Source organism: Actinacidiphila yanglinensis (assembly GCF_900107965.1).
GTDB classification, from domain to species: Bacteria; Actinomycetota; Actinomycetes; order Streptomycetales; family Streptomycetaceae; genus Actinacidiphila; species Actinacidiphila yanglinensis.
This window is the reverse complement of record NZ_FNVU01000004.1, coordinates 570,714-628,112: the sequence shown is the minus strand read 5'-3', so window position 1 is coordinate 628,112 and position 57,399 is coordinate 570,714. Positions and strand designations below refer to the sequence as shown.

The following is a 57,399-nucleotide window of genomic DNA, read 5'->3' as shown; positions in this document are numbered from 1 at the left end:
GGCGGCCTCGCGCTCGCCCAGCCCGGTGTGGACGGCGGCCGTGACGAGCGCGGGCGCCAGCGCGTCGCCGAGGCCGGCGTCGTAGGCACGGCAGGCGGCCCAGAAGAGGCGGCCGTTGCGCTCCCCCTCGCGGGAGTCGAGCACGAACCGGATGAGCGCGGCGGCGCGCTTCTCGGCGGGGTGCCGCGGCGGCGCGGCGCCCTCGCCGGTGGACGGGGACGGCGGCGCGGGCGGGGCGGCCAGCAGGAGGAGCGCGGGCGGGGCCGGGGCCAGGGGGTGCCGTGCGGTGCCGGGCTCCAGGAGGTAGTGGCCGGCGACCGTGCGGGAGCCGGGACCGACGACGTAACCACCGGCGCCGCGCACGTCGATGCCGGGACCGAGCCGGCCCGCGGAGTTGGGCACCGGGCCGGGTGCGGTCAGCCACAGGTGGCGGCCGCCGCTGGGGGTGCGGACGGTGACGGTCGGCGGCATGGCGAAGCCGTGCCGCCCGGCGAGGGCGGCCAGCGCGGCCATGCCGTCCGCGCCGTGCTTGACGTCGAGGTCGACGCCCACGAGGTGGTGCGGGGCCCGGCCGCACGCGATGCCGTACCCGGTCGCCCAGGGCGCCATGGCGAACAGGGCGCGGATGCGGTCGGGGTCGGTGGTCGCGTCGTACACCCCGTGGCCGGGGCGGCCGCACTCGCCGCGGCAGTCGGTGGACCGGGGCTCGTCGCGGTGCGGTGAGCGGACCGCGGGGAGTTTGGTGCGCGACAGCGGGAAGACCGGCAGCCCGCGCAGGGCGGTCAGCAGCGCCGTGTGCAGGGCACGGATGTGGTCGGGGCGTGGCATGACCTGCTCCCTGATGTTCGAACGCGTGTTCGTCTCCACCCCTCAGTGATACCGCGCCCGGCCCCTGGCGTCCAGCACGAATCGGCCGGACGGCGAGCCGGACCGGTCACGGTGCGGTCACCCCGGTCCCCGGGCACGCGACGCGGGTAATACCGTCGGCACCGGCGGCATCGTCGGCACGCACCGCCCCGGGGACGGGGGGTGGGTGCGCACGCGAGACCGAGGGGCGGGCACATGAACGGACGGCGGGCGCACGGCGCGGACGCGCGGGGGGAGGGCGGCGACGAGCGGCTGGCCGCGGAGGGGGAGGTGGCGCTGACCCGGCTGATCATGGACGGCGGTGATCTGGCGCACGCCGCCGACCACCTGGGCAGCGCGTTCGCGGCCGATCCACGGCTGCCCGACGCGCACGAGGCGCTGACCGAACTGGCCGGGCGGGCCGGCGGACCGGCCGCCGCGCTGGAGTTCTTCCCCGCGGACCGGCCGTTCGCCGGGAGCCTGGTCTGCCGCGCGCACCTGCTGGCGGCCTGCGAGGAGTGGGGCGAGGCGGTGCTGCTGATCGCCACGGCGATCCGGTCCCGCCACGACCACCCCTGGGCGCACGTCGCCTGGCTCACCCGGGACGCGCTGCCCGGCCTGCTGGCGGCCCCGCTGATGACGCGGGCGCTGGCCCAGATGGTCACCGCACTGCCCGATCCGCTGCCCGAACGGGCCCGCGAGGCGGTGCGGCCGTTCTACGAACTGACCGTCGCCGTGGTCGAACGCCACCCCGACGACCCCCGGCTGTCCGCGATCGGCTCGGCGCTGGCCCGCAGGACCGGCGACACCGACCGGGCGGTGGCATGGGCGGAGCGCGCGCACCGGCTCCAGCCCGACCACATCCCGAGCATCATGCTCGGATACGCGCTCAGGGCGGCCGGGCGGCCCGACGACGCGCTGCGGGTGTGGCGCGAGGAGATCGCCCGCGACGCCACCGACCTCTCGCTGATGGTCGACATCGCCGAGCTGTACGCGTCCACCGGACGAGCCGCGCAGGGCCTGCCGTGGGCCGAACGGGCCGCCGCCGCGCGCCCCGACGACCCGCAGGCCGGCCCGGCCGTGCTCGGGGTGCGGTACGCCGCCGACGGCGACCCCGCCCATCTGCTGGCGCTCGCCGACCACTTGCGGGCCCATCCCGACCACTCCTACGCGACCACCGTGCTGGCCCGGCACAGCGAGTGGCAGCCGTGGCTCGGCGTGGTGGCCGGGGCGACCGAGGCCACCGTCAACGTGCTCCAGCAGATCCTGCGCGATCCCGGGACCGCCGCCGACCGCGGCCAGCAGGTGCAGTTGGTCGCCTCGATGATCGAACCGCCCAGCGCGGTGCTGGCGTTCCTGATGGCGTTCCCCGGCGGCCGGGTCTCCAGCCGCTCCGTCGGCGACCCCGATCCGCGCGAGCCGGTCGGCGCGGTCGGCCGCACCCTGTGGACCTACGACGGCATGGTCGCCCGCCCGGCCGTGCCCGCGCCCTCTCCCGACGCGACGCGGCTGGTACGGGACACCGCGGCCGCGTCCTGGCCGCACATCCCGGCCGCCTACGACCACGGGGTGCGGCTGTCCGGCCTGCCGCTGGACGACCTGCTCGGCGTCATGGTCCACCCGCCGCAGCCGCCCGACGACGAGCAGGGCCGCTACCTGCGGGCGTACCGGCCCGAGCTGTGGATCCGCGCGGTGCAGACCTTCGCCTGCCTCGGGGTGGCCCACCACCGCGCCGACGAGCCGTGGCCGGACTCGGTGCGCCGCTCGGTCCTGCTCGACCTCCTCGACGGCCCCGAGGACTGGCTCGCCGAGACCGCGGCCTTCGCCATGGTGGCCACCGCCTGGGTCGACCCGTCGGTGCGCGAGGACGTCGGGCTGCGGGTGACCGAGCGGATGCTGGCGGCGGCCAAGGCGTACCGCACCCGCGAGGTGACCGTGCTGGGCTCGCTGTGCCGCCTGGTGCTGCTGTGCCCGTGGCTGGAGGCGACGTACACCGGGCTGGCCCGCGACCTGCTCGCCACGATCGCGCGGGCCGAGCAGGAGCAGGAGAAGGAGCGGGCCGGCGGGGGCGGGGGCAACTCCGCGCCGGCCGGCGGCAACGGCCGGGGCAGCGACGCGCCCGACGGCGCGCCGCAGGTCTCCCGCCGGGGCCTCTTCCGCCGCCGGCGCCGCTGACCCGGACCCGGGCCGCACCCGTCCGCGACCGTCGTGCGGCCCCTCCGCCGTCCGCTTACGCTGAGGGCGGCGCCGCAGCGCGCGGTCCGGAGGCGTGGTTCCGGAGGACTGTGATGAAGAGCAGCAATCCCGTGCTGACCGGTCGCGGCTTCACCGAGGGCGGCACCGCGGCGCAGCCGCGGGACCTGACGCCCGCCCAGCTCGACGCGCTGTACGCCCGCCCCGCCGCCGGGGCCGCGCAGACCGGCCGGATGACCATGGACGGCGTCGTCGCCCGCACCGCGGCGACCCTCGGCACCGTCGTCGTCGGCGTGCTGCTCGGCTGGTTCGCGCTGCCGGAGCAGCTCGGCCTCGCGATGGGGGCCGCCGTCATCGCGTTCGTGCTCGCGATCGTGCAAGGGTTCCGGCGGACCCCCTCGCCCGCTCTCGTCCTCGGCTATGCCTTCTTCGAAGGCGTCTTCCTCGGCGTCCTCAGCCGCACCTACAACGAGGCGTGGAAGGGCGCTCCGGTCCAGGCGGTGCTCGGCACCATGGCGATCTTCGCCGGCATGCTGATCGCCTACCGGGCACGGCTGATCCGCGTCACCGCCCGCTACCAGCGGATCGGGCTGGCGGTGTCGTTCGCGTTCGTGGCCGCGATCGTGGTGAACCTGCTGTTCTCGGCGTTCGGCGGCGGCGACGGGCTGGGCATCCGCACCGGTGGGCTCGGCATCGCCTTCTGCGTGCTCGGGATCCTGCTCGGCGCGTTCTTCCTGTCGCTGGACTTCCAGCAGATCGAGGACGGGATCCGGCGCGGCGCACCGCAACGGACCTCCTGGCTGGCCGCGTTCGGCCTCACCCTCTCCCTGGTCTGGATCTACCTGGAGCTGCTGCGCCTGATCGCGATCCTGAGGGAGTGAGGGTGAGGCGGGCGTCGCGGGCGCGCCCGGGCGGGCCGGTGCGGGCGGCGCGGCCGGCTACGCGAGGTTGCGCCGGGCCCGGCGCAGGTCGTACTCGTGGACGAGGGCCTTGGCGTGGCCGTAGGAGAGGGCGTGCTCGCTGCGCAGCCAGCTCACCTTCTCGTCGAAGCGGAGGAAGGCGGGGCCTTCGGCGAGGTCGTTCAGCCAGTCGCTGACCTCGCGGCCGGTGCAGTGCGGGATGCGGTCGAGCAGGTTCCGGTGGGTTTGGTCGGAGAAGTGCGTTGCGTACATGGCGCCTCCGGTATGCGGTCCGGTCACCCCACCGTGCCCGAGAGGTCGGGCGTTGGCAACCATGCGGGGCGGACGGATATCGGTGCGAACGCGCTCCGCGCGGGTGCGCCGGGTCGCGCGGGTAGGGTCGCGGCATGTCCGATCGCACCGCGCTGCACACCGCCGTCGACCGACTCGCCGGGCGGCTGCGGTCGCTGCCGCAACGCCGGCTCCAGGGCGGAGCCGCCGCCGAGGCACTGGAGTTGGCCCGCTGGCTGGCCGCCCAGGCGGAGGCCCTGGAGTTCCCGGATCGCGCGCCGCACCACCTGCCCAACGACGGGGTGTTCGTGGTGGGCGACCAACTCGCCGTCGCCGGGCACGAGTTGGCGATGGCACTGGGTTCGGCCGCACCCGAACGCGCCGCGGAGATCGCGGCGGAGGCCCTGGAGCGGGTGGCGCGGGCCGCCAAGAGCATCGGCTGAACCCGCGACCGGACGACGGCCGCCCGGCGACCTCCGGTCAGGCCGCGCCGGCCCGCCTCACAGCGACGCGACCACGCGGTCGGCGAGGACGTAGACCGCCTCGTCACCGTAGGCGAAGGTCAGGGCGTAGGCGCCCGCTATCGCGGAGCCGCCGCGGAGCACCGGGGTGTCGCCGCGGTCGAGCGCCTCGCACAGCTTGAGGGCGGTCTCCCGGTGCCCCGGGGTCATGCACAGCGTGGTGCCGTCGGCGAAGACGTAGACGTCGAGGGTGCCGAGCGGGCCGGGGCGGACGTCGGCGAGCGGGATGCGGCCGTCGGCGAGGTCGGTGAGCCGGTCCGCGGTCTGATCCTGGGAGGCGACCACCGGCGAGGGCGCGAAGTCCGGGCCCGAGGGGTGCGGGATCGCGCCGGGCGCGGGAAGCGTCACCTCGGGGGCCTCCGGCTCCGCGGCGGCGTCCCGGGCGGCGTCGAAGGCGGCGTCGAAGGTGGCGTCCAGGCCGGGCTCGATCCCGGCGAAGTCGGCCTGCCGCGGCAGGTAGGGCAGCACCGGCGGCACCTCGTAGTCGCGGTGCCCGGGCAGGCCGGCCGGCCCGTCCGCGGGCTCGTCGCCCGGGGCAGCCACGGGACCGGGGGCGGCCGGGCCGCCGAGACCCCCCAGGGCGCCGAACGGGCCGCGCGGCAGCCCGGCGTCCTCCGCGCCCTCCCGGGCCTCCTGCTCGGCCCAGAAGGCGCGCGCCTCGGCCAGTTCGCGCTCCCGCTCGTCGGCGAGTGCCTCGGCGACGGCGGAGCGGATGTCGGCGGCGCCGTCCCGGGGACCGGGAACGCTCAGCCCGGCCAGTTCGCGGCGCAGGGCGGACACCTCGCGGCGGGTGCCGCGGGCGGTGAGCAGGGCTGCGGCACCCGTGGCCACGGCGAGACCCGCGGCGACCAGCAGGACGGTGAAGTTCACACTCACTGACGTTCTCCCGACTGATGCGACCCGAGCAATGCCCACCGGGACGGTGGACGAAACTACCCCCTCACTCACTCTGCCGGTAAACCCCTGGCCTTTGCAGTGCGGAACGTCATGAATTGAACAGGTCTGTGCGTGCTTCCTGCTCCGAACCACCCCGACTGACCTGCCCAAACGCGAGTGCCCCCGGGAAAATCACGTCCCGGGGGCAATTTGATTGCGACTTACGTCACACTCCGTGCACAGCGCAGTCGCGCCGTGCCGCAGGGTGACAAAGCTCAGCTCAGCCGCTCCAGCACCATCGCCATGCCCTGGCCGCCGCCGACGCACATCGTCTCCAGCCCGAACTGCTTGTCGTGGAACTGCAGGCTGTTGAGGAGCGTGCCGGTGATCCGCGCGCCGGTCGTGCCGAAGGGGTGGCCGACCGCGATCGCGCCGCCGTTGACGTTCAGACGGTCCAGGTCGATACCCAGGTCCCGGTAGGACGGGATGACCTGGGCGGCGAACGCCTCGTTGATCTCGACCAGGTCGATGTCGCCGATCCCCATCCCCGCCCGCTTCAGCGCCTGCTTGGACGCCTCCACCGGGCCGTAGCCCATGATCTCCGCGGACAGCCCGGAGACGCCGGTGGAGACCACCCGCGCCAGCGGGGTGATGCCGAGCTCGCGGGCCTTGGTGTCCGACATGATCACCAGGGCGGCGGCCCCGTCGTTGAGCGGGCAGCAGTTGCCGGCCGTCACGGTGCCGTCGGGGCGGAAGACCGGCTTGAGGCCCGCCACGCCCTCCAGGGTGACCCCGGCGCGCGGCCCGTCGTCCTTGGCCACCACGGTGCCGTCCGGGAGCGTCACGGGGGTGATCTCGCGCTCCCAGAAGCCGTTCGCCAGCGCCTGCTCGGCCAGGTTCTGCGAGCGGACGCCGAACTCGTCCTGCTCCTGGCGGCTGATGCCCTTGAGCGCGGCCAGGTTCTCGGCGGTCTGGCCCATGGCGATGTACGCGTCCGGCACGGCGCCGTCCTCGCGCGGGTCGTGCCACTCCCCGCCGCCCTCCTCCGCGCGCTTCTCGGTCCGCGCCCGCGCCTCGTCGAACAGCGGGTTCATCGTGTCGGGCAGGCTGTCGGAGTTGCCCTTGGTGAAGCGCGAGACCATCTCCACGCCGGCCGACACGAACACGTCGCCCTCGCCGGCCTTGATGGCGTGCAGCGCCATCCGCGTGGTCTGGAGCGAGGAGGAGCAGTAACGGGTGACGGTGCAGCCGGGCAGGTGGTCCATGCCCATCCGCACCGCCACGATCCGGGCCATGTTGAAGCCCTGCTCGCCGCCGGGCAGGCCGCAGCCGAGCATCAGGTCCTCGATGTCGCGCGGGTCGAGCTGAGGCACCTTCTCCAGCGCGGTCCTGATGATCGTGGCGGCCAGGTCGTCCGGGCGCAGTTCCTTGAGCGAGCCCTTGAAGGCGCGCCCGATGGGCGAACGGGCGGCTGAGACGATGACTGCTTCGGGCATCGCGACTCTCCTCTTCGAGGCGGCGGGACTGCGGGGACCGGCATCCGGGACCGGCGACCGCGACCGACCTGCGGGAACGGCTTCCGGGACCGGCGACCGCGACCGACCTGCGGGAACGGCATCCGGGACCGGCGACCGCGACCGACCTGCGGGAACGGCTTCCGGGACCGGCGTCCGGGACAGCGGGACGGGGCAGCGCGGCCCCGGGCCGTTCGCCGGACCCTCTGGGAAGTTACCCGTACGTAGCGCAGCGAGTCACCAGGTCTCCGCTGTGATGCGGGATACTTTCTGAGCGCTTGCTTACCCGCGAACGCCTAGCCCGTACCCGTTTTCGGCCGGGTCAACCCGCGGCTCCGAAGGCGATCCCGTCGAGGATGTCGTGCTCGCTCACCACGACCTCCTTCGCGCCCGTGCGCTCCATGATCCGCAGCAGCACCAGGGCGCCCGACGCGATCACGTCCACCCGGCCCTCGTGCATGGACGGGATCGCGGCGCGCTCGGCGTGGGTGGCGGCCACCAGCCGGCCGGTGATCTCCCGCACCCGCTCGACGCTGATCCGGGAGTGGTGGATGGCCGCCGGGTCGTAGCCGGGCAGGTCCTGGGCGATCGCGGACAGCGTGGTCACCGAGCCGGCCAGGCCGACCAGGGTGCGGGCCCGGTCGAAGGGCACCTCGGCGGCCACCACGTCGAGGGCCGCGTCGATGTCGGCGGTGATCGCGGCCACCCGTTCGGGGGTCGGCGGGTCCACCACCGCGCCGTCCACCACGAGGTGGCGCTCGGTCATCCGCACGCAGCCGATGTCGACCGAGCGGGCCGCGATCACCTCGTGGTCGCCGAGCACGAACTCCGTGGAGCCGCCGCCGATGTCCACCACCAGGTACGGGGCGTCCAGGTCGTCCGCGCCGACCAGCTCGCGGGTCGCGCCGGTGAAGGAGAACTCCGCCTCCTGGGCGCCGGAGATCACCTCGGGGCGCACTCCGAGGATGCCGACGACACCCTTCACGAAGTCGTCCCGGTTCTCGGCGTCCCGCGACGCGGAGGTGGCCACGAAGCGGATCCGCTCCGGGGGCACCCCGTAACCGCTGATCACTTGCGCGTACTCCCGGCAGGCGGCGAAGGTGCGCTCCAGTGCCTCGGGGGCGAGGCGGCCGGTGCGGTCCACGCCCTGCCCGAGCCGGACGATCCGCATCCGCCGGTCCAGGTCGACGAGCGCGCCCGTGGCCGGGTCGACGTCGGCGACCAGCAGCCGGATCGAGTTCGTGCCGCAGTCCACCGCGGCCACCCGGACGCTCACGCGGCCCCCTTGCCGTCTCCGGCGCCCTGATCGGCGCTCCCGGACGTCCCGGGCAGTCCGGCGGCCGCCGCGTCCGGCCCGGTGGGCTCTGGTGGCTGGGCCGACACGCAGGGGCCCTTGGCCCACCACTCGGGCAGCAGCGCCAGCGTCTCGTCGCCCAGCGGGTTGATACCGGGCCCGGCCGCCAGCGCGTGGGCGGCCAGGACGTGCAGGCACTTGACCCGGTCGGGCATGCCGCCCGCGCTGGGGAAGCCCGGCAGCACCTCGATGGCGTCGCGGCGGGCCAGGTAGTCCTCGTGCGCGGCGCGGTAGGCGGCGGCCAGGTCCGCGTCCTCGGCGAGCCGGGCGGACATCTGCTTCATCACGCCGTCTGCCTCCAGGGTGCCGATCGCGGAGGCCGCGCGCGGGCAGGTGAGGTAGTACGTCGTGGGGAACGGGCTGCCGTCCTCCAGCCGGGGCGAGGTCTCGACGACGTCGGGGTTGCCGCAGGGGCAGCGGTGCGCGACGGCGCGCAGGCCGCGCGGCGGACGGCCGAGCTGCTCGCGCACGGCGGCGAGGTCGGCCTCGGTGGGCGGGGTGTGCTGCGGGGAGGTGTCCATGAACCGTTCTGCTTTGCGGTGTGCGGGAGTCGGGCCGGTGGGACGTGCGCGGCGACCGGGCCCCGGAACCCGGTCGGGCCTCCGGGGGCAGGGCACCGCGGTCAGTGCCGGGGCGCCGCCGCGGCGTCCGCCTGGTCGACGCCGTCCCACATGTTGTCGTACCACGGGCGGCGCGCGGCCGCCTCGTCGCTGGCGCGGCGCTCGGCGGCGGGGTCGGAGTCGCCGGCCGGGGTGGAGCCCGCGACCGAGTAGCCGGTCTCGCCCGGCAGCACGAAGTGCAAGTGCGCGCGGGCCTGGGTGCGGACGTAGTCCGGGTCCTGCCAGCGGGCCTTCTCCGCGCGCAGCTGCTCGACCTTCTGCTCGGCCTGCTGGGCGGCCCGGCGCTGGTCGGCGATGTCCGAGCGCTGGGCGATGTACTGCCGGGTCGGATAGGCCAGGGCGACGACGAGCGCGCACAGCACCAGGGCGAGCAGCGCCGCCCGCCCGGTGAGCTTGTTGCGCCGCACCGGCCGCCGGGCCGCGGCACGGTAGACGCGTGCCTGCGCCTCCTGGCCGATGGCCTTGAGCCGGGCCGCGGTGGTGAAGCGGTCAGAGAAGCGGTCCGACCCCACGCCGTGACTCCCCTCGCCGTCCTGCTGACGGTCAGATGCGTACGTCCCCGCACCACGGTACGGGACCGGGTGCGGGGACGTCCGCAGGCTGACGGGTCGTCAGCCCATCGCGGGCGCCGACCCGTCGGGGGCGGGTCAGCCCTTGAAGCGCGGGAAGGCGCTGCGGCCCGCGTAGACCGCCGCGTCGTCCAGGATCTCCTCGATCCGCAGCAGCTGGTTGTACTTCGCGACGCGCTCGGAGCGGGCCGGGGCGCCGGTCTTGATCTGGCCGCAGTTGGTGGCGACGGCGAGGTCGGCGATGGTGACGTCCTCGGTCTCGCCGGAGCGGTGCGACATCATGCACTTGTAGCCGCTGCGCTGGGCCAGCTCGACGGCGTCCAGCGTCTCGGTCAGCGAGCCGATCTGGTTCACCTTGACCAGCAGCGCGTTGGCCGTGTCGTTGTCGATGCCCTTCTGCAGGCGCTCGGGGTTGGTGACGAACAGGTCGTCGCCGACGATCTGCACCTTGGTGCCGAGGCGGTCGGTGAGGACCTTCCAGCCGGCCCAGTCGTCCTCGAAGAGCGGGTCCTCGATGGAGACCAGCGGGTAGGCCGCGACCAGCTCCTCGTAGTACTCGGTCATCTCGGCGGCGGACTTCTCGCCGCCCTCGAACTGGTACTTGCCGTCCTTGTAGAACTCGGAGGCGGCCACGTCGAGCGCGAGGGCGATGTCCTGGCCGGGGGTGTAGCCGGCCTGCTTGACGGCCTCCAGGATCAGGTCGAGCGCCTCGCGGTTGGAGCCGAGGTTCGGCGCGAAGCCGCCCTCGTCGCCCAGACCGGTGGACAGGCCGCGGGACTTCAGCACGCCCTTGAGGGTGTGGTAGACCTCGGCGCCCCAGCGGACGGCCTCGGAGAAGGACTCGGCGCCGATCGGCGCGATCATGAACTCCTGGATGTCGACGTTGGAGTCCGCGTGCGAGCCGCCGTTGAGGATGTTCATCATCGGCACCGGCAGCACGTGCGCGTTCGGGCCGCCGAGGTAGCGGAACAGCGGCAGGTCGGACGCCTCGGAGGCAGCGTGCGCGACGGCCAGCGAGACGCCGAGGATGGCGTTGGCGCCGAGCGAGGACTTGTCCGGGGTGGCGTCCAGGTCGAGCATCGCCTGGTCGATCAGCCGCTGCTCGGTCGCGTCGTACCCGACCAGCTCCGGGCCGATCTGGTCGCTGACCGACAGGACCGCCTTGCGCACACCCTTGCCCTGGTAGCGGTCGCTCTCGCCGTCCCGCAGCTCGAGGGCCTCGAAGGCGCCGGTGGAGGCGCCGGACGGGACCGCGGCGCGGCCGGTGCTGCCGTCGTCGAGGCCGACCTCGACCTCGACGGTGGGGTTGCCTCGCGAGTCGAGGATTTCCCGGGCTACGACGACGTCGATGGACGGCACGTTGTCTCCTTCTGAGATGTCTTCTCTTTATCGGGATGAGCCTAACCGGCTTCCCGTCCCGAGTCGGCCGTCGGCCCGGCCCTTGGGACGAACGGCCGACAGCGCCCCGCACGAACACGCCGGCCGGGCGCGCGCGGAGGAGTGCGCGCACCCGGCCGGGGTGGTGGGGACCTTCGTTCCGGTGTTACCCGGTGTTCAGCTCAGGTGCAGGTGCTGGCCCGGGTAGATCAGGTCGGCCTGCTTCACGATCTTGTGGTTCAGCGCGTACAGCTTCTTCCAGCCGCCGGCCACGTGGTGGGCCGCCGCGATCTTCGAGAGGCTGTCGCCCTTGACCACGGTGTACTCGCCGTCACCCTTGAGGATGTGGGCCGGCCGCGCGGTGCTGCGGCTGCTCTGCGGGGTGCTGGAGTGCGTGGTGGTCGTGGTCGACGGGGTCGACGGCGCCGGGGTGGCCGCCGTGGAGGAGGACGACGAGGAGGAGCCCGACGGGTTGATGTCGGGGGACGGGCCACCGGCGGTCAGGCCGCCGGCCGCGGCGCAGGACCAGGCGCTCGGGCCCTGCATGGCGAGCAGCTTCTCGGCGACGGCGATCTGCTGGTCCTTCGTGGCCAGGTCGGCGCGCGCCGCGTACTGCAGGCCGCCGGCCGCCTCCCAGCTGGACTGCGAGAACTGCAGGCCGCCGTAGTAGCCGTTGCCGGTGTTGATGGACCAGTCGCCGCCGGACTCGCACTGGGCGACCTTGTCCCAGGTGGCGACGGAAGCGGCGGAGGCCGAGGTGGCGGCCATCAGCGGAACGGTGATCGCGGTGCCGGCGACGCCGGCGAGCGTGGCGATGCGGACGAACTTCTTCGAGGCACGACGGTGCTTACCCATGGTGTTTTCAGCCCTCACCGACGCCTACGAGGTGAGCTGTCGGGTTCGGACGTGAGTTGCCCGGCCGGGCCGCTTCGTGCGGCGCATCGGCTTCACCCCGAGCCGGACCGTGCTGCCGCGAGGGCAGCGACGGTGCTGTCCGTCGCCGCGGCGTGCGGCTGGTCCGGCGGAAGACCTTGGGTCCCCCGCTCCTGCCTGCGGCGCTTTCGCGTCGGCTGTTCCCGTGGTGCGGCGGCAGGACTCGGCGTTCCGCTCCGGACGGGGCCCGCTGTGGCGAGCGATAAGACGTTAAGCACACCGCACCGGGTTGTTCAAACGTTCCGATAACGGACACCAACTGGCCGGTCCCGCTCGGACGGTGGGCATCGACGCAGGTCGGGAGGGTGGCATTCGCGAGTTGACCTTCGGGCGGCCGATGCGGGCGGCGAGATGCTTGTCACATCGTCGGCGGCGACCGGAAGTTGATACGTCCGGTTTGTCTTCCGGTCGCCACGCGCCTTTGTCTCAGCCAATGTTGAGGATCTGTCCCGGTTTGATGAGGTTGGGGTCGTCGCCGATCAGCTTGTGGTTGGTCTCGTAGAGCTGGTTCCAGCCGCCCGACACGTGGTGCGCGGCGGCGATGCCGGAGAGCGAGTCGCCGTCGGCGACCTCGTAGCCGTCGGTGGCGCTCTTGCCCTGGGTCGTGCCCTGGGCGGGGTCCCCGGCGGCCGGCTTGGACGGGTGGGCGGCCTTCCCGGCGCCCTGGGCGCCGTCGCCGTTCGGGTCGGCGGTCGAGTAGACCTCGGTCCGGGTGGCCCGGTCCTGCGCGGCCAGTTGCTCCTCGGTCGGGTCGTACGGCTTCCCGTGCCGGCCGGAGCCGGTGCTCGGGGTGCCGGAGCCGGTCGGGTCGGTGGTGACCGGGCCGGTCGGGGCCGCCGGCGTGGTCGAGGCCGGCGGCGTGCTCGGGGTGCCGGTGGACGGCGTGCCCGTGGTGGGCGTCCCGGTCGACGGAGAAGCCGGGGTGCTCGGGGTGGCCGGTGTCGTCGGCGAGGCGCTCGGCGTGCCGGTGCCGGGGTCGGACGGGGTGGCGGTCGAACCGGAGCTCGGCTGGATGCCGGTGGGACCCGACGGGTCGGGCACCGGAGTCGCCGTGGGGTCGACGTCGGGCTTCGTGAGGTCGGTCAGCAGACCGGTGCCGATCTCGCAGCCCGGCCACGCGTTGGGGCCCAGGTCGGTGAGGATCTTCTGCGCGACGGTGATCTGCTGCGCGCGGGTGGCGAGATCGGGGCGCTTGGCGTACGTGTCGCCGCCGTACTGGTCCCAGGTGGCCTGGGTGATCGCCAGGCCGCCGTAGAAGCCGTTGTCGGTGTTCGCGCTCCACGCGCCGCCGGTCTCGCATATCGCGACCTTGTCCCACGTGCCCGCGCCGGCCGCCTGTGCGGAGCCTGCGCTGATCAGGGGGAGCGCGATACCGACACCTGTCGCGGCGGCGGTCGCCACGGTCACCACTGCCGCCGGCGCCTGCCGGGGGCGTCGGTGCCGGCCGTTACCGGACGAGAGCATGCGGTCGCCTTTCGTTCAAGCCGTAGGGCGTGCCGCGCGCCATGTCACGCGTCGTGCCATGGACCACACGGGAAACGCCTTGCGTTGACCGGAGAACGTAGCGGGGTTGACGGGCGCGTCACAAGTCGGTGTAGCGATCGTCACGTCGCGATCACGTTGGTGACAGGGCGTCAGCTCGCCGGCCGCGCCTCGGGGGTGAACGCCACCGGCAGCGTACGCAGGCCGCGCATGATCAGGCCACCGCGCCAGCGCAGATCGTCCGGTTCCGCCGCGAGCCGCAGGTCCGGCAGCCGGGTGAGCAGCGCGGCGAAGGCGGTTCGCGCCTCCAGCCGGGCGAGCGGCGCGCCGAGGCAGTAGTGGATGCCGTGGCCGTAGCCGAGATGCGGGTTGTCACGGCGGGCAAGGTCGATCGTGTCGGGCGTGTCGAACCGGGCCGGGTCGCGGTCGGCGGCGGCGAGCACCACCAGCACCGGGTCGCCGGCCGCGACCGGCCGGCCGCCGATCTCCAGCGGCTCGGTGGCGTACCGCCAGGTGGCCATCTCCACCGGGCCGTCGTAGCGCAGCAGTTCCTCGACCGCGGTCTCCAGCAGGGTGCCGTCGCCGGCGGCCAGCGAGTCCTGGAGGGCGGCGCGCTGGGCGGGGTGGGCCAGCAGCGTGTGCACGCCGTTGCCGATCAGGTTGACCGTGGTCTCGAAGCCCGCGAAGAGCAGGATGAAGGCCATCGCGGCGGCCTCGTTCTCCGTCAGGTGCTCGCCGTGGTCGCTCGCCCGGATCAGGCCGGAGATCAGGTCGTCGCCGAGGTCGCCGCGCTTGCGGTGGATCAGCTCCACCAGGTAGGCGCGCATCTTCTTCACCGCCCGGGCCACCCCACCCCGCGTCCCGCCGCCGCCCTGGCCCGGCACGGCGTGACGCACCATCATCCCGGCCCAGTCGCGGAAGTCGCCCTGGTCCTCCCGGGGCACGCCGAGCAGGTCGCAGATGGCGTGGATGGGCAGCGGGAAGGCGAACTCGTGGATGAGGTCCGCCTCGCCCCGGCCGGCGAACGCGTCGATGAAGCCGTCCGTCAACTCGCGCACCCGCGGCTCGAAGACCGCGACGGTGCGCGGGGTGAACGCCTTCGACACCAGCCGCCGCAGCCGGGTGTGGTCGGGCGGGTCGATGTTCAGCAGATGCGTCATCAGGTCCGCGTTCCGCTCCCCCGGGATGCCGGTCCTGCCCTTCGCCAGGGACTCCCCCGCGTGGTGCACCGGGTTCTTGCTCAGCCGGCCGTCGGCCAGCGCCTGCCGGGCGTCGGCGTAGCGCGTCACCAGCCACGCGCCGACCCCGCTGGGCAGCGTCGTCCACCGCACCGGCGCGTGCTCGCGCAGCCACGCGTACGCGGGGTAGGGGTCGGTGGCGAACTGCCAGGAGAACAGCTCGGGCATCTCGGAGGGCGGCGGCGCGTCGGTCACCCCCCGAAGGTATCGGGGCGGTGCGGCGCCGGTCCCGGCGGAAGGACGGCGGACCGGGCGGTCCGGGCGGGCCGGGCGGACCGGGCGGACCGGAGGGTCAGCCGGCCGCCGCCCGCAGGACGTCCCGGCTGAGCCGGTCCGCCTGGCGGGTGGTCTCCGGCAGGCGGTAGCGGGGCGCGAGGGCGAGGACGTGGGCGCAGGCGGTGGGCAGGTCGATGAGGTGGCCGGTGGAGACGTGCACGGGTTTGACGCCTGCCTGGGTGCGCAGGGCGCGGCCGACCACCTCCCCGCCGCCGGCCCCGCCGGCCCCGCCGTCCCCGCCGTCCACGAGATCCGCGTGGTCGCCGCGGTCGGGGCCGAGGGCGGCCGGGACATGGCGGCCGACGAAGGGCGTCTTGGCGACGCCCGCGGTGGGCAGGCCGGTGAGCACCCCGAGGTGGCAGGCGAGCCCGAAGCGGCGCGGGTGGGACCGGCCGTGCCCGTCGCACAGCAGCAGGTCCGGGGTGACCGTCAGGCCGCGCAGCGCCTCGACCAGGGCGGGCAGTTCACGGAAGGCGAAGAGGCCCGGTATGTAGGGGAAGGTGGTCGTCGCGGTGGCGGTGGCGCGCTCGACCACGCCGAGGGTCGCGGTGTCGACGACCACCACCGCGGCCGCCACGAGGTCGCCGACGCCCCGCCCGTCGCCCGCGTAGGCGACGTCGAGGCCCGCGACGAGGCGGGGCGCGGCCGGGCCGGGACCGCGGTCGTCCGCGAGCGGGCGCAGCCGCGCCTGGAGCGCGAGCGCTTCGGCCTCGTCGGCCGGCCAGGCGTGGGGGACGTCGACGCGCACGGCCGTCAGCCGCTCTCGGCGGAGCGCTCGGCGGGGGCGGTGCGTTCAGCCGGCCCGGTGGCGTCGGCACGGTCCTGCGCCACGCGCCCGGCCGCCGTGCCCGCTGCCGCCTCCGCGGCCTTGGTCGCCGCCCGGTAGCGGCGCGCGGCCGCCCGCAGCGCCCCCTCCGGGTCGATCCCCGCGGACTGCGCGGCGGCGGCCTCGGCGAGCAGGTGCTCCCCGAGCGCGGCCTCGTCGTCGTACGGCGGGCCGGGCACGGCGGAGGGGGCGGTCGATTCGGGCCGGACCGACGGGACCGGCGGGACCGGCGGGACCGGCGGGACCGGCGGGACCGGCGGGACCGGAAGGCCGGCGCCGCGGGCCCGGCCGGCGAGCTTCGCGGCCAGCGCGAGCGCGGGGGCGGCGACCGGGACGCCGTCGGTGACCGATTCACGGGCCTTCTCCACGCCCTTGCGCCGCACCCAGATCTCCTGGACCTCCTCCGGGGTCCGCGCCGACTCGTCGCCGTAGATGTGCGGGTGCCGGTGCACCAGCTTGGCGACCAGGCCCGCCGCGACGTCGTCGATGTCGAAGGGCTCCTCCGGGTCGCCCTCGGCGATGGCCGCGTGGAAGACCACCTGGAGCAGCACGTCGCCCAGTTCCTCGCGGACGGCGGCCCGGTCCCCCTCCTCGATCGCCTCGACCAGCTCGTGCATCTCCTCGATGCCGTGCTTGGCCAGGTCCTCGTGGGTGCGGGTGCCGCTCCACGGGCACTCCGCCCTGATCCGGTCCATCACCTGCACCAGGTCGAGCAGCCGCGCGCCGGGCAGGTCGTACGACCCCGGCAGCAGCTCCAGGTCGGGCATCGCGACCCGGCCGGAGCCGCCGAGCCGGGCCAGCTCGTCGGTGACGTCCCGATCCGCGCCCGCGTCCGGCGGGAGGTACACCACGGTGCGGCCGCCCGCGGTGGCGTCCACCAGCTGCTGCCCGGTCGGCGTCGCGATCTCCACGGTGATCCCGGCCTGCCGCAGGTACGGCAGCTGCGGGTGGTCCGGGTCCGTGCACAGCACGCGGTCGGCATCGCGCATCGCCTGCCAGGCGGGCCAGGAGAGCTGGCCGGGGGCGACCCGGTGGCTCGTGGTGAGCAGCACCAGCCGCCCGGGGGACACGGCGTCGAGTTCTTCGGTCACCCCTCGAACGTACCGCGCGGCACCCGCCCGGCGATCACCCGACCGAACGCTCAGGGGTCCGGCCGGGCGGGCGGACGCTCAGGCGACCCCGGTGGCCGACGCGGTGTCGTCCGTGCTCGCCACGGGGGTCTTGTCGACCACCCACGGGTTCTTGACCTTGCCGATGGACGCGCTCTTGCCGTCCCAGGCGCCGTAGCGCGGGTTGATGTGCACGTCGAGGGAGGCGGCGGTCTTCACCATGTAGTCCTCCAGCGCCTTCTCGGCGCCGTCACTGCCCGCCTGGTACCCCAGCGCCGAGATGATCTTCGTGATGGCGATCTTCTCGTGCAGGTAGCTGTCGATCTGGTCGGGCGCCGTGCCGTACTGCACGAGCATGCCCGTCTCGTACGCCTTCCGGTCGCCGCCGGCGAGCTGCTGGACCTCCGCGTCGTACTCCCGCTGCACCTCGCCCGCGGTGACCGTCAGCCCCTTGGCGGCCAGCGCCTTGTCCACGACGCGGGTCTGCACGATCACGTTGAGCACCTGCGTCGGCAGCTGCGTGGCACCGGCCACGGCCTGCGCGGCCTGCGGGTTGGCGTTCGCGGCCGTCCGCAGGTCGGCGACCTGGTCCTGCACCGTCGCCACCGCGATCCGCTGGTCGCCGACGACCGCCGCCGCGCCCGTGCGGTTCGGTCCCGACCCGCAGGCGGTGAGTGCGGGCGACGCCAGCAGCAGTGCGACTGCGGCGGTCGAGACGGCGGTGCGGCGGCGGACCATGGGTGCCTCCCGGCGGGTGACGGCGGGGAACCGCGGGGAGATTCTCCTCGCGTCTCGCGTCTCGCGTTCCTGGCGTTCTGGATGATCGAGCACGAGGATATTGACCAACGGCGGCCGATATCCAGCACTCTGCACAACGTGATCCGCGCCGGGAGGGTTGCGGCCGGTCAGCCGCCGCACTGCCGCAGCATCATGTCCTTGTCGGCCGACGTCACCGGAAGGTCGTACTTGAGCGAGACCTGCGCGACGCGTACCGAGTAGGAGCAGCGGATCTGCTTGTTCGGGGGCAGCCAGGAGGCGGGCCCGGAATCGCCCTTGGACTCGTTCATCGAGCCGTCCACCGGGATCAGGTTGAGCGGGTCGTTGGCGATGTCCTCGCGCTTGCCCTTGGTCCAGTGCGCGGCGCCCATCTGCCAGTCGTACGACAGGGGCATCACATGGTCGATCTGGATCGTGGTGGCGTGCGTCTTGGTCCAGTCGATGACCTTGCCGGTGTACGGGTCGTCCAGCTTCATGGTGGAGACCACGCACTTCGAGCCGGACCGGTAGCGGACATCGTCCCCGTCCCGCTTGAGGAGGTCGTCCCGCGTGCCGCAGCCGTTGTGGGAGAACGCCACGCCGCCGGGCGCCGAGTCGATCCAGGCGGAGCCGAACTCGTCCCGGCTGTAACCGGTCTTGGGGCCGCGCCCCTTGGTGGCCACCTTCTTGATCAGCGCGACCGCCTTCGCCTTGTCGGCCGCCGAAGTGATCGCCGCCAGGCCCGTCCTGGTGCCGTCGGGATTGTCCAGCGGGCTGACGGCCCGTCCGTTGCTCGCCACCGGGCCGCTGCCGGCCGAGGCGCTGTCCGTGGGGCCGCCGCTGGGGCCGTCGACACTGATCGTCGTGTCCTTGCAGCCCGCGACGCCGAGCGTCGCGGCCAGCACCGCCGTGCAGGCCAGGGCCCGCGTCGTCCGTATCCGCATCCTGCACACCTCGGAAGCTCGTCCGTCCGGGGCGCCACCCGCCCCTCCCGCCGTGTCGGCTACCCCTGAACCTGCCCCAACCAGGCGAGGGTACGGCGGACTTCGGCCGGGAAAGGGTGGTGCGGCCCGCGCACCCGCTCGGCGTCGTAGAGCAGGCGGGTCAGCACGTCGCGTGCCGCGCGCCGGTCGCCGATCGACAGCAGGAGGTGGCCGATCCGGCGCCGGATGTCCAGCGCGGGCCCGGGGTCGGTGCCGGCCCACCGCTCGAAGTAAGGGAGCAGGACGCGGTACTCGGACAGCGCGGTGGTGGTGTCGCCCAGCTGCTCCAGGCACTGCGTCGCCTCGTAGCGGTACTGGAGCGCCTGCCGGTCGGCACCGCCGTACTGGGAGGCCAACTCCTCCGACAGGCGGCGCAGTTCGGGCAGCGCGCGGCGGTACTGGCCGTCCTCCATCAAGGTCGCGGCGTACTGCTTGCGCAGGCTGCGCAGCACCGGGGAGTGCTCGCCGTGCTTCTCGGCCGCGGCCGGCAGCAGGCCGCCGAGGACATCGACGGCCTGGGTGATCCGGCCCGCGTCCAGCAGCCGCCGCACCTCGTCGACCGCCGCGGCCAGGTCGGGGGCCGTGGGGCTCGGGGCGGGCGGGTAGGCGGGGCGCTCGGGCAGCGGGGCGGGCTCGGGCCGGTCCGGCCAGGGCGCGTGCGGGCGCAGGAACGGGCGGGTGGGGTCCATCGGGCCGAGCGGCGCGGAGCGGCTGCCGCCCGGCGGCGGCACCAGGGCAGCGAGCTGCCGGAAGGCGTCCTGCGCGTCCTTCGGGCGGTCCTGCGGGTCCTTCGCGAGCAGCCGCAGCACCAGCGCCTCCAGCGGCTCGGGCACCTGCGGGCGTATCCGGCGCAGCGGCACCGGCGCCTCGTACAGGTGGCCGTGCAGCACGCCGAGGGCGGTGGGGGCGGCGAACGGCACCTCCCCGCTGAGCAGTTCGTGCAGGACCACACCCAGGGCATAGAGGTCGGTGCGCGGGCCGATGGTGCCGCCCATCGCCTGCTCGGGCGCCATGTAGGCGGGGCTGCCGATCGGCGAGCCGGTGTGGGTGAGACGGGTGGTGTCGGTGTCCATGACGGACGCGACGCCGAGGTCGAGCACGGTGACGGTGCCGTCGGTCCTGATCATCACGTTCCGCGGCTTGAGGTCGCGGTGGACGATCGGGACGGCGTGCACCGCGGACAGCGCGGCGCACAACTGGGCGCCGACGGCCACCGCCCAGGGCCACGGGTACGGGTCGTGCGCGGCCAGGTGGTCGCCGAGGTCGCTGCCCTCGACGTACTGCATGACCAGGTAGAGCTCCTCGCCGTCGGCCCCCGCGTCGTGCACGGTGACCAGGCCCGGGTGGTCGACCTGGGCGGTGACCCGGCACTCGCGGTCGAAGCGCTGGCGCAGCTCCTCGACGTTCTCCCCGCCGGCGACCTTGTCGGGGCGCAGCAGCTTGACCGCGACCCTGCGGTCCAGCCGCCGGTCGTAGGCGGTCCACACCTGCCCCATACCGCCCTGGCCGAGGACCGTGGCCAGTTCGTACCGACCGGCGATGAGCCGACCGGTCACCTGGCCGCCTCGCCCTCGCCGCCGTCCCGGCCGTCACCGCGCTCCTTGCGCAGGAAGTCGCTCAACTCGTCGAGTTCGGCGCGGACCTGGTCGATGCGGGGCGCGGGCGGCGGGGTGGCGGGACCGGTCGCGGGCCGGTTCGCCGGCGGCGGGGTGGCCGGGCGGGAGGGTGGCGGGGTCGGGGCGGGGCGGCTCACCGGGGTGTTGGACACGCTCGGTATCGGGGTGGTGGGGGCGGCGGGCCCGGGGTACTGCTGCCGGACCGGGTAGCCCTGCCGCGGCGGGCCGCCCATCGGACCGGCCATCGGGCCGGCCATCGGGCCTCCGCCGCCGAAGCCGGTGGCGTACGGGTTCGGCTGCGGGTAGCCGCTCGCGGCGGGCCACGCCCGGCGGGCCACGCGGTACCTGACGATGTCAGCCACCAGGAAGTAGGCCGCGCCACCGAACATGCAGATCAGGATGAGGGTGCCGCCGGTGTTGGACTGCCAGTCGTCCTCGTCCTGGGACAGTCCGAAGCAGACCGCGGCGATCACCCCCATGCCCGCCACCACGGCCAGCAGCAGCCAGTCGACGGCGCGCTTGCGCAGCACCGCCAGGTACAGCATCGAGACCCACGCGAGGAATCCCAGGGTGACCACCGGCACGATCGTGAGGATCACCCGCAGCACGACGGCCGTCGTGGGGTCGGCGGGCTTGGGCTGCGGCGTCACCGGACCTGGGCCTGGGCCGTACATGTGGGTGCTCCTGGACGTCGTCGGGCGGGGCGGCGGGCGGCCGTCGGCTCGACGTGCGCCCGCCGCACGGACGGTCCCGGCGGGGGACGCCCGCGCCCACCCATCGGCGAACACCCTGTGAGCGTATCGGCCACGGCAGGCGGCCGTCCCCTGCTCTCCACCGACCTGTGGACAACTCTTTCCGCCGGTCCTCCCGCCGGGCGGTTCCCCCGGCGTTCCCCCGGCCGCGAGGGGGCCCTTTACGGTCACCTCGCGGTGTCGGTGACGCGACGGCTCCCGCCGGCACAGCGTCGTCCCGTATCTTTTCCGGCAGACCCCGACCCCGCTTCCGCTGGAGGACGACGATGGACAGGGCCGAGGCCGTCATCCCGGCGCAGGAGACGGCGCCCGGAGCCGCCGCGGGTCCGGCGGCGGCGAAGGCCGCCCGCCGCGCCGGCGCCGGGCTCCGCTCCCGCATGTCCGGTGCGGCCCTGGACCCCTACCTGCTCGCCCTCGTCTTCTTCCTCGCGTACACCTTGCTGTCGGTGACGCGCTACCGCCAGCTGCTCACCATGTCCTGGGACCTGGGCATCTTCGAGCAGGCGATCAAGTCCTACGCCCACCTGCACGCTCCGGTGGCGGACCTGAAGGGCCCGGGGTTCAACATCCTCGGCGACCACTTCAGCCCGATCACCGCGCTCGTCGCCCCCTTCTACCGGGTCTTCCCGACGCCCGTGACCCTGCTGGTGGCGCAGGCGCTGCTGTTCGCGGTGTCGGTGATCCCGGTGACCCGGGTGTCGGGGGAACTCCTCGGGCGGGGCCGCGGGTTGGCGATCGGGGTGGCGTACGCGCTGTCCTGGGGGGTGCAGAAGGCCGTCGAGTTCGACTTCCACGAGATCGCGTTCGCGATGCCGCTGCTGGCCTTCTCCCTGGAGGCGGTGCTGCGCAGGCGGTGGGCGCCGGCGATGTGGTGGGCGGTGCCGCTGGTCTTCGTCAAGGAGGACATGGGCGTCACGGCCGCGGCGATCGGCGTGATCGTGTGGTGGCGCACCCGGGACACCGCGGCGACCGGCGAGGTCGAGGCGGCGGACCCGGCCGGGACGGAGGGTCCCGCGAGTGCCGCGCGGCGCACCGCGGACGAGGCGCACGGCGCGGACCCGGCCCCGGTGGCGGGTGGGGACGAGGCGGGCGGAGGCGACGGCGACCGTGTCCGCCGCCCCGGTGAACGGCTGTCCGACGCGCTGCGCTTCGGCCCCTGGGCGATCGGCCTGGCCGGTTTCGGCGTCGCCATGTCGGCGCTGGCCTTCGCCGTGATCATCCCGGCGTTCAACTCGACCGGCGGCTACGACTACTGGAACAAGCTGAACGGCAACGGCGCCCCGATGCCCGGGCACATCCCGTTCGACACCGCGCTGCACACCCTGCTGTGGATCCTGCTGCCGACCACCGGGCTGCTCGCGCTGCGCTCCCCCCTGATGCTCGCCGCGCTGCCCACCATCGGTTGGCGGTTCGTCTCGCACGACGACCACTACTGGGGCACCGACTGGCACTACAGCGCCGTGCTGATGCCGGTGGTCATGCTCGCCCTGGTCGACGCCGCGGTGACCTCGCGGCGCAGCCCGCGCCCCTGGCTGCGCTCCTACGCCTCCGGCCTGCCCGCGGCCGCCGCGGGCGCCGCTCTGGCGCTGACCATGACCCTCCCCCTGGCGTCGCTCGACCACTCGGCCACCTACAAGGTCGACGCGCGCACCAAGGCGATCCTGCACACCCTCGACGAGATCCCCGACGGCGCCACCGTGGAGGCGAACGTCGGCCCGATCAGCCACCTGGTGGACCGCACCACCGTGTACTGGGTCGGCGACACCGAAGGCGTCACCCCGCAGTACATCGCCCTGGACAACACCTCCGGCTGGGCCGGCGACCCCCTGACGTACGCCAAGCAGCTGCACCCGGCGGCGACGTACACCCAGATCGCCAACGTGCAGGGGTACGTGATCCTGCGGCTGAACTGACGCGTACGCCCCCTGGATCGGGAGCCGGCGGCCGGATTCAGTCCACCGGGTAGTCGACGTACGCGAAGTGGCGGCTGTCGGGCGCCCAGCTGTTCACGTTGAGACTGCCCTGCCCGCCCACGAAGGACAGCACGTCGCGGTGGCCGCCGCCGTCGGGGCCGGTCAGCCGCAGGATCACGTCGCGGTCGGCCGGGTGGCCCTGGGTGCCGGGCGGGAAGCTGATGTAGAGCACCTGGCGGCCGTCGGGCGACGGGTGCGGGAACCAGTTGACCCGCTCGTCGGAGGTGAGCCGGGTGAGCTCCGAGCCGTCGGGCCGCATCCGGAAGAGCTGGGCGTGGCCGGGGGACGCGGCGCCGTGCTCGGAGTTGAAGTGGATCCACTCGCCGTCCGGGCTGAACTCCGGTCCGTCGGCGGGGGCCGGGCTGTCGGTGAGGCGGCGGTCGGGGCCGCCGGCCGCGGGGACGGTGAAGATGTTGCGGTAGCCCCAGTCGTCGCCGTTCCAGGGCTCCACGCCGACGTAGGCCAGGGTGCTGCCGTCCGGGGAGACGCCGTGCAGGAAGTGGCGGAAGGGGCCGGGCGCCCGGACGTTGGTGACACGCCGGGCCGGTCCTCCGGCGAAGGGGACGGCGTGGATGTGCCCGTCCCCCGCCGACAGGTAGAGGGTGCCGCCGTCCGGCGAGAGGACGTGGTCGTTGTTCGCGTCGGTGATGCCGCCGGTATCGATCAGCTCGGGCCGCGCGCCGTCCCCGGGCGCGGCGCCGGCCGGGATGCGGAAGAGCAGGCCGTCGTGGTTGTAGACCAGCCAGCGGCCGTCCGGCGACCAGTTGGGGGCCTCCAGGGCGCTGCCGGTCGTCTCGTGCACCAGCCGCGGGGGGCCGCCGGCGGTGTCGGCGACCAGCAGCCGCGCGCGCCGGCCGGGGGCGAGCGGTCGGACAGCGGTGCCGGTCGCGGTGAGGGTCATCCCGGCACACTAACGCGCCCCGCCCGGGAGGGGCGGGGCGCGTCGGCCCGGCGCCGGGGCGCGGGGCGTCGTGCGGTGACGGGGAGGGTCAGCAGGAGAGGTTGCTGCCCGCGGGCACGCCGAGGATCGACGTGAAGTTCTCGTAGGCGTTGACGCGGTCCTGGACCTCGGCGGGGTTGCCGCCGTTGCACTCGATGCTGCCGTTGATGCTGCGGATGGTCTCACCGAAGCCGGCGCCGTTGACCATGGCGTTGTGCGGGGTCATGGTGCCCGGCCCGGTCTGGGTGTCCCAGTACCACAGGCCGGTCTTCCAGGAGATCGCCGCGTCGGTCTCGACGAGGCTCGGGTTGTCCAGCAGGTCGACGCCCAACGCGTCGCCGGCCGCCTTGTAGTTGAAGTTCCAGCTCAGCTGGATCGGGCCGCGCCCGTAGTAGGAGTAGGTCCCGGCCGGGCAGCCGTAGGGCTCGGACGCGCAGTAGTTGCCCGACTTGTCGATCTCGGTGACGTAGACGAGGCCGCCGGTCTCGTGGCTGACGTTGGCGAGGAAGGCCGCGGCCTCCTGCTTCTGGACAGTGGCACTGCCCGTGGTGGCGAAGCCCGGGTAGGCGCTGAGGGCGGCGGTCAGGCCGCTGTAGGTGTAGAAGGAGTTCCGGTTCGGGAACATCTGGTCGAACTGGGCCTCGGAGACCACGAATCCGCTGCCGCTGGGCGGAGTGGTGCCGCCACCGCCGGTGCAGCTGTACGGGCTCCAGTACCAGGTGCTGATCGTCGGGTCGTACCCCGGGTTGTCGTGCGTGGCGATGTAGTCGCTGCCGTTGCTGTACTGCACGATGGCGCCGGTGACGTAGTTCTGGCCCGCGACCCAGGCCGGGTAGCTGCAGCTCCCGCTGCCGCCGGTGGTGCCGCCGGTGCCGCCCGAGGAGCTGCCGCAGGCGCCCTGGTCGGCCCAGACGTCGGCGGCGCCCGGCGTCTCGCCCTGGGTCCACCACTTCGCCGACCAGTTGTGCGCGTTGTACGACGCGGTCTGGCCGCCGGTGTAGACCGAGGAGGAGCTCCAGGCCGCCGCGCAGTCCGCGGCCGAGGCGGTGGACGCCAGCGGGACCAGCACCGCCAGGCCGACCGCGACCGCGAGTGCGGTGAGGAACGCGATGATCCGTTGTCTCGACACGTGACCACTCCTTGTGGGGGGGTGCGAAGTGGGGTCGGATCAAGACTCAAACCGATTGGTCTGGACCTGTCAAGGGTCCAGACCAATTCCCTTGCCGGACACGGGTCGGGGGCGGCCGTTTCCAGCCGCCCCCGACGCGCACGCCGTCAGTTGTCGAGCACCGTGGTCAGGAACTCCGAGGTCCACTGGAGCAGTTCGCGGCCGACCACCGGTTTCCCGCCGATCCGGGCGGTCGCGGGGCGCGGCACCAGCACCTGCTTCGTGGCGTGCCGGATCACCGAGCGCGGGTAGACCCGGCCCAGCCGCAGCTCCTGGGACTCGCGCAACTCGACCGGGCCGAACCGGATGTTGGCGCCCTGGAGGGTGATGTCTCCGACGCCGACCTTGCGGGCCAGTATCCGCAGCGCCGCCACCAGCAGCAGGTTCTCCACCGGCTCGGGCAGCTTGCCGTAGCGGTCGGCCAGCTCCTCGCGCACGGCGGCGATGTCCTCCGCGCTGTTCGCGGCGGCGATCGCGCGGTACGCCTGCAGCCGCAGCCGCTCGCCCGGCGCGTAGTCGTGCGGGACGTGCGCGTCGACCGGGAGCTCGATCTTCACGTCCAGCGGCGCCTCCTCCGGCTCGCCGCCGCCCTCCAGCGCGTTGCGGTAGTCCGCGACCGCCTCGCCGACCATCCGGACGTACAGGTCGAAGCCGACACCCGCGATGTGGCCGGACTGCTCCCCGCCGAGCAGGTTGCCCGCGCCGCGGATCTCCAGGTCCTTCATCGCGACGTACATGCCCGCGCCCATCTCGGTGTGCTGGGCGATGGTGGCCAGCCGCTCGTGCGCGGTCTCGGTGAGCGGCTTCTCCGGCGGGTAGAGGAAGTACGCGTAGCCGCGCTCCCGGGAACGGCCCACCCGGCCGCGCAGCTGGTGGAGCTGGGACAGGCCGAAGGTGTCGCCGCGCTCGACGATCAGGGTGTTGGCGTTCGCGATGTCGATGCCGGACTCCACGATGGTGGTCGACACCAGCACGTCGAACCGCTTCTCCCAGAAGTCGACCACGACCTGCTCCAGCTGCGACTCCCCCATCTGCCCGTGCGCGGTGGCGATCCGCGCCTCCGGCACGATGGCGCGCAGCCGCGCCGCGGCCCGGTCGATCGACTCGACCCGGTTGTGGATGTAGAACACCTGGCCCTCGCGCAGCAGTTCGCGGCGGATCGCGGCGCCGATCTGCTTCTCCTCGTACGGCCCGACGAAGGTCAGGACCGGGTGGCGCTCCTCGGGCGGGGTGGTGATGGTGGACATCTCGCGGATGCCGGTGACCGCCATCTCCAGGGTGCGCGGGATCGGGGTCGCGGACATGGTGAGCACGTCGACGTTGGCGCGCAGCTTCTTCAGCTGCTCCTTGTGCTCGACGCCGAACCGCTGCTCCTCGTCGACGATGACCAGGCCCAGGTCCTTGAACTTCGTCTCCGACGAGAAGAGCCGGTGGGTGCCGATCACCAGGTCGACGCTGCCGTCCCGCAGCCCCTCCAGCACCGCCTTGGCCTCGGTGTCGCTCTGGAACCTCGACAGCGCGCGGACGTTCACCGGGAACTGGGAGTACCGCTCGGCGAAGGTGCCCATGTGCTGCTGCACCAGCAGCGTGGTCGGCACCAGGACGGCCACCTGCTTGCCGTCCTGGACCGCCTTGAACGCGGCGCGCACCGCGATCTCGGTCTTGCCGTACCCGACGTCGCCGCAGATCAGCCGGTCCATCGGCACGGACTTCTCCATGTCCGTCTTGACCTCGGCGATGGTGGTGAGCTGGTCGGGCGTCTCGGCGTACGGGAAGGCGTCCTCCAGCTCGCGCTGCCAGGGGGTGTCGGGGCCGAAGGTGTGCCCGGGGGCGGCCATCCGCGCGGAGTACAGCCGGATCAGGTCGGCGGCGATCTCCTTGACCGCCTTCTTCGCCCGCGCCTTGGTCTTGGTCCAGTCGGCGCCGCCGAGCCGGTGCAGCGAGGGCGCCTCCCCGCCCACGTACTTGGTGACCTGTTCGAGCTGGTCGGTGGGGACGAAGAGGCGGTCACCGGGCTGGCCGCGCTTGGCCGGGGCGTACTCCACCACCAGGTACTCGCGGGTGGCGCCCTGGACGGTGCGCTGCACCATCTCCACGTAGCGGCCGACGCCGTGCTGCTCGTGCACGATGTAGTCGCCGCCGGTGAGGGTGAGCGGGTCGATGGTCTTGCGGCGCCGCGACGGCATCCGCCCCATGTCCTTGGCGGTGGAGCGCTGCCCGGACAGGTCGGTCTCGGTGAGCACGGCGAGTTTGAGGGCTGCGTCCACGAAGCCGTGCTCCAGCGAGCCGGTCGCCACGTGCACCACGGAGGGCGCCAGCGCGGCCGGGTCGGTCAGCTCCGGGCCCAGCCGGGCCGCGATGCCCTCGCCGCCCAGCACCTCGACCAGCCGGGCGGCCGGACCCTGGCCCTCGGTGACGTACACGGTGCGCCAGCCGTCGGCGAGCCAGCCCTTGGTGTCGGCGAGCGCCCGGGCGGTGTCGCCGCGGTACAGCTCGGGGGCGTGCATGCCCAGCCGCAGAGTGTCGCCGAACTCCCGCTCGGGCCCCTGCGAGGGGCGTTCGTCGTACGGTCCGGCGGCCGCGACGCCCTCCTCGTCCGCCGCGAACGGGCTCACCGACCACCACGGGGTGCCGAGTTCGCGCGCGTGCTCGCGCAGGTCGGCGATCGACCACAGCGACGCGGCGCCCAGGTCGATCGGCGCGGCGCCGCCGCCCGCCGAGGCCGCCCAGGACGCCTCCAGGAACTCCCGGGAGGTCGCCACCAGGTCCGCGGCCCGGGTACGGACCCGCTCCGGGTCGCACACCACCGCCATGGAACCGGCGGGCAGGACGTCCAGCAGCAGCTCCATGTCGTCGACCAGCACCGGGGCCAGCGACTCCATGCCCTCGACGGCGATGCCCTCGGCGATCCTGCCGAGCAGCTCGTCCAGTTCGGGGTGCTCGGCCGCCAGGGCCGCCGCCCGCTCCCGGACCTGCGCGGTCAGCAGCAGCTCGCGGCAGGGCGGAGCCCACAGGCCGTGCTCGGCCACCTCCAGGGAGCGCTGGTCGGCGACCTTGAAGTAGCGGATCTCCTCGACCTCGTCGCCCCAGAACTCCACCCGCAGCGGGTGCTCCTCGGTCGGTGGGAAGACGTCGAGGATGCCGCCGCGCACCGCGAACTCGCCGCGCTTCTCGACCAGCTCCACCCGGGCGTACGCGGCCGCCGCCAGCCCGTCGACCACGGCGTCCAGGTCGGCGGCGGCGCCGCTGCGCAAGGCCACCGGCTCCAGGTCACCGAGCCCCTTGACCTGCGGCTGGAGCACCGACCGGATCGGCGCGACCACCACCTGGACCGGGCCGGCGGCCACGTCGTCCGCCGCCGGGTGGGCCAGCCGGCGCAGCACCGCGAGCCGCCGCCCCACCGTGTCGCTGCGCGGGGACAGCCGCTCGTGCGGCAGCGTCTCCCACGACGGGTACTCCGCCACCGCGTCCGGCGGCAGCAGCGAGCGCAGCGCGGCGGCCAGGTCCTCCGCCTCCCGGCCGGTGGCGGTGACCGCGAGCACCGTGCGGCGCGCGCGGGCCGCCAGCGCCGCGACCACCAGGGGGCGCGCGGCGGGCGGGCCGACCAGGTCCACCTGCGGGCGGTTGCCCGCCGCCGCCGACTCGACCGCCTCGGCGAGAGCGGCGTCCTCGACGACGACGTCGACCAGACCGTTCAGACTCATCAGGGTTCCGTCCCGGAAGAAGATGCGGAGCAACGCGAAGCGCCCGACACGTCTCACGGGCCGGGGGTCACTCCAGCGTACGACGTACCGGTGACACGCACCGCCACACGCCCGCACCCGCCCTACACACAGCACATGACCTGCTACGTTGCGTGACTTCGGTCCCGGCGCACCAGGCCCGGCGACCCGGCACGAGCGGAGGGGCCGTTGAGTACCGAGCAGCACAGCCGCAGGCGGGCGGGATCGATCCCGGAGGCGGTGGCCCCGGCGTCCCAGGCGTCTTTGGTGTCCGCGGACGCGGTACCGCCGGAGGCGGCGCCCACCGGGCCGGGCCGCGGCCCGGACGCCGCTCCCGGCGCGGGCACCGGCCCGGGCCGCCGCGGTCCCGGCCGCCGCAGGCGCGCGATGGCGGCGGTGGTGACCGCGGGCGCGCTGTGCCTGGGCGCGCTGGCCGCGACGGCGCCGGGCGCGGCCGCGGACGGGCGGCCGGACGGACACCCCGGCAGCCGGGCGGGCGCGGCAGGCACCGCAAGCACCTCGGGCCCGCTCCGCAAGGACTTCACGGCGGCGGCCCGGGAGTTCCACGTACCCGCCGGCCTGCTGATGGCCGTCGGCTACCACGAGTCGCGCTGGGACACCCACGGCGGCCTGCCCAGCACCACCGGCGCCTACAGCGTGATGGGGCTGACGCACGTGGCCGACGCGACGCTGCGCCGCGCCCCGGCCGTCACCGAGACCGGCCAGCGCGGCGACGCGCCGGCCGCCCGGGACGGCGGCACCGCCCCCGCGCCGAACGCCGCCGGCACCGACCCGGCCGCCTACCGCACCCTGGACTCCGCCGCGGCCCTGACCGGCGCATCCGCCGCCACGCTGCGCACCGACCCCCGGCAGAGCATCCGCGGCGGCGCCGCCCTGCTCGCCCGCTACCAGAAGCAGCTCACCCGCACGCTGCCCACCGACCCGGGCGCCTGGTACGGGGCGGTCGCCCGCTTCAGCCAGTCCGCCAACGCCGAGGGCGCCGCGCAGTTCGCCGACCGCGTATACGCCACCCTCAAGGCAGGCGTCTCGCGCGTCACCGACACCGGCGAGACCGTCACGCTGCCGGCCGCGCCGGGCGTGGTGCCGCGCACCTCCGCGATGAAGGGCCTCGGCCTGGTCTCGGCCGCGCAGGAGGCGGCGGCGGCCGTGCTGCGCACCGCGGACGGCGGGCCCGGGGCGAAGGGCGCCGGGGACACGGCGGCCGATCCCGCGACCGAGTGCCCGTCCGGCCTGGCCTGCAACTTCGTCCCGGCCGCGTACAAGCAGAACAGCCCCACGGACAAGTCGAGTTACGGCAACTACGACCTCGCGGACCGGCCGGGCGACGGCAGCGCGATCCGGTACATCGTCATCCACGACACCGAGGGCAGCTACAGCGGCTCCCTCCAGGAGTTCCAGAACTCCACCGCGCTCGCCACCCCGCACTACCTCGTGCGCTCCTCCGACGGCCAGGTCACGCAGCTCGTCCCGACCAAGGACGTCGCCTGGCACGCGGGCAACTACTACGTCAACACGCACGCGATCGGGATCGAGCACGAGGGCTTCGCGATCTCCGGGGCGTCCTGGTACGACGAGTCGCTGTACGAGTCGTCCGCGGCCCTGGTGCGCTACCTGGCCGCGCGCTTCAACGTGCCGCTGGACCGCGCGCACATCATCGGGCACGACGACGTGCCCGCCCCGCAGGTGGCCCAACTCGCCGGCATGCACTGGGACCCGGGACCGTACTGGGACTGGGCGCACTACATGGACCTGCTCGGCGCGCCCCTGGGGGCCGGGCGCGGCGGGACGCCGGTGGTCGGCGGCGAGGTGACCATCGACCCGCCCTTCACCTCCGTCAACGAGCCGGCCGTCACCGGATGCAAGCCCGATCCGTGCAAGGCGCAGCCGGCGAACTTCGTCTACCTGCGCACCTCGCCGTCCGCGACGGCGCCCCTGCTCAAGGACGCGGTGATGGCGGGTCAGGGCGCCCAGAGCGGCAGCACCCAGGCGGCCGACGTGACGGACAAGGCGGTCACCGGGCAGACCTTCGCGGTGGCCGGCGTCCAGGGCGACTGGACCGCGATCTGGTACGGCGGGCAGAAGGCGTGGTTCGACAACCCCGGCGGCCGGTTCGCGGACACCGGCCCGGGCGGCACCCGGCACCTGGTCACCCCGGCCGGCACGCAGGCGGTCCCGGTCTACGGCCGGGCCTACCCGGAGGCGTCCGCGTACCCGGCGGTGATCGCGTCCGTGGCGAAGAAGAGCAACCAGGCGGTCACCCCGCTCGGTTACACCATCCCGGCCGGCCAGGTCTACGCCGCCGCCGACCCGGTGGCCGCGGACTACTTCTACGCCGAGAACATCGACCAGAGCGCGCCCGGCGACCAGACCCGGGTGGTGGGCGACACGCTCTACTACCCGATCCGCTTCGACCACCGGCTCGGCTACGTCAAGGCGGCCGACGTGACCGCGAGCGCTCCCCGCTGACACGAAGGCGGCCCCGGAGCACGGGAGTTGTTCCCGCGCTCCGGGGCCGCCCGGACCGGCGGGGCCGGTGGCCGACCCTGCCGCCCGCGCCCGCCTAGTCGGTGGCGATCGCGTTCAGCACGTTCATCCGCGCGGCCCGGAAGGCCGGCAGGAGGGCGGCCAGCAGGCCGACCACCGCGGAGGCGACGAAGACGATCACGATGGTGCTCCACGGGATGCGCAGCACCTCCAGGCCCTGCGAGGCGAGCACCTTCTGCGCGGTGGTGCCCCAGCCGAGGCCGAGACCGAGACCGACGATCGCGCCGAAGAGCGAGATGACCACCGACTCCAGCCGGATCATCCGCCGCATCTGGCGCCGGGAGGTGCCGATCGCCCGCATCAGGCCGATCTCCCGGGTCCGCTCGACCACCGACAGCGCCAGGGTGTTGATGACGCCGAGCACCGCCACGATGATCGCCAGCGCCAGCAGCGCGTAGATCAGGTAGAGCAGCTGGTTGACCTGGTTCTGGATCAGGTCCTTGTAGTCGGCCTGGTCGCGCACGTCGATCTGCGGGTAGTCGTGCGCCTTGGCCTTCAGGGAGGCGTACGCCTCCTTCTGCTTGCCGTCGGCCGCCTTGGCGAAGACCAGGAAGTCACCGGGCATCTTGTCCGGCGGCAGGTAGGCCCGCGCGGTGTCGATGCTGGTGAACAGCGTGCCGTTCTCCAGGGCGGAGTCGTTCTTGGTGACCGCGGCGATCTTCAGGTGCGCGGTGCGCCCGCCCACCAGCGCCACCGTCATCACGTCGCCGACCTTGACGTGGTTGTCCTTGGCGAAGTTCTCCGGCACCGACATCGCGTTCTTGCCGTAGGCGTCGGCGAGCCTGCCCTGCGTGGTGTCCAGCCGCACGTCCTGCGTGTAGCTGCTGTCGGCGGCGCTGATCTGGTCCTTGATCTGCTTGCCGGACGGGGTGGTGATCGTGGCGTTGATGATCGTGTAGTCGGTGAAGTGGTCCAGGCCGCCGGCCGACTTGATCGCCCGGTTGGCGGCCGGGGTGATCGGCTGCGAGGCATTGCTGCCGACCTCGATGATGAAGTCCGCGCCGACCGACTTGTCGAGCTGGTCGCTGGCGGAGGCCACCAGGGACGAGCCGACCACCGACATCCCCGCCACCAGCGCCAGTCCGATCATCAGCGCGGAGGCGGTGGCACCGGTACGGCGCGGGTTCCGCAGCGCGTTGCGCTCGGCGAGCCGGCCCATCGGGCCGAAGAACCGCAGGATCACGGCGCTGACCGCGCGGACCACCACACCGGCGAGCAGCGGGCCGACGATCACGAAGCCGACCAGGGTGAGCAGGACGCCGATCCCCAGCAGCCCGCCACCGGAGGACGCCTTGTCCGTCTGCGAGGCACCGATCAGGGCGAACACGCCCGCGGCGCAGACCAGGACGCCGATCGCGGCCCGGATCCGCCCCGCCCTGACGTCGGCCGGGGTGCCGGCGTCGCGCAGCGCGGCCATCGGCGAGATCCGGCCGGCCCGGCGGGCCGGGATGTAGGCGGAGACCACCGTCACGACCACGCCGATGACGAGGCCGACGACCGGGGTGGTGGCCTTGATGGTCAGCTCGGAACTGTCCAGCTTCAAGCCGGCCTTGCCCATCAGCTTCATCAGGCCGATGGCCAGGCCGATGCCGCCGCCGATGCCGAGCACCGAACCGCTGATCCCGAGCATCACCGCCTCGATCAGCACCGACCTGTTGACCTGGCGGCGGCTGGAACCGAGCGCCCGCATCAGGCCGATCTCCCGGGTGCGCTGGGCGACCAGCATGGAGAAGGTGTTGACGATCAGGAAGATGCCGACCAGGACCGCGATCCCGGCGAAGCCGAGCATCGCGTACTTCATGAAGTTCAGGAAGCCGCCGAGGTCGTCCTTCTGCTTCTTGGTCTCCTCCTTGGCGGTGTCGATCGTGTAGTGGCCGCCGATGGCCGCCTTCACGTGCGCCTTGAGCTGATCGTCGGTCACGCCCTTGGCCGCGGTCAGGCCGTAGCCGGTGTAGGCGTCGGTGCGGCCGAGCAGCCTGGACTGCGCGGTGGCGGTGTCCACGTAGACCACGGCGGCGCCGGGGTTGGTGGACTTGAAGGTGACGATGCCGGTGAGGGTGACCCTGAAGTCACCGGGCTGCGCGATGACCCGCAGCGTGTCACCGATCTTCAGGTGCTTCGCCTTGGCTGTGTCGGCGTCGACCACGGCCTGGGTACCGGCGGTGGGCAGGTGGCCCGAGGTGAGCTTCACCGCCTTCGTCTCGGTGCTGTCCCAGTTGCTGACGATGGTCGGCGCGCCGGACGACGGGCTGATCTTGTTGTTGTGGGCGTCGGCGACGGTGACGTCCTGGCTGGTGATGTCGGGCACCGAGGAGACGACCCCGGAGACATGCGACAGCGTGGACTGCAGCGAGGCGGGGACGGTGTCCGGAATGCCGGTCGCCTGCTCGTGCTTGACCTCTTTGGCACTGACCGTGACATCGGAGGCAGTGCTGCCGAAGAGCTTGTCGAAGGTGGCGGTCATGGTGTCGGTGAAGACCAGGGTGCCGCAGATGAACGCCACCGACAGCAGCACCGCGATCCCGGACAGGGCCATGCGGCCCTTGTGCGCGAAGAAGTTGCGCACCGATGTCTTGAAGACGGTCACGAGGTCCTCCCGCGACCGTCGAAGGACTTCATCCGCTCCAGCACCGACTCGGCGGTCGGGCTGGCCATCTCGTCCACGATCCGGCCATCGGCCAGGTACAGCACGCGGTCGGCGTAGGAGGCGGCGACCGGGTCGTGGGTGACCATCACGATGGTCTGGCCGAGCTCGTCCACCGAGCGGCGCAGGAAGCCGAGCACCTCGGCGCCGGCCCGCGAGTCGAGGTTGCCGGTCGGCTCGTCACCGAAGATGATCTCCGGCCGGGCGGCCAGCGCCCTGGCCACGGCGACCCGCTGCTGCTGGCCGCCGGACAGCTGGGTCGGGCGGTGCTTGAGCCGGCTGGCCAGGCCGACGGTCTCCACCACCCGGTCCATCCACTCGCGGTCGACCTTGCGGCCGGCGATGTCCATGGGCAGCGTGATGTTCTCCGCCGCGTTCAGCGTCGGCAGGAGGTTGAAGGACTGGAAGATGAAGCCGATCTTGTCCCGCCGCAGCTGGGTGAGCTTCTTGTCCTTCAGGGTGGTGATCTCGGTGTCGCCGATCCAGATCCGGCCCTCGCTGACCGTGTCGAGTCCGGCCAGGCAGTGCATGAGGGTCGACTTGCCGGAGCCGGAGGGGCCCATGATCGCGGTGAAGCGGCCGCGTGCGATGTCGACGTCCACCGCGTCCAGCGCGACCACCCGGGTCTCGCCGGAGCCGTACGCCTTGGTGACCGACCTGCCTGCGGCGGCAACGGCCGAACGTTCTCCGCTGCCCCCGGCTGTGGGAACCGTCATAGCCGTCGTCACTTCTGTCTCCCGTTGTGTGCGTCGTGCCTGGCCGTTGCGATCGCGGGGCGCGTGCCCCGCGGTGTCCCTCCTGAGACTGCCGGAGCCGGCCGCCCGTCACGATGGGGCAGGTCTCCGTCTGCGGGGTGGGGGTAGCCCCACCCCCGTCGAGGAGATGGGCCCCCACCCCGCTCTATGAAGGTAGGGACCGCACGGGGCCGGATCGTCATCCGCCGGTACGAACCCGCCGCGACCAAAAGTAGGTGTCTCCCCCTAGGGGGCTGGTACCTGAGGCGGACACCGAGGTCGGGGTCGGTGGCCGGCCGCCGCGCCGAACGGGACGTCAGGCCCCGGCGCGCAACCCCGAGATGCCCACGTCGAGGGCCGCTTCCAGGTGGGTGAGGCGGCCGGTCTGGAGCAGGATCGACACCCCGCCCTGGATGCCCGCGAGCAGTGCCGCGCCCACCCGCGCGGGGTCGAGGTCCGGCGCCGTCGCACCCTGCTCGCGCATCGCCCGCACGCCGTCGGTGATCCGCTGCTGCCACTGTTCGAGCAGGCGCGTGGTCACCTCCCGCGAGGCCGGGGTGACCTTCGTCAGCTGGGTCATCAGCACCCCCAGCGGGCAGGTCGTGCCCTGCTCCCGGTAGCGGGCGAGCACCGCGTCGCGCCAGGCGTCCCAGGCAGCCCATGAGGTCAGGTCGCTCAGGTACGGTTCCTGGTCCAGCAGCACCCGGTCCGCCTCGTGCTCGGCGACGGCGTACATCAACTGCTCGCGGCCGTCCGGGAAGTAGTGGAAGAGCTGGCTCTTGCTGGTCGCGGTGGCCCGGCAGACGTCGTCCAGGGTGGTCGCGACCGCGCCCCGGGTGCGGACCTCGGCGGCGGCACCCTCGATGATGCGCTGCCGGGTGGCCCGGCCCTTGGCGGTGAGTTTCACGGGCTGCTGCGACATGCTCCCACCCTCGCACATCGCGCCGCTTTTCTGGACTTGCCGGTCCAATTCTTGGGTGCCACTCTCGGCGGTGCCACCGGGGGCCACGCCGGAGGACCGACCCCGGACCCACCGGGAACGGCACCGGCACCGAGCGCCCCCATACGGCACCACCTGGGAGGACGGCAGTCATGGAACAGCGATTCGAGGGCAGGACCGCCCTGGTCACCGGCTCGACGTCGGGCATCGGCGCGGAGGTCGCGCGCGCCCTGGCCGCGGAGGGCGCACTGGTCGTGGTCAGCGGGCGGCGCGCCGAACTCGGCGCGGCGGTCGTCGCGAAGATCGAGGCGGAGGGCGGCCGGGCGGTTTTCGTACCGGCCGACCTCTCGGCGGGCGGCGCGGCCGTGCGCGAGCTCGCCGACGCGACGCTGGCCGCGGTCGGCGGCCGGCTCGACATCCTGGTCAACAACGCGGCGCTGCTGCTCCAGCCGCGCCCGACCGGCGAGGTGGACGAGGAGACCCTCGACGCCGCCTACGCGATCAGCGTGAAGTCCGCCTTCCAGCTCACCGGGGCGCTGGTGCCCGCGATGGCCGAGCGCGGCGACGGCGTCGTGGTCAACATGGGCTCCATCAGCGGCTCGATCGGCATGGGCGGCTCGGCCCTCTACAGCATGACGAAGGCCGCGGTGCACTCCCTGACCAAGTCCTGGGCGGCGGAGTACGGCCCCCGGGGCGTACGCGTCAACGCGGTCGCCCCCGGCCCCACCGCGACCGAGGGCCAGGCCGACAACGCGCACCTGATCGCCCCGCTCCTGGCGACCGCCCCCGACCGCCGGATGGGCCGCCTGGAGGAGGTCGCCGCCGCGGTGGTCTTCCTCGCCGGCGACGGGGCCACGCACATCCACGGCGCGATCCTGCCGGTGGACGGCGGGCTCGCGGCGGTGTGAGCGAGGGGTACGGCGCGGGGCGGGCGTACGGCGACGCGTACCGGCCGCGGGGGTCACTGCCGTGGCGGGGCGGTCAGTTCATGGTCAGCCGGACCGGGCGGACACCGCCGACGAGGACCGCCAGCGCGCGGTCGATGTCCGGGCCGACGTACCAGTCGCCGGTGTGGTCGACCGCATAGACCCGGCCGTCGGGGTCCATCGCGAGGAGCGCGCCGGAGCCGCGTTCCTCGCCGAGCGGGCTGATCTCGGTCTCCAGGGCGCGTCCGAGGTCGCCGAGGGTGCGGGCGAGGTGCAGGCCCCGCAGCGGGTCGACCACGACCGCGGAAGGGGCGACCTGGCGGCCGGGACCGGACACCGGCGGGATCTCCAGGCCGCCGAACTCCGCCCACGCCTCGACCGCCGCCGGGAAGACCGCGTGCCGGTGGCCGCCCGGCGTGAGGTGGCCGCGCAGCCGATCCGCCCATTCCTCGGCCTGCTTGATGTCCCAGCGGCCCGGCTGCCAACCGGCCGTGCGCAGCGCGGCGGCCACGCCGTCCGGAAAGCGCGCGCCGCCCGCCGCCCCGGCGTTCACGCCTGGCCCGCGCCGGGATCGACCGGCATCACCCCGAAGTGCGCGAGCAGCGGGGCGCACGAGCGGCACGGCGGGGCGTAGGCGCCGTGCGCCGGGTCGCCGTCCTCGCGTATCCGGCGGGCGGTGAGCCGGGCGCCGCGCAGCGCCTTGCGGGCCTCGCCCTGGGTGAGCGGGCGGCGGGAGGCGCGCTTGCTGCGGCCGGCCTCCACCGCCGTCAGATGGCGCGAAATCAGCACCGGTTCGGGGCACCGGCCGGTGAAACGCTCACGCTGCGCGACCGGCAGCGCGTCCAGGAAGTCCTGCACGATCGGGTGGAGCACGGGGGGGCGCTCACCCTTGGCGCCGGTGCAGGTCAGCACTTCGTCGCGGATCGACAGCGCGGCCGCGACCGCGGGCAGGATGCCGTCCCTGCGGTGCCGCAGCACCGGGGGCTCCATGGGATCGCGGGCAGCGCTCCAGCTCAGCCTGGGGTCGGCGGTATCCGCCGCTGATAGCCGAGTTGTCATATTGTGCCCCGCTTCCGTTCATCCGCCCGCCCGAGGCGGCTGCTCCCCCGTCTGCCGATTCAGAGTGCCAAACACGCCATCCGATGGGGAAGCGGAACGCGGCGCGGCGACCTTCCTGTGTGGGCCATGTCACCGTCCTGTGACGTTACGTCGGCCGAACGGGCACGCAGCGCACACATCTCGGCCGCCGGCGTTCACTTCCGGACGGGGCACACAGCGCGGTCACAGCGTCACCACGCGCCATTTACGGCGCCGTTCGGGGCCGGGAGGATCGGATCGGTGCCGCGGCCGCGGCACCGATCCCCCCACGCGAACCCAGGGAACGTGACCCCATGCACCGTGCCCGATCACACGCGGACGCCCCACCCGTCCGCCGCATACGACGCGCCCCCGGCCTCCGGCGTCCCCCACACGCCCGCGCCGCGACCGTCGCCGCCCTCGGCCTGCTGCCCGCGCTGCTGATGGCGGCCGGCTGCTCGTCCGGTTCCGCGCACGCCGATGGCGGTCGCCGAACGCGCTCTTCGGACCAGGCGTCGATCGACGCCGGCAAGGCGCCGCTGAGCCTCGCGCAGCTCACCCGCTCCCTCGTCACCGACAAGGACGTGCCGGGCTGGGTGGTCCAGATGACGCAGACCGACGACGGCATCGCGACCACCGCGCCCGCGGAGGGCTTCGACCCCGACGACCTCGGCGCGCAGGACGACACGACCGGCCAGTCGGTCCTGGTCGCCGACAAGCCCGACTGCCAGCCGCTGGCCGACGTCAGCAGCTCGAAGCCGGCGATCCACCGGATGGCATCGGTCGGCGCCACCTTCGCGAAGGCCACCCCGAAGGACGGCGCGACCCCGGACGAGATCGACCAGATGCTGATCGCCAGCCACGCCCCCGGCGACGCGCAGAAGGTGATGGCCTCGGTCAGGCGCGCGCTGACCGGCTGCACGTCGTTCGAGGGCCGCGACCAGGACGGCACCATGACGTCCTTCCGCATCACCAGGGGACCTGCGGTGAAGGTCGGTGACGAGTCGGTGGCCTACGTCATGACCGACACCGCGGACAAGAAGACCGGCGCGGCCCTGGTCACCGTGGTGCGCACCGGCGACACCGTGACCTCGTACCTGTCGACGAAGGCCGCCGGGGGCGCCGGGCAGCCGCCGTTGGAGGTCGCCCGCAAGGAGGACCAGAAACTGCGCACCGCGCTCGCCGCACGCAAGTGAGCCCGGCCGTGGCGCGGGACGCCGTCCGGAGAGCGAAGGGCACGCCGCCGTGACCGTGTTGTGAGCGTGTTGTGAGCAGTGCCATATGAGGCAGGGTGGGCCCGGTGCCGTAGAGTCGCGCGGCAGCGGGCCCTCGCCCGCCAGGGCCGGGCCGGGACGCTCCGGACCGAACGCGGCTCGCGGGCAGGGGCGGCCGCGGCTCCGGGCCCGCACACGACATTGGGGTACTCATCGATGCGGATACGTGCACGCCGTCGTCTACTCACCGGTAGCCGCAGGGCGCTGCCGATCGCCGCGCTGGTTCCCGCGCTCGCCCTCACCGCGGCCTGCGGGGGCGGCGGGAAGAGCAAGGACAGCGGCTCGGCGGCCTCGCAGAAGCTCACCCGCTCGGTGATCACGGCGAAGGACGTCGACCACCTCACGGTGGTGCCCGCGACCGCCAAGAGCCAGCTGCTGGGCGCCAAGCAGGCGACCGATCCGGCCGCGTGCCAGCCGGTGGCCGACCAGTGGAGCCTCCAGCCGAAGCTCGCCAGGAGCGTGTACACCGGCGCGCTGGTCACCGACACCTCCGCCAAGGACAAAGGCGCCAAGACCATCTCGCTGGAGGTGGTGGCGTCCTACCCGGCCGGCCGGGCGAAGCAGGTGCTCGACCAGCTGTCCGCCGCGATCGCCCACTGCCCGAGCTACAAGGTCACCCGCAGCGGCCGGACTTCGACCTTCACGGTCAAGAGCGTCGCTGCGACCGGCGGCACCTTCGGTGACCAGCAGGTCACCTACACCGTCACCGACCCCGCCCTCGGCGCCTCCGGCGTCGCGCTGGTCACCGTCGTGCGGGTCGGCGACTCCACGGCGGCCTTCGAGACCGTCCGCGCCGACCACAAGACCGCGTCGCTGCGTGCCGCGATCACGAGCAAGCAGGTCGACAAGCTGCGTGCCGCGGCGGCGAAGAGCTGAACCTGTGAAGAGCTGAAGTGGCAACGGGCTGAACCTGTGAAGAGCTGAGCCGGAAAAGGGCTGAACCGGCCCGCGCACGTGGGCGGAAGACCGGCCGGGGCCGCCCGCGCGCGGGGCCGGCCGGGGCGATCCGGACCGCTGTGCCCGAGTTGTCCACAGGGAGCGGGCCGGGGCCCGCGCGACTCTTGCCGTACCCCCTAGGCTGTCGTCATCAGCTCAGACGCAGCAGGGGGCAACCGCCATGACCACAGGCCCGCAAGGGCTGGGATCACCTCCCGGACCCGCAGCCGCCGGGCAGTCCGCGCCACCGAACGCGGCCTACGCCGGGCAGGTCGTGCACTTTCCCGACCCCGTGCGGGCCGCACGCCATCCGCAGGGCGTGTGGGTGGATGCCGACGGGTACCCCGACTTCTCGCCGTACGCCCGCGCGGCGGCCGAGATAGCCGAGCCGCCGGAGGGCTTCGGCATCGACGAGCTGCGCCTGACGGACTACGTCTCGGCGAACGCCGCCCTGCACGCGGCCGGGCACGAACTGTGGGGCAGCCTCCCCCCGGTGGCCACCCCGCACGGCTGGACCTGGCACCACGTCCGCGGCAGCCGCCGGCTGGAGCTGGTGCCGGTCGAGGTCAAGTCGCTGCTGCGGCACCACGGCGGCCTGGCCACGTCGGTGGCCGACCACGCCCGGCGCGGCACCCGCCCGCTCCAGGAGACCCGGCCGGTGCACTTCGGACTGCCCAAGGACCCGGTCTCGGTGACCGAGCAGCAAGTGCGTGATGTGGAGGAGGAGTTGGGGTACCGCCTGCCCGGCGCGTACCGCACCTTCCTCAAGGCGGCAGGCGGCTGCGCGCCCAAGGGCGTGGCCCTCGACCCCGATCTCGGTCTGCTGATCGACCAGCCGTTCTTCACCGTCCGCGACGACGCGGCGGTCAACGACCTGGTGTACGTGAACAAGTGCCTGCGCGACCACCTCACCAAGGACTTCCTGGCGATCGGCTACATCCAGGGCGGCATCCTCGCGGTGCGGGTGAAGGGCGCGGGCGCCGGCTCGGTCTGGTTCTGCGGCTATGACGACGCGCGCGACCACGACCAGTGGGACAACCCGACCGAGCGGGTGGCCGGGCTGCTGCTGCCCTGCGGTGACTCGCTCGACGCGTTCCTGCTGCGACTGGCCGGCAACCCGCCCGAGTTGGAGACGGTCGCGAACCTGATGGTGGACGGCGGATTCGCCGAAGCCGTAGCCGTGGAGGGGTGAGGCAGCGCATGGTCACTTTCGCGCAGGCGCAGGAGCGCGCGGAGCGCTGGGTGAACGCGGACGTACCCGCGTACGCGACCCGGGAGATCCGGGTCCGCGAGTTCGACCTCGGCTTCGTGGTGTGGTCCGAGGCCCGCGAGGACAGCCCGTCCTCCGACGAGGGATCGGTCCGCGTGGTGATCGCCCGCGACAGCGGCGACGCCACCCTGTGGCCCGCCCTGCCCATCGGCGAGCTGATCCGCCGTTACGAGGAGGAGTACGGCCCGGTGCCCAGCGACGCGGTGCCCGAGCCGCCCCAGCGACTCGACCTCGAGGCGACCTCCTTCCTGCTCAGCCCCCCGCAGTGGCTCCAGGAAGCCGCCGACCGGATGGGCATCCCGGACCGGCGCGGCTCGGGCACCGGCGGCGGCCGGGCGGCGGACTCGCCGGACCCGGCGGCTGCGGGCGGCGAGCAGACGCCTTCCGGCGGCAGCCGCGTCGACTACCGCCGGCGCGACGACAGCGGCGGCGACCCGGAGCAGGCGCCCGCACCGGCCGCGGCGTCCGCCGCGCCCCCGGAGCCCGCGAGCGCCGGGGCGTCCGGCGGCATCGACTACCGGCGGCCGGGCGACGACCGGGCGGCCGGCGCCGAGGGGCAGCCGGCCGCGGCGGCGGGTCAGGCAGGCCCGGTGGGCTCCGCGAGCGGCTCGGACCCGGCGGGCTCCGCGGACACGGGCTCCGGATCCGGCTCCGGTTCCGGCCGCATCGACTACCGGCGGCCGGCCTCGGTCCCGTCGCAGAGTTCGGGCGGCGGCAGTTGGGCCGGGAAGACCGTGAGCGACTCCGGCGAGGGCCAGTCCGTGCGCCTCCCGGAGACCGTCTTCGCCCCGCCGATCACCGACGCCGACCTGCCCGACGAGGCGCCGCCCGGCGCGGAGTTGAGGACCGAACTGCTGCCCGGCGGCAGTGCGCTGCCCCGGACCGTGCTCGCCCCGCAGGAGCCGGCGCAGCAGCCGCCCGCGCCACCCCGGCCCGGGGTGCCGCACACGATCGGCGGCAGCGAGTACCCGCCTCCCGGCGGTCCCGCCGTGTCGTTGCCGCCCCCGGGCGGCGCCGCGCTGCCGCCGCCCGTCGGAGCGGCCGGTCCCGGCCCCGCGATGGGTCCCGGCCCCGCCGAGATCCCGGGCATGGAGACCTCCAGGGCCACCCCGCCGCAGCACGGAGCGGCCGCGCCGCCCCCGGCGCCCTACTCCGGTCCCCCGGCGCCCGGCGCGGGCACCCCGCCGCCGGCGGGCAACGACCCGCACTACGCCGCGACCATGCTCGCCGGGCCGGGCGGACCGGCCGCGCCCCCGCCCGGTCCCGCTGCGGGTGGTCCGCCGCCTCCGCCGCCGTACATGGGCACACCCCCGCCCGGTGCCGGTGCCCAACCTCCCGGCGCGGGTGGTCCGCCGCCTCCACCGCCGTACATGGGCACACCCCCGCCCGGTGCGGGCACCCCGCCGCCTGCGGGCAATGACCCGCACTACGCGGCCACGATGCTCGCCGGACCCGCCATGCCCCCACCCGGCATGGGCACACCGCCCCCACCCCCGGGAGCCGGCGGCCCGCCCCCGCCCCCGCCCGGCATGGGCGGACCGGCGATGGGTCCGCCCGCGCCGCCCGCGGCCAACGACCCGCACTACGCCGCGACGATGCTCGCCGGACCCGCCATGCCCCCACCCGGCATGGGCGCACCGCCCCCACCCCCGGGAGCCGGCGGCCCGCCCCCGCCCCCGCCCGGCATGGGCGGACCGGCGATGGGTCCGCCCGCGCCGCCCGGATACGGCTACCCGCAGGGCGGCGCCGTGCCCACGGTCGGCCCCGGCTACATGGCGGTGCTGCGCTACCGCGGCCAGGACGGCAGCGAGCAGCAGCTCATCCGGCGGTCGGCGCCGGGCACCCCGCACCCGGAGTGGCAGATCCTGCACGAGCTGCGGTCATTGGGCATCCGTCCCGAGCAAGTGCTGGAACTCCACACCGAACTGGAGTCCTGCGACCTGCCGGGCGGCTACTGCACCCGCATGATCCGGGAGACCTGGCCGCAGGTGCGGATCAGCCACACCGCGCCGTACGGCCGCGACCACGCGAGCCGGCGGCAGGGCGTGCAGCACCTGCTCACGCACCAGGGCGAGTTGCACCAGGTGGCCGGCGCCCCGGCCCGCCCGCAGCCGCAGCGGGTGCCGATGCCCGACCCGCACAGCGTGCTGCGGGTGCCGCCGGTCGCGCTCGACGTGATCGGGCAGGAGGTGGCGGGCGCGTTCGGGCCGCAGGGCGTCTTCCGGTTCGACCAGCGCGCGGTCTCGCGGGCCGGCGTGCCGGACATCGTGGCGCAGACGCTGGTGTGGTCCGGGCTGCCGGTCGACTTCTCGCCGTTCTTCTGGGCCCAGGCCCAACCCGGCCAGCCGGTGCCCACGCTCGCCGAACTGGCCGCGCAGCGCGGGGTGCAGCCGGCCGCGGACGCCGGTTCGTACCTCGTGATGGGGAACGACTTCGGCCGCCAGCTGTGCGTGCAGTACGGCACCGCGCACATCGTCGCGGTGCCGCTGGAGGCGGGACCGGGCGGGCAGCCGGCGCAGCCGCAGTTCGTCAACTCCAGCCTGCCGGAGTTCGCGCGCAGCCTGGCGCTGCTGGGCCGGATGTGGCGGCTGCGGATCGGGCTGACCCCGGAGCAGGCGGGGCACTGGACGGTGGACTTCCAGGCCCAGTTGGCCGCGCAGGACCCGGCGGCGATCGCCTCGCCCGACAACTGGTGGTCGGTGCTGGTCGAGCAGATGTGGGACGGGTTGCTGTAGGAGCCGGCCCGGGGCGCCGCGTGGCGCTCCGGGCGCGTCCCCCACGGGCGCCGCCCCGCCCTCCCGCTGTTCCCCCTGTTTCCCGCCGTTTCTCACGGGCCGGGTGGAAGGTACGCCTTCCACCCGGCCCGCCCGTGTTTCCGGGGTAGAAGACCGTCGGAGTGTCGACACCCGTAGAATTCGGGCATAAGCGATAAATGGGAACACGGGAACGGCCCGACGTCGCGAGGGGCAGTGGCCATGAGCAGTGATACGTCCGCATCGACGCAGGAGCAGCGGCAGGCGCAGGGGCAGGCGCAGGGGCCGGGGCCGGAGAGGTTCGGTGCGGCGCGGGGGCGTGGCTACCGGCCGGACCAGGTCGACCGTTTCCTGGACGAGCTGTCCGAGGACCGGGACGCCGCGTGGGAGCGGGCCGCCCGGCTGACCGTGCTCGCCAACGAGATGGAGGCCGAGTGCACCGTCCTGCGCCGGCAGGTCGAGGCGCTCGGCCCGGTCGACTTCGCCGCGCTCGGCACCGGCGCCCAGGAACTGCTCCAGATGGTCGAGGACGAGGCTGCGGCGGTCCGCGAGCGGGCGGAGATCGAGGCGCAGTACGCCCGGGACGCCGCCGACACCGCCCGCCGCACCCTCCAGGACGAGGCCCGCGCGGCGGCGTCCGCACGGCTCGCCGCGGCGGAGGACCAGGCCCAGCACGTCCTGGACGAAGCGTGCGGGCGCGCCTCGGAGATCCTCGGCGCGGCCCGCGCCGAGGCCGACGCCGTCCGGGGCGAGGCCGGCGCCGCGCTCGACGCGATGCGGCAGCAGGTCGACCGGGACCGCTCCGCGGTCGACGCCGAGCAGCGCGAGCGGGTGGAGAGCCTCGAACACGAACTCGCCGAGCAGCAGGCGGTGGTCGACGGCCGGTTGTCCGGACTGCTCGCCGAGGCCGAGCGCCGCCTCGCGCAGGCGCAGCGTGAACGGGCCGACGCCGAGGAGGCGCTGCGCGAGCAGCAGGCCGAGGCCGGCGCCCGCGCCGACGCGCTGATCGCGGAGGCGCGCAACCACGAGGAGAGGGTGCGGCGCGACGCCGAGAGGGTGCTGCGCGAGCATGAGCGGCATCGTGACGAGGTGCGGGCGCACCTCGCGCATATCCGGTCCACCCTCGCGGAGTTGACGGGGCGCCCCTGACCCCCCGGGCTGCCCCTGTCCGCCGGTCACGGGACCTTACGGTCCGGCTGTGGTTGCTCGCGCAGTTCCCCGCGCCCCTGGGTATGTGCGGCTTCCTCCGCGAAAAGAGGGTCGCACCCAGGGGCGCGTGGGGGCACCACCCAGCCGCCGGGCTGGGGGTGAACTGCGCGACAAGCCGCAGCGGACCGCACGGTCCCTCGACCCACAGGACGGGGCACCCCGGGGGGTCAGGGCGCCGTCGGGACCATCGCGGAGACGCGGAACCCACCGTCGGGGGTAGGGCCCGCGGCGAACCCGCCTCCGTGCGCGGTGACGCGCTCCCGCATGCCGGTGAGCCCGTGCCCCCCGCTCGGCAGGGCCGTCGCGACCACCATCGCCTCGGCCGGGCCGTTGACGATGAGGACGGCGACCTCGGCCTCGCGGTAGGCGAGCCGTACCTGGGCCCTCGCCCCGGCCGCGTGCTTGCGCACGTTGGTGAGCGCTTCCTGCACCACGCGGTAGACGGTCGCCTCGATCCGCCGCCCGCACGGCCGCTGCTCGCCCTCGACGGCCAGCTCGACGCCCATCCCGGCCGCCCGTGACTCCTGGACGAGCTGCGCCAGTTCCGCCAGGCACGGCCCGGCGTCCTCGACGGCGTCGGGCGCCGGCCCGGGAACGCCGCCGGCCTCGACGGCCGGGTCCGCGCTCTTCCTGGCCTGCGGCGCGGTCCCCGGCTCCGAGCCGCTGCGCAGCACCCCGAGCATCTGCCGCAGCTCCATGAGCGCCTGCCGCCCCATGTCGCCGAGCAGTTCCGCGCTCACCGACGCCTTCTGCGGGTCCTTGAGCGCCACCGCCTTCAGGGCGGCCGCGTGCACGACCATCAGGCTCACCCGGTGCGCGACCACGTCGTGCATCTCCCGGGCGATCCGGGCCCGCTCGGCCGCCCGGGCGCCCTCGGCGCGCTCCAGCGCCTTCTCCGCCAGCAGCTCCAGCTCGCGCTCCAAGCCGTCGGCGCGGTCCCGCAGGCTCTCCACCAGCCGGCGCCGGGCGCGTACGTACAGGCCGAGCAGGACCGGCGGTGCGGTGAGGCCGAAGGCGACCAGGACGGAGATGATCACCACCAGCGGTAGTGCCAGCCGGCTGCTGCTGCCCGAGTGCCGCAGGCTGGACTCGATGCTCACGAAGGAGACGACCATGGTCCCCACGCCGCTCATCCCGGCGAGCAGCCCGGTCAGCCGGCGCGGCACCTCGGACGCGGCCAGCGTGTAGAAGCCCACCACGGACAGGATGAAGCCGGTCTGCGCGGGGATGACCGCGATACCCACCAGCACGACCGCGATCGGCCAGCGCCGGCGCAGCACCAGCACCGCGCCGACCAGCAGCCCGAGCAGCGCGCCCAGCCAGGTCACGACGCCGATCCTCGCCGCGAACGTGGCGCCCTCGAAGGACGCCTCCAACGCCGAGGCCGCCGCCAGCGACACGTCCAGTGCGACGCTGCGCCGCCTCGTCCACCACCAAAGACCGGACCAGGACCGCGCCCGTGTCGCGGCTGCCTCCTCGCCCGGTACGCGCGCCCCCGTCGTACTCATGGCGTCCAGCGTAGGCGGTGCACCGACCGCGGGACCCGCCCGTCCAGGTTGTCCACCGGTTGGGCCGGACGTCTCGCCGAGCAGACCGCAACCTATCCTGGATCCGTCGGACAGCGCGGTCCGCGAGTCCCCGTACCCGAGTTCGTACCCCACTCGTCTCCCAAGCCGTCGCCCATCCACTGCACAAGGAGCCGCACCTGTGAGCAGCGCCGACACCCCGGACAGCAGTACCGCCCTGCGAGCCGACATCCGACGCCTGGGCGAGCTGCTGGGCGGCACCCTCGTCCGGCAGGAGGGCCAGGAACTCCTCGACCTCGTCGAGAAGGTACGCGCCCTGACCCGCAGCGACGGCGAGGCCGCCGCCGCCCTGCTCGGCGAGACCGACCTGGAGACCGCCGCCAAGCTGGTCCGCGCCTTCTCCACCTACTTCCACCTGGCCAACGTCACCGAGCAGGTGCACCGGGGTCGCGAGCTGCGTGCCCGCCGCGCCACCGAGGGCAGCCTGCTCGCCCAGACCGCCGACCTGCTCAAGGACGGCGACCCCGAGCACGTGCGCGAGAGCGTGCAGAACCTCAACGTGCGGCCGGTCTTCACCGCGCACCCCACCGAGGCGGCCCGCCGCTCGGTGCTGAACAAGCTGCGCCGGATCGCCGAACTGCTGGACGCCGCCCCGGCCTCCTCCGGTGACCGGCGGCGCGCGGACCTGCGGCTGGCCGAGAACATCGACCTGCTGTGGCAGACCGACGAGCTGCGGGTGGTCCGCCCGGAGCCGGCCGACGAGGCCCGCAACGCGATCTACTACCTCGACGAGCTGCACGCCGGCGCGGTCGGCGACGTGCTGGAGGACCTGGCCGCCGAGCTGGAGCGGGTCGGCGTGCCGCTGCCGCCGCAGACCCGCCCGCTGACCTTCGGCACCTGGATCGGCGGCGACCGCGACGGCAACCCGAACGTGACGCCCGAGGTGACGTGGGACGTGCTGATCCTCCAGCACGAGCACGGCATCACCGACGCGCTGGAGCTGGTCGACTTCCTGCGCGGCGCGCTGTCCAACTCGATCCGCAACTCCGGCGCCAGCCAGGAACTGCTGGACTCGCTCTCCAACGACCTGGTCGCGCTGCCGGAGATCAGCCCGCGCTACAAGCGGTTGAACGCCGAGGAGCCCTACCGGCTGAAGGCCACCTGCGTCCGGCAGAAGCTCGTCAACACCCGCGAGCGCCTGGCCGGCGGCACCCCGCACGTGCCCGGCCGGGACTACCTGGGCAGCGCCGAACTGCTCACCGATCTCCAGCTGATCCAGGAGTCGCTGCGCACCCACCGCGGCGGCCTGATCGCCGACGGCCGCACCGACCGGACGATCCGCACGCTGGCCGCGTTCGGCCTGCAGCTGGCCACCATGGACGTGCGCGAGCACGCCGAGGCGCACCACCACGCGCTCGGCCAGCTCTTCGACCGGCTCGGCGAGGAGTCCTGGCGGTACGCCGACATGCCGCGTGACTACCGCCGCAAGCTGCTCGCGAAGGAGCTGCGCTCGCGCCGCCCGCTCGCCCCGAGCCCGGCGCCGCTGGACGCCGCGGGCGCGAAGACGCTCGGTGTCTTCCACACCATCCACGAGGCGTTCGAGCGCTTCGGGTCCGAGGTCGTGGAGTCGTACATCATCTCCATGTGCCTCGGCTCCGACGACGTGTTCGCCGCCGCGGTGCTGGCCCGCGAGGCCGGGCTGATCGACCTGCACGCCGGGATCGCGAAGATCGGCATCGTGCCGCTGCTGGAGACCACCGACGAGCTGAAGATCGCCGACAAGCTGCTCGACGAGATGCTCTCCGACCCCTCCTACCGGCGGCTGGTGTCGCTGCGCGGCGACCTGCAGGAGGTCATGCTCGGCTACTCCGACTCGTCAAAGTTCGGCGGCATCACCACCTCGCAGTGGGAGATCCACCGCGCCCAGCGCCGGCTGCGCGACGTCGCGCACCGGCACGGCGTGCGGCTGCGGCTCTTCCACGGCCGCGGCGGCACCGTCGGCCGCGGCGGCGGCCCCTCGCACACCGCGATCCTCGCCCAGCCATGGGGCACCCTGGAGGGCCAGATCAAGGTGACCGAGCAGGGCGAGGTCATCTCCGACAAGTACCTGATCCCCTCGCTCGCCCGGGAGAACCTGGAGTTGACGGTCGCGGCCACCCTCCAGGCGTCGGCGATGCACACCGCACCGCGGCAGTCCGACGAGGCGCTGGCGCGCTGGGACGCGGCGATGGACATCGTCTCCGAGGCGGCCCACTCCGCCTACCGCGAGCTGGTCGAGGACCCGGACCTGCCGCCGTACTTCTTCGCCTCCACCCCGGTCGACCAGCTCGGCGAGCTGCACCTGGGCTCGCGCCCGTCCCGCCGGCCCGACTCCGGTGCGGGCCTGGACGGCCTGCGGGCGATCCCGTGGGTGTTCGGCTGGACCCAGTCCCGGCAGATCGTGCCCGGCTGGTACGGGGTCGGATCGGGCCTGAAGGCGGCGCGCGAGGCGGGCCTGGACTCGGTCCTGGAGGAGGCGCACGGCCAGTGGCACTTCTTCCGCAACTTCCTGTCCAACGTCGAGATGACGCTGGCCAAGACGGACCTGCGGATCGCCCGCCACTACGTCGACACCCTCGTCCCGGACGAGCTCAAGCACGTCTTCGCCACCATCGAGGCGGAGCACGAGCTGACCGTGCGCGAGGTGCTGCGGCTGACCGGGGAATCGGAGCTGCTCGCGGGCAGCCCGGTGCTGGCCCAGACGTTCCACATCCGCGACCAGTACCTCGACCCGATCTCCTATCTCCAGGTGACGCTGCTCGCCCGCCAGCGCGAGGCGGCCGCCCGCGGTGAGGACCCGGATCCGCTGCTGGCCCGGGCCCTGCTGCTGACGGTCAACGGGGTCGCCGCGGGTCTGCGCAACACCGGCTGATCGCGTCCCCCGCAGTCCCCCCGGAGCCCCCCGCGCCCCCTCCGCACAGCCGGAGGCGCGGGGGGCTCCGGACGCTCCGCTTACCGCGTGCGGCCAGCCGGTTCGGCCCGTCCACCGGCAGTGTGAATCCGTGAAATCCACCCCGGGAACTTCCGCCAAGACGGCTCCATTACCCCGCCGAACCCCTACTCTTTTCCCACGACGCCGGTGGGGGCCGGTGTCCATCAGGGGGCGAGACGCACGGGGTCCGGCACCTGGCAGCAGGGACGGCGGTCCCTGCCCGGGTGCCGGGCTCCACGCGAGGCGGACGCCCCGTCGCCACTGGGGGAGTGCCGTGAGTCGGGAGTGGTGTCCGTGGGTCGCATCCGGGTCCTGGTCGTCGACGACCATCGTATTTTCGCCGAGTCGCTGGCAGCCGCACTCGCGGCCGAGCCCGACGTCGACGTGTCCGCCGCCGGCAGCGGTGCCGCCGCGCAGCGCTGTCTCGACCGTGCGGCCGCCGACGGGCGCCGCTACGACGTCCTGCTGGTCGACGCCGACCTCGGCGTGGGGCCGCGGCCGCCGGTGACGCTGGCGGCGGTGCCGCCGCCCTCGCCGTCGCAGCCGCGCCCGCTGGAGCCGCGCGACCCGGTGCTCGACGGTCTCGCGCTGGTGGAGCGGATCAGGGCCGCCTACCCCGGCACGCGGACCGTGGTGCTGGCCGAGCGGGACGACCCGGCGCGTGCCGCCCGGGCGCTGCAGGCCGGCGCGTCCGGCTGGGTCGCCAAGGACTGCTCGCTGTCCCGGCTGCTCGCGGTGGTCCGCGGGGTGCTGCGCGACGAGACGCATTTGCCGCCGGCCCTGCTGACCGGGGTCCTGCGCGAGCTCACCGCCGCCCGCCGGCACCGTACCGAGAGCGAGCAGCTGGTGGAGTCGCTGACGCCGCGCGAGCAGGAGGTGCTGCGCTGCATGGTGGCGGGGCTGGGCCGCAAGGCGGTCGCCGAGCGGCTGTTCCTCTCGCCGCACACCGTCCGCACCCACATGCAGAACGTGCTGGGCAAGCTCGGCGTGCACTCCACCCTGGCCGCGGTCGCGCTGGCACGCCGGGCCGGGGTCGGCCCGGTGGAACTGCTGCCGTCAGCCGGGGACGTTGTCGAACGGCGCGGTTAGCTGCCGCAGCAGCCCGGCGAGTTCGGCGCGCTGGCGGTCGGTCAGCTCGCCCAGGATGGCGCGTTCCTGGGTGAGCAGGCCGGCCAGCGACTGGTCGGCCCGGTCCCGCCCCTGCGGGGTGAGCCGGACCAGCACCCCGCGCCGGTCGCTGGGGTCGGGCTGCCGCTCCACCAGCCGCTTCTTGGCGAGCCGGTCGATGCGGTTGGTCATGGTCCCGGAGGTGACCAGGGTCTGGGTGAGCAGCTGCCCGGGCGAGAGCTGGTACGGCTCGCCGGCCCGGCGCAGGGCGGTCAGCACGTCGAACTCCCAGGGCTCCAGGCCGTGCTCGGCGAAGGCGATCCGCCGGGCCCGGTCCAGGTGCCGGGCGAGCCGGCTGACCCGGCTGAGCACCTCCAGCGGTTCCACGTCGAGGTCGGGGCGCTCTCGGCGCCATGCAGCGACCAGCCGGTCGACCTCGTCCTCCATGGGATCAGTGTAGTAGGTCTGTCGACATGAAGTCTCTTGACATCAAGATATCTCTGGGAGCAGGCTGAGGGCGGCAGGGCAGAATCTCGCCCTCCGTTTTCGCCGACTCCGTAGCACCCAGGGAGTACGAACGATGCCAGCAGCGCCGACGTGGGACCCGCACCAGTATCTCCGGCACGCCACCCACCGCACCCGCCCGTTCCTCGACCTCCTCTCCCGGATCACCGACCTGCCCGGCGGCGAGTCGCCGCGGATCGCCGACATCGGCTGCGGTCCCGGCAACGTCACGGCGCTGCTCGCCGGCCGCTGGCCCGGTGCGCGCATCACCGGGTACGACAGCTCCTCGGACATGCTCCGGGTCGCCCGCGAGCACGCCGGCCCCACCCCCGGCGGCGGGGAGCTGGACTTCCGCCGCGCGGACGCCGCCGTGTGGACCCCCGACGAGTCCTTCGACCTGATCGTGTCCAACGCGGCACTCCAGTGGGTGCCCGGGCACGCCGAGCGCTTCCCGACCTGGCTGGAGCACATCACCCCCGGCGGCGCCCTCGCCTTCCAGGTCCCCGGCAACTTCACCGCGCCCAGCCACGCCCTGCTCGCCGAGCTGTGCGACACCCCGGGATGGCGCGCCCGGCTGGCCGGCCAGGGCCGCCGGTACGTGCACATACTCTCCCCCGCCGACTACCTGGAGCGGCTGACCGAGCTGGGCTGCACCGACGTCGACGTCTGGGAGTCCACCTACGTCCAGCTCCTCCAGGGCGAGGACCCGGTGCTGGACTGGACGAAGGGCACCGCGCTGCGCCCGGTGCTCACCGCGCTCGAGGACGACCCGGCGGCCGCGCGGGAGTTCGTCGGGCAGTACCGCGACCTGCTGCGCAAGGCGTACCCGGCGGGGCCGCACGGCACCGCCTTCCCGTTCCGCCGGATCTTCGCGGTCGCCCGGACCGCCGCCACGGCGGAGCCCGTACGGCGGGAGGGGGCCTCGCGATGATCACCGGCCTCGACCACGTCCAGCTCGCCGCGCCACCCGGCAGCGAAGCGGCGCTGCGCGCGTTCTACACCGGCGTGCTCGGCATGGCGGAGCTGGCCAAGCCGCCGGTGCTGGCGGGCCGCGGCGGCTGCTGGTTCTCGGCGGGGGACGCGGTGCTGCACCTGGGCATCGAGGAGGGGTTCCGGCCGGCCCGCAAGGCCCACCCGGGCATCCGCGTCACCGGCATCCACGCGTTCGCCGAATCGCTGCGGGGCAAGGGCGCGAAGGTCGTGTGGGACGGCGACCTGCCCGGTCACGAGCGGTTCTACTCCGAGGACCCGGTCGGCAACCGGCTGGAGTTCCTGGAGCCGGCCGCCGGCTGAACCCGACCTCTGCACCCGCCGGCAACGGGGTCCGGTCCGCCGCACCGGCGGGCCGGGCCCCGCGCTCACAGCGTCAGGAACGCCCCGCCGAGCAGCGCCGCTCCCGCCACCGCCAGGCTCCACGCGGTCCGCGGCACCCGCAGCCCCAGCGCGACCACGGCCGCGGCCAGCAGCAGCGCCCCGCCGAACGGCACGAACGCGAAGAGCAGCCCGCCCAGGCCGTCGCGCACCCCGGTGTCGCCGCCGGGCTTGAGCACCACCGACACGGAGTCACCGACGTGGTGGCGCACCGGCAGGCTGACGGTGACCTTCGCACGGGGCCGGGCCGAGCCCTTCGGGCTGAACGGACCGGTGCAGTCGGTGTCGCCGCACGCCACCAGCCGCACCGTGCCGTGCTCGTGGCCCTTGCCGACCACCACGTACTGCGCGTTCCGCCACGAGCCCCACGCACCGGACACCAGGATCAGCGCCGCCAGCGCGCCCACGCCCACGACGCGGGCGAACAGCACCAGCCCACCCGCCTGCGCGGCTCCGCGGTCACCACTCCCTGTTGCCATGCCGGCGATCTTTGGCCATCGCGTGGCAGCTGGTCAACCCGGCGGTCCCGCCCGGACCTTGCGGCCGTCGGGCTCAGCCGTTGTAGCTGCTCTGCGCGCGCTCCAGGCCCACGGTGACCAGCGCCTCCACCGCGTCGGCGGCCCGGTCCACGAACCACTCCAGTTCCTTGCGCTCGGTGGCGGAGAAGTCCTTCAGCACGAACGCCGCGACGTCCATCCGCCCGGGCGGGCGGCCGATCCCGGCGCGCACCCGCAGGTAGTTCGCGCCGAGCGACTTCGTGATGGACTTCAGCCCGTTGTGGCCGTTGTCACCGCCGCCGAGCTTGAGCCGCAGGGTGGGGAAGTCGATGTCCAGCTCGTCGTGCACCGCGACGATCCGGTCGGTGGGCACCTTGTAGAACTCCTTGAGCGCGGTGACCGGCCCGCCGGACAGGTTCATGTACGACATCGGCTTGGCCAGCACCACCCGCGCGCTCGCCGGTCCGGGCGGCCCGATCCGGCCCTCGACCACCTGCGCCTGGGCCTTCTGGGCACGCTTGAACTTCCCGCCCATCCGCTCGGCGAGCAGGTCGGCCACCATGAAGCCGATGTTGTGCCGGTTGCCGGCGTACTCCGGCCCCGGGTTGCCCAGGCCCACGACCATCCAGGGCCCTGTGCTGTCGCTCATCCACGTCTCCGAAAGCAGTCGCCGTACACCGTAGAACCGTAAGGGACACAAACGGCCGCCGTCGTACCCCGGGGGTACGACGGCGGCCGCGGCGTTCTGGTTCAGCTCTCCTCTGCGGCGGCCTCCGCCGGAGCGGCCTCGGCGACGGCCGCGCCCTCTTCCTCGCCCTCGGCGGGCTCCTCGATCTCGGCCTGCGGGGTGACGACCTGGATCACCACGGCGTCCTCCTCGGTCACCAGCGTGGTGCCGCGGGGCAGCTCGACGTCCTTGGCGAGGATGGACGCGCCCGCCTCCAGGCCCTCCACGGAGACCGTGAACGACTCGGGGATGTGCGTGGCCTCGGCCTCGACCGAGAGCGTGTTGAGCACGTGCTCCAGCAGGTTGCCGCCCGGGGCCAGTTCACCCTCGGCGGTGACCGGGACCTCGACGGTGACCTTCTCGCCGCGCTTCACGGACAGCAGGTCGACGTGCTCGATGAAGCCCCTCAGCGGGTCGCGCTGCACCGCCTTGGGGATGACCAGCTCGGACGCGCCCTCGATGTCCAGCGAGATCAGCACGTTCGGGGTACGCAGCGCGAGCAGCAGCTCGTGGCCGGGCACCGTCACGTGGCGGGGGTCGGCGCCGTGGCCGTACACGACGGCGGGGACCTGGTTGGCGCGGCGCACCCGGCGGGCGGCGCCCTTGCCGAACTCGGTGCGCATCGCGGCGGGAATCTTCACTTCTGCCATGGGAATCGGCTCCTCGTCAGGGGGGTATTACGGTCGCCCGGCCGCGACGGGCCGATCCTGCACGAGGAGCGCGTCGATAACGGAGGCGGCGCGGACATGCGTCCGGACCCTTCCCTCGCCGAGCAACGCCGACAGCCTAACCGCGGGACGGCCCCGGAACGAAATCCGGGCGGACGCGACGGAGCCGGGCGGGCAGTGGCGCCCCGCCCGGCTCCCTCGAAGCCGGCCCGGTCCGGGCCCCGACGCAGCGGGCCCGAACACGGCCAGGAGTCAGTGCACGCCCTCGAAGAGGCTGGTGACCGAACCGTCCTCGAAGACCTCGCGCACCGCGTTCGCGATGGTCGGCGCCATCGACAGCACGGTGATCTTGTCGAGGTCGGTCTCCCCCGGCGTCGGCAGGGTGTCGGTGAAGACGAACTCGCTGACCTTGGAGTTCTTCAGCCGGTCCGCGGCGGGCCCGGACAGCACCCCGTGCGTGGCGGTGACGATGACGTCCTCCGCCCCGTTCGCGAACAGCGCGTCCGCCGCGGCGCAGATGGTGCCGCCGGTGTCGATCATGTCGTCGACCAGCACGCACACCCGGCCCTTGACGTCGCCGACCACCTCGTGCACCTTCACCTGGTTCGCCACGTCGGGGTCGCGGCGCTTGTGCACGATGGCCAGCGGCGCGCCCAGCCGGTCGCACCAGCGGTCGGCGACCCGGACCCGGCCGGCGTCCGGGGAGACCACGGTCAGCTTCGCCCGATCCACCTTGGCGCCCACGTAGTCCGCCAGGACCGGCAGCGCGACCAGGTGGTCCACCGGGCCGTCGAAGAAGCCCTGGATCTGGTCGGTGTGCAGGTCGACGGTGAGGATGCGCTCGGCGCCCGCGGTCTTGAACAGGTCGGCCATCAGCCGGGCCGAGATCGGCTCGCGGCCGCGGTGCTTCTTGTCCTGGCGGGCGTAGCCGTAGAACGGCACGATCACGGTGATGCTCCGCGCGGAGGCCCGCTTCAGAGCGTCGATCATGATCAGCTGTTCCATGATCCACTGGTTGATGGGGCTGGTGTGGCTCTGGATCAGGAAGCAGTCGGCGCCGCGGGCCGACTCCTCGAACCGCACGTAGATCTCGCCGTTGGCGAAGTCGAAAGCCCGGGTGGGGACGAGTTCGACGCCCAACTCGTCTGCCACCGCCTCCGCCAGATCGGGGTGGGCGCGGCCGGAGAAGAGCATCAGCTTCTTCTCACCGGTCGTCTTGATCCCGGTCACTGCACCGTCTCCTTGGTGTTCGACTGGTGTTCGACACAGCGGCACCCAGGGTTCGGGTGGGCTGGCGGAATTGTGTGCACCACACACGGTACGCCCCATCCGGCGCACCTGTGCACCTCACGTCCGGCCGATGAGACGACCCTCACTCACTCCTGCCCGGCGGGCTCCTCGCCCTGCTGCTGTGCGCGTTCGGCCGCCTGCGCAGCGGCACTGCCGGGGCGCTTGCGGGCCACCCAGCCCTCGATGTTGCGCTGCTGACCGCGGGCGACGGCGAGCGAACCGGAGGGCACGTCCTTGGTGATCACGGAGCCCGCCGCGGTGTAGACCCCGTCACCGATCACCCGGGGGGCGACGAACATGTTGTCCGCGCCGGTCTTGCAGTAACTGCCGATGACGGTGTGGTGCTTGGTCTCGCCGTCGTAGTTCACGAAGACGGTGGCGGCACCGATGTTGGTGTGGTCGCCGATGGTGGCGTCGCCCACGTAGCTCAGGTGCGGCACCTTGGTGCCCTCGCCGATCGAGGCGTTCTTCATCTCGACGTAGGTGCCCGCCTTGGCGTGCGCGCCCAGCCGCGCCCCGGGCCGCAGGTAGGCGTAGGGGCCGACCGACGCGTTTGCGCCGATCTCGGCCTGGTCGGCGACCGCGTGCGAGACCCGGGCGCCCGGCCCGACCGCGGTGTCGGTGAGCGTGCACTCCGGGCCGACCTCGGCGCCGGCGGCGAGGCTGGTGGCGCCGAGCAGCTGCGTGCCGGGGTGCACCAGGGCGTCGGGCTCGAAGGTGACGGTCACGTCCACCCACGTGGTGGCGGGGTCGACGATGGTGGCGCCGGCCAGCATGGCCCGCTCCAGCAGCCGGTCGTTCAGCGCCCGGCGGGCCTGCGCGAGCTGCACCCGGTCGTTGACGCCCGCGATCTCGTGGTGGTCCGCGGCGACGTACGCGCCCACCCGGTGGCCGGCGTCGCGCAGGATCGCCAGGGTGTCGGTGAGATACTCCTCACCCTGCGCGTTGTCGGTGGTGAGCTTGCCCAGCGCCTCGGCGAGCAGCCGCCCGTCGTACGCGTACACACCGGAGTTGATCTCCTTGACCGCCCGCAACGCCTCGCCGGCGTCCTTCTGCTCGACGATCGCGGTGACCTGGCCGTCCGAGCCGCGCACGATCCGCCCGTAGCCGGTCGGGTCGGGCACCTGGGCGGTGAGCACCGTCACCGCGTTGCCCTCGGCGCGGTGCGCGGCGGTGAAGGCGGCGAGCGTCTCGGTGGTCAGCAGCGGCACGTCGCCGTAGGTGACCACCACGGTGCCGTCCAGGGGCGCGCCGCGCCGGGTCAGTTCCGCGAGGCCGGTGCGCACCGCGTGGCCGGTGCCGAGCTGGCGCTCCTGCACGGCGGTCAGCGCCTGCGGGTCCACTTCGGCGAGGTGCGCGGTGACCTGCTCGCGGCCGTGTCCGACGACCACCACCAGGTGTTCGGGGTCCAGCGCGCGGGCCGCGACGACGGCGTGGCCGATCAGCGAACGGCCGCAGATCGGGTGCAGGATCTTCGGGGTGGCCGACTTCATGCGGGTGCCCTCGCCCGCGGCGAGGATGACGACGGCAGCCGGGCGGTTGGGGCTCACGCGGGAGACTCCTCGGCATCGGGGCT

Annotated in this window: 47 protein-coding genes (1 of these 47 cut by a window edge); 15 read left to right on the top strand and 32 right to left on the bottom strand. The window is 73.7% G+C overall.

All coding sequences use genetic code 11. The features are described from left to right. A protein-coding gene (locus C4U44_RS12590; RefSeq protein ID WP_103885849.1) for a bifunctional DNA primase/polymerase crosses the window boundary here: on the bottom strand, positions 1 to 828 show its 5' portion. It extends 48 nt beyond the left edge of the window; only the first 828 of its 876 coding nucleotides appear in the window; it begins with the start codon at positions 826 to 828; the stop codon falls past the left edge of the window. Between the two features lie 234 nt (positions 829 to 1,062). Between C4U44_RS12590 and C4U44_RS41105 the strand changes: the two genes are divergently transcribed. Further along, positions 1,063 to 3,021: a tetratricopeptide repeat protein gene (locus tag C4U44_RS41105; RefSeq protein WP_146088252.1), complete on the top strand. Its 1,959-nt coding sequence runs from the start codon at positions 1,063 to 1,065 to the stop codon at positions 3,019 to 3,021. Positions 3,022 to 3,134: 113 nt separating this feature from the next. After that, positions 3,135 to 3,920: a Bax inhibitor-1/YccA family protein gene (locus C4U44_RS12580; RefSeq protein ID WP_103885848.1), complete on the top strand. Its 786-nt coding sequence runs from the start codon at positions 3,135 to 3,137 to the stop codon at positions 3,918 to 3,920. Between the two features lie 57 nt (positions 3,921 to 3,977). Here C4U44_RS12580 and C4U44_RS12575 read toward each other — a convergent pair whose 3' ends face one another. Further along, a complete protein-coding gene (locus C4U44_RS12575; protein WP_103885784.1) occupies positions 3,978 to 4,211 on the bottom strand; it encodes a DUF4287 domain-containing protein in 234 nt (77 codons plus the stop codon). Between the two features lie 134 nt (positions 4,212 to 4,345). Here C4U44_RS12575 and C4U44_RS12570 point away from each other — a divergent pair, with 134 nt between their 5' ends. Continuing rightward, a complete protein-coding gene (locus C4U44_RS12570; protein WP_103885783.1) occupies positions 4,346 to 4,672 on the top strand; it encodes a hypothetical protein in 327 nt (108 codons plus the stop codon). A 57-nt stretch (positions 4,673 to 4,729) separates the two neighbouring features. Here the strand turns inward: C4U44_RS12570 and C4U44_RS12565 are convergent, their stop codons facing one another. The 15 genes from C4U44_RS12565 to C4U44_RS12495 all read right to left on the bottom strand — a co-directional run bounded on the left by C4U44_RS12565 (position 4,730) and on the right by C4U44_RS12495 (position 20,953). Then, positions 4,730 to 5,626, bottom strand: coding sequence for a hypothetical protein (locus C4U44_RS12565; protein ID WP_235032008.1), 897 nt, complete (start codon positions 5,624 to 5,626; stop codon positions 4,730 to 4,732). A gap of 275 nt (positions 5,627 to 5,901) precedes the next feature. After that, a complete protein-coding gene (locus tag C4U44_RS12560) occupies positions 5,902 to 7,122 on the bottom strand; it encodes an acetyl-CoA C-acetyltransferase (RefSeq protein ID WP_103885781.1) in 1,221 nt (406 codons plus the stop codon). A gap of 340 nt (positions 7,123 to 7,462) precedes the next feature. After that, the gene (locus C4U44_RS12555) at positions 7,463 to 8,416 is read right to left on the bottom strand and encodes a Ppx/GppA phosphatase family protein (protein WP_103885780.1); all 954 of its coding nucleotides are present in this window, start codon (positions 8,414 to 8,416) and stop codon (positions 7,463 to 7,465) included. Then, positions 8,413 to 9,015, bottom strand: a complete 603-nt coding sequence (locus C4U44_RS12550) for a DUF501 domain-containing protein (RefSeq protein ID WP_103885779.1) — start codon at positions 9,013 to 9,015, stop codon at positions 8,413 to 8,415. Before C4U44_RS12550 ends, C4U44_RS12555 begins: the two co-directional genes overlap by 4 nt. A gap of 101 nt (positions 9,016 to 9,116) precedes the next feature. After that, on the bottom strand, positions 9,117 to 9,626 hold the full coding sequence (locus C4U44_RS12545) for an FtsB family cell division protein (RefSeq protein WP_103885778.1): 510 nt from the start codon (positions 9,624 to 9,626) through the stop codon (positions 9,117 to 9,119). A 135-nt stretch (positions 9,627 to 9,761) separates the two neighbouring features. Next, complete coding sequence (gene eno, locus C4U44_RS12540) at positions 9,762 to 11,042, bottom strand: phosphopyruvate hydratase (protein ID WP_103885777.1); 1,281 nt, start codon at positions 11,040 to 11,042, stop codon at positions 9,762 to 9,764. A gap of 195 nt (positions 11,043 to 11,237) precedes the next feature. Continuing rightward, positions 11,238 to 11,915 carry a LysM peptidoglycan-binding domain-containing protein gene (locus C4U44_RS12535; protein ID WP_103885776.1) on the bottom strand — a complete coding sequence of 226 codons (678 nt, stop codon included), beginning with the start codon at positions 11,913 to 11,915 and terminating at the stop codon, positions 11,238 to 11,240. 504 nt (positions 11,916 to 12,419) lie between these two features. Then, positions 12,420 to 13,457, bottom strand: a complete 1,038-nt coding sequence (locus C4U44_RS43445) for a LysM peptidoglycan-binding domain-containing protein (RefSeq protein ID WP_103885775.1) — start codon at positions 13,455 to 13,457, stop codon at positions 12,420 to 12,422. Between the two features lie 170 nt (positions 13,458 to 13,627). Continuing rightward, the gene (locus C4U44_RS12525) at positions 13,628 to 14,881 is read right to left on the bottom strand and encodes a cytochrome P450 family protein (RefSeq protein WP_103885847.1); all 1,254 of its coding nucleotides are present in this window, start codon (positions 14,879 to 14,881) and stop codon (positions 13,628 to 13,630) included. Between the two features lie 124 nt (positions 14,882 to 15,005). Beyond that, positions 15,006 to 15,737: an endonuclease V gene (locus C4U44_RS12520; RefSeq protein WP_103885774.1), complete on the bottom strand. Its 732-nt coding sequence runs from the start codon at positions 15,735 to 15,737 to the stop codon at positions 15,006 to 15,008. A 5-nt stretch (positions 15,738 to 15,742) separates the two neighbouring features. Continuing rightward, positions 15,743 to 16,906, bottom strand: coding sequence for a MazG family protein (locus tag C4U44_RS12515; RefSeq protein ID WP_235032007.1), 1,164 nt, complete (start codon positions 16,904 to 16,906; stop codon positions 15,743 to 15,745). 78 nt (positions 16,907 to 16,984) lie between these two features. Further along, positions 16,985 to 17,662, bottom strand: a complete 678-nt coding sequence (locus C4U44_RS12510; protein ID WP_103885773.1) for a SurA N-terminal domain-containing protein — start codon at positions 17,660 to 17,662, stop codon at positions 16,985 to 16,987. Positions 17,663 to 17,829: 167 nt separating this feature from the next. Beyond that, positions 17,830 to 18,624 carry an HNH endonuclease family protein gene (locus C4U44_RS12505; RefSeq protein WP_103885772.1) on the bottom strand — a complete coding sequence of 265 codons (795 nt, stop codon included), beginning with the start codon at positions 18,622 to 18,624 and terminating at the stop codon, positions 17,830 to 17,832. Between the two features lie 59 nt (positions 18,625 to 18,683). Continuing rightward, positions 18,684 to 20,219, bottom strand: coding sequence for a serine/threonine-protein kinase (locus C4U44_RS12500; protein ID WP_103885771.1), 1,536 nt, complete (start codon positions 20,217 to 20,219; stop codon positions 18,684 to 18,686). Further along, positions 20,216 to 20,953, bottom strand: coding sequence for a hypothetical protein (locus tag C4U44_RS12495; protein WP_146088251.1), 738 nt, complete (start codon positions 20,951 to 20,953; stop codon positions 20,216 to 20,218). The genes C4U44_RS12500 and C4U44_RS12495 overlap by 4 nt, the downstream gene beginning before the upstream one ends. A 344-nt stretch (positions 20,954 to 21,297) precedes the next feature. Between C4U44_RS12495 and C4U44_RS12490 the strand changes: the two genes are divergently transcribed. Further along, entirely contained in the window at positions 21,298 to 22,944 is a 1,647-nt protein-coding gene (locus C4U44_RS12490) for a DUF2079 domain-containing protein (protein WP_407642825.1), read from the top strand. A gap of 37 nt (positions 22,945 to 22,981) precedes the next feature. Here the strand turns inward: C4U44_RS12490 and C4U44_RS12485 are convergent, their stop codons facing one another. The 3 genes from C4U44_RS12485 to mfd form a co-directional block, all read right to left on the bottom strand. After that, entirely contained in the window at positions 22,982 to 23,905 is a 924-nt protein-coding gene (locus tag C4U44_RS12485; protein WP_103885769.1) for a TolB family protein, read from the bottom strand. A gap of 88 nt (positions 23,906 to 23,993) precedes the next feature. Then, the gene (locus tag C4U44_RS12480; protein WP_103885768.1) at positions 23,994 to 25,073 is read right to left on the bottom strand and encodes a glycoside hydrolase family 19 protein; all 1,080 of its coding nucleotides are present in this window, start codon (positions 25,071 to 25,073) and stop codon (positions 23,994 to 23,996) included. A gap of 146 nt (positions 25,074 to 25,219) precedes the next feature. Further along, the gene (gene mfd / locus C4U44_RS12475) at positions 25,220 to 28,816 is read right to left on the bottom strand and encodes a transcription-repair coupling factor (protein WP_103885767.1); all 3,597 of its coding nucleotides are present in this window, start codon (positions 28,814 to 28,816) and stop codon (positions 25,220 to 25,222) included. 207 nt (positions 28,817 to 29,023) lie between these two features. Between mfd and C4U44_RS12465 the strand changes: the two genes are divergently transcribed. Next, positions 29,024 to 31,321 carry an N-acetylmuramoyl-L-alanine amidase gene (locus C4U44_RS12465; protein WP_235032006.1) on the top strand — a complete coding sequence of 766 codons (2,298 nt, stop codon included), beginning with the start codon at positions 29,024 to 29,026 and terminating at the stop codon, positions 31,319 to 31,321. Positions 31,322 to 31,415: 94 nt separating this feature from the next. Here the strand turns inward: C4U44_RS12465 and C4U44_RS12460 are convergent, their stop codons facing one another. The 3 genes from C4U44_RS12460 to C4U44_RS12450 form a co-directional block, all read right to left on the bottom strand. Beyond that, a complete protein-coding gene (locus C4U44_RS12460; RefSeq protein ID WP_103885765.1) occupies positions 31,416 to 33,986 on the bottom strand; it encodes an ABC transporter permease in 2,571 nt (856 codons plus the stop codon). Continuing rightward, positions 33,983 to 34,759, bottom strand: coding sequence for an ABC transporter ATP-binding protein (locus tag C4U44_RS12455; RefSeq protein ID WP_200823220.1), 777 nt, complete (start codon positions 34,757 to 34,759; stop codon positions 33,983 to 33,985). Before C4U44_RS12455 ends, C4U44_RS12460 begins: the two co-directional genes overlap by 4 nt. A gap of 334 nt (positions 34,760 to 35,093) precedes the next feature. Then, complete coding sequence (locus tag C4U44_RS12450) at positions 35,094 to 35,699, bottom strand: TetR/AcrR family transcriptional regulator (protein ID WP_103885763.1); 606 nt, start codon at positions 35,697 to 35,699, stop codon at positions 35,094 to 35,096. Positions 35,700 to 35,869: 170 nt separating this feature from the next. Here C4U44_RS12450 and C4U44_RS12445 point away from each other — a divergent pair, with 170 nt between their 5' ends. Further along, positions 35,870 to 36,625: an SDR family NAD(P)-dependent oxidoreductase gene (locus tag C4U44_RS12445; RefSeq protein WP_103885762.1), complete on the top strand. Its 756-nt coding sequence runs from the start codon at positions 35,870 to 35,872 to the stop codon at positions 36,623 to 36,625. 73 nt (positions 36,626 to 36,698) lie between these two features. Here C4U44_RS12445 and C4U44_RS12440 read toward each other — a convergent pair whose 3' ends face one another. Both C4U44_RS12440 and C4U44_RS12435 read right to left on the bottom strand, forming a co-directional pair. Continuing rightward, the gene (locus tag C4U44_RS12440) at positions 36,699 to 37,196 is read right to left on the bottom strand and encodes an SUKH-3 domain-containing protein (protein WP_103885761.1); all 498 of its coding nucleotides are present in this window, start codon (positions 37,194 to 37,196) and stop codon (positions 36,699 to 36,701) included. Then, positions 37,193 to 37,702: a YwqJ-related putative deaminase gene (locus tag C4U44_RS12435; RefSeq protein WP_103885760.1), complete on the bottom strand. Its 510-nt coding sequence runs from the start codon at positions 37,700 to 37,702 to the stop codon at positions 37,193 to 37,195. The genes C4U44_RS12440 and C4U44_RS12435 overlap by 4 nt, the downstream gene beginning before the upstream one ends. A gap of 332 nt (positions 37,703 to 38,034) precedes the next feature. On the opposite strand from C4U44_RS12435, the gene C4U44_RS12430 reads away from it, so the two are divergent. The 5 genes from C4U44_RS12430 to C4U44_RS12410 all read left to right on the top strand — a co-directional run bounded on the left by C4U44_RS12430 (position 38,035) and on the right by C4U44_RS12410 (position 45,102). Continuing rightward, positions 38,035 to 38,916, top strand: a complete 882-nt coding sequence (locus tag C4U44_RS12430; protein ID WP_103885759.1) for a hypothetical protein — start codon at positions 38,035 to 38,037, stop codon at positions 38,914 to 38,916. A 234-nt stretch (positions 38,917 to 39,150) separates the two neighbouring features. Next, entirely contained in the window at positions 39,151 to 39,870 is a 720-nt protein-coding gene (locus C4U44_RS12425; protein ID WP_103885758.1) for a hypothetical protein, read from the top strand. Positions 39,871 to 40,111: 241 nt separating this feature from the next. After that, positions 40,112 to 41,122 (top strand): HNH endonuclease, encoded by a 1,011-nt coding sequence (locus C4U44_RS12420; protein ID WP_103885757.1) that lies wholly within the window; start codon positions 40,112 to 40,114, stop codon positions 41,120 to 41,122. A gap of 8 nt (positions 41,123 to 41,130) precedes the next feature. After that, the gene (locus C4U44_RS12415) at positions 41,131 to 43,935 is read left to right on the top strand and encodes an SUKH-4 family immunity protein (RefSeq protein WP_103885756.1); all 2,805 of its coding nucleotides are present in this window, start codon (positions 41,131 to 41,133) and stop codon (positions 43,933 to 43,935) included. Between the two features lie 240 nt (positions 43,936 to 44,175). Beyond that, positions 44,176 to 45,102: a DivIVA domain-containing protein gene (locus C4U44_RS12410; RefSeq protein WP_103885755.1), complete on the top strand. Its 927-nt coding sequence runs from the start codon at positions 44,176 to 44,178 to the stop codon at positions 45,100 to 45,102. 227 nt (positions 45,103 to 45,329) lie between these two features. On the opposite strand, the gene C4U44_RS12405 is transcribed toward C4U44_RS12410, so the two are convergent. Then, positions 45,330 to 46,670 carry a sensor histidine kinase gene (locus C4U44_RS12405; RefSeq protein WP_103885754.1) on the bottom strand — a complete coding sequence of 447 codons (1,341 nt, stop codon included), beginning with the start codon at positions 46,668 to 46,670 and terminating at the stop codon, positions 45,330 to 45,332. Between the two features lie 199 nt (positions 46,671 to 46,869). Here C4U44_RS12405 and ppc point away from each other — a divergent pair, with 199 nt between their 5' ends. Then, positions 46,870 to 49,599 (top strand): phosphoenolpyruvate carboxylase, encoded by a 2,730-nt coding sequence (gene ppc / locus C4U44_RS12400; RefSeq protein ID WP_103885753.1) that lies wholly within the window; start codon positions 46,870 to 46,872, stop codon positions 49,597 to 49,599. 354 nt (positions 49,600 to 49,953) lie between these two features. After that, positions 49,954 to 50,748: a response regulator transcription factor gene (locus C4U44_RS12395; protein WP_103885843.1), complete on the top strand. Its 795-nt coding sequence runs from the start codon at positions 49,954 to 49,956 to the stop codon at positions 50,746 to 50,748. On the opposite strand, the gene C4U44_RS12390 is transcribed toward C4U44_RS12395, so the two are convergent. Further along, positions 50,716 to 51,213 carry a MarR family winged helix-turn-helix transcriptional regulator gene (locus tag C4U44_RS12390; protein WP_103885752.1) on the bottom strand — a complete coding sequence of 166 codons (498 nt, stop codon included), beginning with the start codon at positions 51,211 to 51,213 and terminating at the stop codon, positions 50,716 to 50,718. The two genes, C4U44_RS12395 and C4U44_RS12390, sit on opposite strands and share 33 nt — an antisense overlap. 133 nt (positions 51,214 to 51,346) lie before the next feature. Between C4U44_RS12390 and C4U44_RS12385 the strand changes: the two genes are divergently transcribed. After that, positions 51,347 to 52,201 (top strand): trans-aconitate 2-methyltransferase, encoded by an 855-nt coding sequence (locus C4U44_RS12385; protein WP_103885751.1) that lies wholly within the window; start codon positions 51,347 to 51,349, stop codon positions 52,199 to 52,201. Beyond that, positions 52,198 to 52,563, top strand: a complete 366-nt coding sequence (locus C4U44_RS12380; RefSeq protein WP_103885750.1) for a VOC family protein — start codon at positions 52,198 to 52,200, stop codon at positions 52,561 to 52,563. The genes C4U44_RS12385 and C4U44_RS12380 overlap by 4 nt, the downstream gene beginning before the upstream one ends. 65 nt (positions 52,564 to 52,628) lie before the next feature. Here C4U44_RS12380 and C4U44_RS12375 read toward each other — a convergent pair whose 3' ends face one another. The 5 genes from C4U44_RS12375 to glmU form a co-directional block, all read right to left on the bottom strand. After that, positions 52,629 to 53,120: a hypothetical protein gene (locus C4U44_RS12375; protein ID WP_103885749.1), complete on the bottom strand. Its 492-nt coding sequence runs from the start codon at positions 53,118 to 53,120 to the stop codon at positions 52,629 to 52,631. A 73-nt stretch (positions 53,121 to 53,193) separates the two neighbouring features. Further along, a complete protein-coding gene (gene pth / locus C4U44_RS12370; RefSeq protein WP_103885748.1) occupies positions 53,194 to 53,787 on the bottom strand; it encodes an aminoacyl-tRNA hydrolase in 594 nt (197 codons plus the stop codon). A gap of 101 nt (positions 53,788 to 53,888) precedes the next feature. Continuing rightward, on the bottom strand, positions 53,889 to 54,515 hold the full coding sequence (locus tag C4U44_RS12365; RefSeq protein WP_103885747.1) for a 50S ribosomal protein L25/general stress protein Ctc: 627 nt from the start codon (positions 54,513 to 54,515) through the stop codon (positions 53,889 to 53,891). Between the two features lie 270 nt (positions 54,516 to 54,785). Then, positions 54,786 to 55,763, bottom strand: a complete 978-nt coding sequence (locus tag C4U44_RS12360) for a ribose-phosphate diphosphokinase (RefSeq protein ID WP_103885746.1) — start codon at positions 55,761 to 55,763, stop codon at positions 54,786 to 54,788. A gap of 146 nt (positions 55,764 to 55,909) precedes the next feature. Then, positions 55,910 to 57,373 carry a bifunctional UDP-N-acetylglucosamine diphosphorylase/glucosamine-1-phosphate N-acetyltransferase GlmU gene (gene glmU, locus C4U44_RS12355; RefSeq protein WP_103885745.1) on the bottom strand — a complete coding sequence of 488 codons (1,464 nt, stop codon included), beginning with the start codon at positions 57,371 to 57,373 and terminating at the stop codon, positions 55,910 to 55,912. Positions 57,374 to 57,399: the final 26 nt, after the last annotated feature.

Coding starts and splice junctions, on each gene's coding strand:
- C4U44_RS12435 (WP_103885760.1), bottom strand. CDS start 37,702: ATGACAACTCGGCTATCAGCGGCGGATACCGCCGACCCCAGGCTGAGC.
- C4U44_RS43445 (WP_103885775.1), bottom strand. CDS start 13,457: ATGCTCTCGTCCGGTAACGGCCGGCACCGACGCCCCCGGCAGGCGCCG.
- C4U44_RS12420 (WP_103885757.1), top strand. CDS start 40,112: ATGACCACAGGCCCGCAAGGGCTGGGATCACCTCCCGGACCCGCAGCC.
- C4U44_RS12405 (WP_103885754.1), bottom strand. CDS start 46,670: ATGAGTACGACGGGGGCGCGCGTACCGGGCGAGGAGGCAGCCGCGACA.
- C4U44_RS12575 (WP_103885784.1), bottom strand. CDS start 4,211: ATGTACGCAACGCACTTCTCCGACCAAACCCACCGGAACCTGCTCGAC.
- C4U44_RS41105 (WP_146088252.1), top strand. CDS start 1,063: ATGAACGGACGGCGGGCGCACGGCGCGGACGCGCGGGGGGAGGGCGGC.
- C4U44_RS12450 (WP_103885763.1), bottom strand. CDS start 35,699: ATGTCGCAGCAGCCCGTGAAACTCACCGCCAAGGGCCGGGCCACCCGG.
- C4U44_RS12375 (WP_103885749.1), bottom strand. CDS start 53,120: ATGGCAACAGGGAGTGGTGACCGCGGAGCCGCGCAGGCGGGTGGGCTG.
- mfd (WP_103885767.1), bottom strand. CDS start 28,816: ATGAGTCTGAACGGTCTGGTCGACGTCGTCGTCGAGGACGCCGCTCTC.
- C4U44_RS12550 (WP_103885779.1), bottom strand. CDS start 9,015: ATGGACACCTCCCCGCAGCACACCCCGCCCACCGAGGCCGACCTCGCC.
- C4U44_RS12445 (WP_103885762.1), top strand. CDS start 35,870: ATGGAACAGCGATTCGAGGGCAGGACCGCCCTGGTCACCGGCTCGACG.
- C4U44_RS12525 (WP_103885847.1), bottom strand. CDS start 14,881: ATGCCCGAGCTGTTCTCCTGGCAGTTCGCCACCGACCCCTACCCCGCG.
- C4U44_RS12455 (WP_200823220.1), bottom strand. CDS start 34,759: ATGACGGTTCCCACAGCCGGGGGCAGCGGAGAACGTTCGGCCGTTGCC.
- C4U44_RS12380 (WP_103885750.1), top strand. CDS start 52,198: ATGATCACCGGCCTCGACCACGTCCAGCTCGCCGCGCCACCCGGCAGC.
- C4U44_RS12505 (WP_103885772.1), bottom strand. CDS start 18,624: ATGCGGATACGGACGACGCGGGCCCTGGCCTGCACGGCGGTGCTGGCC.
- C4U44_RS12510 (WP_103885773.1), bottom strand. CDS start 17,662: ATGGTCCGCCGCCGCACCGCCGTCTCGACCGCCGCAGTCGCACTGCTG.
- C4U44_RS12410 (WP_103885755.1), top strand. CDS start 44,176: ATGAGCAGTGATACGTCCGCATCGACGCAGGAGCAGCGGCAGGCGCAG.
- C4U44_RS12560 (WP_103885781.1), bottom strand. CDS start 7,122: ATGCCCGAAGCAGTCATCGTCTCAGCCGCCCGTTCGCCCATCGGGCGC.
- C4U44_RS12570 (WP_103885783.1), top strand. CDS start 4,346: ATGTCCGATCGCACCGCGCTGCACACCGCCGTCGACCGACTCGCCGGG.
- C4U44_RS12495 (WP_146088251.1), bottom strand. CDS start 20,953: ATGTACGGCCCAGGCCCAGGTCCGGTGACGCCGCAGCCCAAGCCCGCC.
- C4U44_RS12425 (WP_103885758.1), top strand. CDS start 39,151: ATGCGGATACGTGCACGCCGTCGTCTACTCACCGGTAGCCGCAGGGCG.
- C4U44_RS12415 (WP_103885756.1), top strand. CDS start 41,131: ATGGTCACTTTCGCGCAGGCGCAGGAGCGCGCGGAGCGCTGGGTGAAC.
- C4U44_RS12430 (WP_103885759.1), top strand. CDS start 38,035: ATGCACCGTGCCCGATCACACGCGGACGCCCCACCCGTCCGCCGCATA.
- C4U44_RS12485 (WP_103885769.1), bottom strand. CDS start 23,905: ATGACCCTCACCGCGACCGGCACCGCTGTCCGACCGCTCGCCCCCGGC.
- C4U44_RS12390 (WP_103885752.1), bottom strand. CDS start 51,213: ATGGAGGACGAGGTCGACCGGCTGGTCGCTGCATGGCGCCGAGAGCGC.
- C4U44_RS12490 (WP_407642825.1), top strand. CDS start 21,298: ATGGACAGGGCCGAGGCCGTCATCCCGGCGCAGGAGACGGCGCCCGGA.
- C4U44_RS12580 (WP_103885848.1), top strand. CDS start 3,135: ATGAAGAGCAGCAATCCCGTGCTGACCGGTCGCGGCTTCACCGAGGGC.
- C4U44_RS12535 (WP_103885776.1), bottom strand. CDS start 11,915: ATGGGTAAGCACCGTCGTGCCTCGAAGAAGTTCGTCCGCATCGCCACG.
- C4U44_RS12365 (WP_103885747.1), bottom strand. CDS start 54,515: ATGGCAGAAGTGAAGATTCCCGCCGCGATGCGCACCGAGTTCGGCAAG.
- pth (WP_103885748.1), bottom strand. CDS start 53,787: ATGAGCGACAGCACAGGGCCCTGGATGGTCGTGGGCCTGGGCAACCCG.
- C4U44_RS12385 (WP_103885751.1), top strand. CDS start 51,347: ATGCCAGCAGCGCCGACGTGGGACCCGCACCAGTATCTCCGGCACGCC.